This window comes from Amycolatopsis jejuensis, assembly GCF_000717335.1.
Taxonomy (GTDB): domain Bacteria; phylum Actinomycetota; class Actinomycetes; order Mycobacteriales; family Pseudonocardiaceae; genus Amycolatopsis; species Amycolatopsis jejuensis.
Genome location: NZ_JNYZ01000053.1, coordinates 1 through 42424, shown reverse-complemented (window position 1 = coordinate 42424; position 42424 = coordinate 1). Strand labels below are relative to the sequence as shown.

Annotated in this window: 40 protein-coding genes and 1 pseudogene; 27 read left to right on the top strand and 14 right to left on the bottom strand. The window is 68.2% G+C overall.

The window, feature by feature from the left end; all coding sequences use genetic code 11:
* Window positions 1–95: 95 nt before the first annotated feature.
* The 12 genes and pseudogenes from OO71_RS43780 to OO71_RS43725 all read left to right on the top strand — a co-directional run.
* Window positions 96–2612 (top strand): annotated as a pseudogene (locus tag OO71_RS43780) (penicillin acylase family protein); the annotation flags it as partial.
* Window positions 2613–2891: 279 nt separating this feature from the next.
* On the top strand, window positions 2892–3923 hold the full coding sequence (locus tag OO71_RS43775) for a trans-sulfuration enzyme family protein (RefSeq protein ID WP_033296004.1): 1032 nt from the start codon (window positions 2892–2894) through the stop codon (window positions 3921–3923).
* 236 nt (window positions 3924–4159) lie between these two features.
* The gene (locus OO71_RS43770) at window positions 4160–4861 is read left to right on the top strand and encodes a hypothetical protein (protein WP_063740195.1); all 702 of its coding nucleotides are present in this window, start codon (window positions 4160–4162) and stop codon (window positions 4859–4861) included.
* Window positions 4861–5454, top strand: a complete 594-nt coding sequence (locus tag OO71_RS43765; RefSeq protein ID WP_051793147.1) for a class F sortase — start codon at window positions 4861–4863, stop codon at window positions 5452–5454. Before OO71_RS43770 ends, OO71_RS43765 begins: the two co-directional genes overlap by 1 nt.
* A gap of 51 nt (window positions 5455–5505) precedes the next feature.
* A complete protein-coding gene (locus OO71_RS43760; RefSeq protein ID WP_211260837.1) occupies window positions 5506–6996 on the top strand; it encodes an ABC transporter substrate-binding protein in 1491 nt (496 codons plus the stop codon).
* Window positions 6993–7937, top strand: coding sequence for an ABC transporter permease (locus OO71_RS43755; protein ID WP_033296003.1), 945 nt, complete (start codon window positions 6993–6995; stop codon window positions 7935–7937). Before OO71_RS43760 ends, OO71_RS43755 begins: the two co-directional genes overlap by 4 nt.
* The gene (locus OO71_RS43750) at window positions 7937–8752 is read left to right on the top strand and encodes an ABC transporter permease (RefSeq protein ID WP_033296002.1); all 816 of its coding nucleotides are present in this window, start codon (window positions 7937–7939) and stop codon (window positions 8750–8752) included. The genes OO71_RS43755 and OO71_RS43750 overlap by 1 nt, the downstream gene beginning before the upstream one ends.
* Window positions 8749–9468: an ABC transporter ATP-binding protein gene (locus tag OO71_RS43745; RefSeq protein ID WP_033296001.1), complete on the top strand. Its 720-nt coding sequence runs from the start codon at window positions 8749–8751 to the stop codon at window positions 9466–9468. Before OO71_RS43750 ends, OO71_RS43745 begins: the two co-directional genes overlap by 4 nt.
* Window positions 9465–10232, top strand: coding sequence for an ABC transporter ATP-binding protein (locus tag OO71_RS43740; protein ID WP_033296000.1), 768 nt, complete (start codon window positions 9465–9467; stop codon window positions 10230–10232). The genes OO71_RS43745 and OO71_RS43740 overlap by 4 nt, the downstream gene beginning before the upstream one ends.
* Window positions 10225–11649, top strand: a complete 1425-nt coding sequence (locus OO71_RS43735) for an aldehyde dehydrogenase family protein (protein WP_033295999.1) — start codon at window positions 10225–10227, stop codon at window positions 11647–11649. Before OO71_RS43740 ends, OO71_RS43735 begins: the two co-directional genes overlap by 8 nt.
* A complete protein-coding gene (locus OO71_RS43730) occupies window positions 11646–12404 on the top strand; it encodes an SDR family NAD(P)-dependent oxidoreductase (RefSeq protein ID WP_033295998.1) in 759 nt (252 codons plus the stop codon). The genes OO71_RS43735 and OO71_RS43730 overlap by 4 nt, the downstream gene beginning before the upstream one ends.
* 13 nt (window positions 12405–12417) lie before the next feature.
* Window positions 12418–13797 (top strand): amidase, encoded by a 1380-nt coding sequence (locus OO71_RS43725; RefSeq protein WP_033295997.1) that lies wholly within the window; start codon window positions 12418–12420, stop codon window positions 13795–13797.
* On the opposite strand, the gene OO71_RS49730 is transcribed toward OO71_RS43725, so the two are convergent.
* Window positions 13790–15511, bottom strand: a complete 1722-nt coding sequence (locus OO71_RS49730) for a toll/interleukin-1 receptor domain-containing protein (protein ID WP_162186185.1) — start codon at window positions 15509–15511, stop codon at window positions 13790–13792. The two genes, OO71_RS43725 and OO71_RS49730, sit on opposite strands and share 8 nt — an antisense overlap.
* Window positions 15512–15586: 75 nt before the next feature.
* Here OO71_RS49730 and OO71_RS43705 point away from each other — a divergent pair, with 75 nt between their 5' ends.
* Together OO71_RS43705 and OO71_RS43700 are read left to right on the top strand one after the other, a co-directional pair.
* Window positions 15587–16018, top strand: a complete 432-nt coding sequence (locus OO71_RS43705) for a hypothetical protein (protein ID WP_051793145.1) — start codon at window positions 15587–15589, stop codon at window positions 16016–16018.
* Window positions 16018–16578: a hypothetical protein gene (locus tag OO71_RS43700; RefSeq protein WP_051793143.1), complete on the top strand. Its 561-nt coding sequence runs from the start codon at window positions 16018–16020 to the stop codon at window positions 16576–16578. The genes OO71_RS43705 and OO71_RS43700 overlap by 1 nt, the downstream gene beginning before the upstream one ends.
* Window positions 16579–16623: 45 nt before the next feature.
* Here the strand turns inward: OO71_RS43700 and OO71_RS50720 are convergent, their stop codons facing one another.
* The 3 genes from OO71_RS50720 to OO71_RS43690 form a co-directional block, all read right to left on the bottom strand.
* On the bottom strand, window positions 16624–17232 hold the full coding sequence (locus tag OO71_RS50720; protein ID WP_156096848.1) for a hypothetical protein: 609 nt from the start codon (window positions 17230–17232) through the stop codon (window positions 16624–16626).
* A gap of 93 nt (window positions 17233–17325) precedes the next feature.
* On the bottom strand, window positions 17326–18186 hold the full coding sequence (locus OO71_RS43695) for an HpcH/HpaI aldolase/citrate lyase family protein (protein WP_033295992.1): 861 nt from the start codon (window positions 18184–18186) through the stop codon (window positions 17326–17328).
* Window positions 18183–19253, bottom strand: coding sequence for an HpcH/HpaI aldolase/citrate lyase family protein (locus tag OO71_RS43690; protein WP_033295991.1), 1071 nt, complete (start codon window positions 19251–19253; stop codon window positions 18183–18185). Before OO71_RS43690 ends, OO71_RS43695 begins: the two co-directional genes overlap by 4 nt.
* Window positions 19254–19675: 422 nt before the next feature.
* On the opposite strand from OO71_RS43690, the gene OO71_RS43685 reads away from it, so the two are divergent.
* From OO71_RS43685 to OO71_RS43675, 3 genes are read left to right on the top strand one after another with little or no spacing between them, the layout of a single operon-like run.
* The gene (locus tag OO71_RS43685) at window positions 19676–20329 is read left to right on the top strand and encodes a hypothetical protein (RefSeq protein ID WP_033296012.1); all 654 of its coding nucleotides are present in this window, start codon (window positions 19676–19678) and stop codon (window positions 20327–20329) included.
* Window positions 20330–20346: 17 nt separating this feature from the next.
* Window positions 20347–20997, top strand: coding sequence for an SDR family oxidoreductase (locus tag OO71_RS43680; RefSeq protein ID WP_033295990.1), 651 nt, complete (start codon window positions 20347–20349; stop codon window positions 20995–20997).
* Window positions 20997–21935: a ribose-phosphate diphosphokinase gene (locus OO71_RS43675; RefSeq protein WP_033295989.1), complete on the top strand. Its 939-nt coding sequence runs from the start codon at window positions 20997–20999 to the stop codon at window positions 21933–21935. Before OO71_RS43680 ends, OO71_RS43675 begins: the two co-directional genes overlap by 1 nt.
* Here the strand turns inward: OO71_RS43675 and OO71_RS43670 are convergent, their stop codons facing one another.
* Entirely contained in the window at window positions 21936–23237 is a 1302-nt protein-coding gene (locus OO71_RS43670; protein WP_033295988.1) for a D-arabinono-1,4-lactone oxidase, read from the bottom strand.
* 97 nt (window positions 23238–23334) lie between these two features.
* On the opposite strand from OO71_RS43670, the gene OO71_RS43665 reads away from it, so the two are divergent.
* Window positions 23335–24522 carry an amino acid deaminase/aldolase gene (locus OO71_RS43665; RefSeq protein ID WP_033295987.1) on the top strand — a complete coding sequence of 396 codons (1188 nt, stop codon included), beginning with the start codon at window positions 23335–23337 and terminating at the stop codon, window positions 24520–24522.
* Window positions 24523–24621: 99 nt separating this feature from the next.
* On the opposite strand, the gene OO71_RS43660 is transcribed toward OO71_RS43665, so the two are convergent.
* Window positions 24622–25248: a TetR/AcrR family transcriptional regulator gene (locus OO71_RS43660; RefSeq protein WP_033295986.1), complete on the bottom strand. Its 627-nt coding sequence runs from the start codon at window positions 25246–25248 to the stop codon at window positions 24622–24624.
* A gap of 160 nt (window positions 25249–25408) precedes the next feature.
* Between OO71_RS43660 and OO71_RS43655 the strand changes: the two genes are divergently transcribed.
* On the top strand, window positions 25409–26731 hold the full coding sequence (locus tag OO71_RS43655; RefSeq protein WP_033296011.1) for a GH1 family beta-glucosidase: 1323 nt from the start codon (window positions 25409–25411) through the stop codon (window positions 26729–26731).
* On the top strand, window positions 26724–27983 hold the full coding sequence (locus OO71_RS43650) for an MFS transporter (protein ID WP_033295985.1): 1260 nt from the start codon (window positions 26724–26726) through the stop codon (window positions 27981–27983). The genes OO71_RS43655 and OO71_RS43650 overlap by 8 nt, the downstream gene beginning before the upstream one ends.
* Here OO71_RS43650 and OO71_RS43645 read toward each other — a convergent pair.
* The 3 genes from OO71_RS43645 to OO71_RS43635 form a co-directional block, all read right to left on the bottom strand.
* Window positions 27980–28579 (bottom strand): SMI1/KNR4 family protein, encoded by a 600-nt coding sequence (locus OO71_RS43645; protein ID WP_051793140.1) that lies wholly within the window; start codon window positions 28577–28579, stop codon window positions 27980–27982. The two genes, OO71_RS43650 and OO71_RS43645, sit on opposite strands and share 4 nt — an antisense overlap.
* Window positions 28580–29128: 549 nt before the next feature.
* Window positions 29129–29554: a hypothetical protein gene (locus OO71_RS43640; protein WP_033296009.1), complete on the bottom strand. Its 426-nt coding sequence runs from the start codon at window positions 29552–29554 to the stop codon at window positions 29129–29131.
* 14 nt (window positions 29555–29568) lie between these two features.
* Window positions 29569–29934, bottom strand: coding sequence for a hypothetical protein (locus OO71_RS43635; RefSeq protein ID WP_033295984.1), 366 nt, complete (start codon window positions 29932–29934; stop codon window positions 29569–29571).
* 322 nt (window positions 29935–30256) lie between these two features.
* Between OO71_RS43635 and OO71_RS43630 the strand changes: the two genes are divergently transcribed.
* Window positions 30257–31657 (top strand): helix-turn-helix transcriptional regulator, encoded by a 1401-nt coding sequence (locus OO71_RS43630; RefSeq protein ID WP_051793139.1) that lies wholly within the window; start codon window positions 30257–30259, stop codon window positions 31655–31657.
* Window positions 31658–31665: 8 nt separating this feature from the next.
* Window positions 31666–32556, top strand: a complete 891-nt coding sequence (locus OO71_RS43625) for a phosphotransferase family protein (RefSeq protein WP_033295983.1) — start codon at window positions 31666–31668, stop codon at window positions 32554–32556.
* Between the two features lie 181 nt (window positions 32557–32737).
* Here the strand turns inward: OO71_RS43625 and OO71_RS43620 are convergent, their stop codons facing one another.
* From OO71_RS43620 to OO71_RS43605, 4 genes are all read right to left on the bottom strand, one after another.
* Window positions 32738–33766: a copper resistance D family protein gene (locus OO71_RS43620; protein WP_033295982.1), complete on the bottom strand. Its 1029-nt coding sequence runs from the start codon at window positions 33764–33766 to the stop codon at window positions 32738–32740.
* Entirely contained in the window at window positions 33763–34323 is a 561-nt protein-coding gene (locus tag OO71_RS43615) for a copper resistance CopC family protein (RefSeq protein ID WP_033295981.1), read from the bottom strand. Before OO71_RS43615 ends, OO71_RS43620 begins: the two co-directional genes overlap by 4 nt.
* Window positions 34323–35072, bottom strand: coding sequence for a YcnI family copper-binding membrane protein (locus OO71_RS43610; protein ID WP_033295980.1), 750 nt, complete (start codon window positions 35070–35072; stop codon window positions 34323–34325). Before OO71_RS43610 ends, OO71_RS43615 begins: the two co-directional genes overlap by 1 nt.
* 173 nt (window positions 35073–35245) lie before the next feature.
* Window positions 35246–35776 (bottom strand): hypothetical protein, encoded by a 531-nt coding sequence (locus OO71_RS43605; RefSeq protein WP_156096847.1) that lies wholly within the window; start codon window positions 35774–35776, stop codon window positions 35246–35248.
* A 276-nt stretch (window positions 35777–36052) separates the two neighbouring features.
* Between OO71_RS43605 and OO71_RS43600 the strand changes: the two genes are divergently transcribed.
* From OO71_RS43600 to OO71_RS43585, 4 genes are read left to right on the top strand one after another with little or no spacing between them, the layout of a single operon-like run.
* A complete protein-coding gene (locus tag OO71_RS43600; protein WP_033295979.1) occupies window positions 36053–36700 on the top strand; it encodes an ABC transporter permease in 648 nt (215 codons plus the stop codon).
* Entirely contained in the window at window positions 36687–37886 is a 1200-nt protein-coding gene (locus OO71_RS43595) for an ABC transporter ATP-binding protein (protein ID WP_051793138.1), read from the top strand. The genes OO71_RS43600 and OO71_RS43595 overlap by 14 nt, the downstream gene beginning before the upstream one ends.
* Complete coding sequence (locus OO71_RS43590; RefSeq protein ID WP_033295978.1) at window positions 37883–38662, top strand: ABC transporter permease; 780 nt, start codon at window positions 37883–37885, stop codon at window positions 38660–38662. The genes OO71_RS43595 and OO71_RS43590 overlap by 4 nt, the downstream gene beginning before the upstream one ends.
* Entirely contained in the window at window positions 38662–39633 is a 972-nt protein-coding gene (locus OO71_RS43585) for a glycine betaine ABC transporter substrate-binding protein (RefSeq protein ID WP_033295977.1), read from the top strand. Before OO71_RS43590 ends, OO71_RS43585 begins: the two co-directional genes overlap by 1 nt.
* 57 nt (window positions 39634–39690) lie before the next feature.
* On the opposite strand, the gene OO71_RS43580 is transcribed toward OO71_RS43585, so the two are convergent.
* On the bottom strand, window positions 39691–40170 hold the full coding sequence (locus OO71_RS43580; RefSeq protein ID WP_033295976.1) for a DUF6474 family protein: 480 nt from the start codon (window positions 40168–40170) through the stop codon (window positions 39691–39693).
* A gap of 107 nt (window positions 40171–40277) precedes the next feature.
* Between OO71_RS43580 and OO71_RS43575 the strand changes: the two genes are divergently transcribed.
* A complete protein-coding gene (locus tag OO71_RS43575; RefSeq protein ID WP_033296005.1) occupies window positions 40278–41924 on the top strand; it encodes a TM0106 family RecB-like putative nuclease in 1647 nt (548 codons plus the stop codon).
* The last annotated feature ends 500 nt before the right edge of the window (window positions 41925–42424 follow it).

Below are 42424 nucleotides of genomic sequence, written 5' to 3'. Positions count from 1 at the left end.
CGATGGGAACGCCGCGATGACATCCACGAAGCGTTCCTCGGTCTGGCGACATGCGTGATCTGCTACCGCCACATCAAAACCTTCTGTTAGGAACTCTTAATGGCCGGTATTTCCCGGGCGAGTACGTGCTCACCGGGCACGTCGATGCGATCACGAACGCCGGCACCATCGACCCGTTCAAGCTCACTGACCTCGTGGTGCTCGCTTCGGTGGTCGGCGCGCAGTTCGGCGCCGGGGGTGGCGGCGAGGTGCAGAACGCCGTCGCGAAGCTGGCGCTGCAGGAGAAATACGGGGTCGCGCAGGGCGAGAAGGTGTGGCAGAGCTTGCGGGCCGCCGATGATCCCGAGGCCGTGAAAACCCTGCACGACGGCCAGAACTTCCCGTACGGCACCACTCCGGCGAACCCGCAGGGGCTCGCGATGCCGGACGCGGGTTCGGTGACCAACCAGCAGCTGGTGTTCGACCCGACCGGGTCCGCGTCCACCGCGTCGCCGGCGAAGGTCCAAGTCTCGGCGCCGAAGGAGCAGGAACCCGCGCGCGGGATGTTCGACAACGGCGTGCTACCCGGCAATCTGCTGAAGGAAAAGCACGGGATGTCCAACGCGCTCGTGGTGTCCGGGGCGAAAACCGCCAGTGGGCATCCGGTTGCCGTTTTCGGGCCGCAGACCGGGTATTTCGCACCGCAGTTGTTGTTGCTGCAGGAATTGCAGGGACCCGGAATCAGCGCGCGGGGGGCATCGTTTGCCGGGCTGAGCATGTACGTATTGCTCGGCCGCGGTCAGGACTATTCGTGGAGTGCCACGACGGCCGCGCAAGATATCATCGACACGTTTGCGCTGGCGTTGTGCGACCCGAGCGGTAAACCGGCGACCAAGGATTCGAACTACTATCTGTACCAAGGCAAGTGCGTTCCGATGGACCAGGTGGAACGCAAGAACGCCTGGTCGCCGACGGTGGCGGACGGTACCGCGGCCGGGTCGTACACCTTGCGCAGCTATCGCACGAAGTACGGTCCGGTGACGTCGAGGGCCGCTGTGGACGGAAAGCCGGTGGCGTACTCGTCGCTGCGTTCTTCGTACTTCCACGAGGTCGATTCGCTGATCGGGTTCCAGGAGTTTAACGACCCCGGTTTCGTCCATTCCGCCGCGGACTTCCAGCGGGCCGCGCACGACGTCAACTTCACTTTCAACTGGTTCTACGCCGATTCGAAGGACGTCGCGTACTTCAACTCCGGCGCCAACCCGGTCCGCAATTCCACTGTGGACCCGATGATGCCGACCTGGGGTGACCGCGGATTCGACTGGCAGGGCTGGAATCCGGCTGGCAACAAGGCTTCGTACACGTCGATGTCGCAGCATCCGCAGTCGGTGAACCAGGATTACTACATCAGCTGGAACAACGCGCAGGCCAACGGGTACGCGTCCGGTGGCGCGGACAAGTCCGCCGTGCACCGCGGCGACCTGCTCGACGCGCGGGTCAAGGCCCTGCTTGCCAGTGGTACCAAGGTGACGCGGGTGAACCTGACCCAGGCGATGGAGGACGCGGCACTCGCCGACCTGCGGGCGGAGAAGGTGCTGCCGCTGCTGTTGCAGGTGCTCGACAAGGCTCCGCTGAGTGGTGCTGCGGCGGATGCGTCGGCGAAGTTGAAGACGTGGCTGGAGCATGGGCATCAGCGGGTCGAATCGGCGCCGGGTAGCAAGGTGTACAACGACGCTGACGCGATCCGGATCATGGATGCGTGGTGGCCGTTGCTCGTTGCCGGGGAGTTCAAGCCGGGGATGGGTGATGCTGCGTTCACTGCGATGACGAATGTGCTGCAGATCAACGAAAGTCCGTCCGGGTTCCAGAATGAGGTGCCGGGGAAGCATGTCGGTCAGCCGCACCAGGGGTCGGCGTATCAGCATGGCTGGTGGGGGTATGTCAGCAAGGACCTCCGGACGGTGCTCGGGCAGCCGGTTGCGGGTCCGTTGGGTGCGCAGTTCTGTGGTGATCTGGCTGCCTGCCGTGCGGTGCTGGTCGACACGCTGACCGCGGCTGCTGGGCAACCGGCGAGTGCGGTGTATCCGGGTGATGGCGACTGCTCGGCTGGTGACCAGTGGTGTGCGGATACAGTGATTCAGCGTCCTCTGGGTGGGATTACGCATGGGAAGATCAGCACGCAGAATCGGCCGACGTTCCAGCAAGTTGTGGAGTATCCCGCGCATCGGGGTGACAACGTCGCGAATCTCGCTTTGGGTAAGCCGGTGAATGCGACTAGTGCGGAGACTGGGTTCTACAACTCTCCGGCGTCGAATGCGGTGGACGGTAATCCGGGTAGCCGATGGGCCAGTGACTGGAGTGATCAGCAGTCGATCACGGTGGATCTCGGGTCGGTGCAGCAGGTGGGGCGGGTGGTGCTTTCGTGGGAGAAGGCTTATGGGAAGGGGTATCGGGTTCAGTTGTCCACCGATGGTGCGGACTGGCGTGACGCGGTTTCGGTGACGGGTGGGGATGGTGGGGTGGACAATGTTTCGTTCGCTCCCGTTGATGCTCGGTTTGTCCGGATGCTGGGGGTGGAACGGGGGACGAAGTACGGGTATTCGCTGTATGAGTTCGAGGTTTATGCGCAGTGAGGTTCTGTGTTGGGGGGCTGTTGCGGTGGGGGCACCCCGAAGTTGGATTGTCACGACGGTCTGAATGGCTTGTCAAGGCGGGAAAGATGCCTTGACAAGCACCCTCCGCACGTGTGGGGGCTTCGGATCGGGGTGCAGGGCGGGGGCTGGGTGCCGGGTCCGGGTGGGTGCGTCGGCTGCGGTTGGGTGGTGGGGGGAAGTCCGTGAAGGTTCCCTTCACGGAATGGCGGTGACGTTTGTCGCGGTGCTGTTGTGCGTGGGCGAAGTTACCGTGTCTGCATGGATGACTGGACGTTGCGGACGCGTGCGATTGCGGCAGGGCGGCCGCATGGGCCTGGGGAGCCGCTGACGACGCCGATTGTTGCGACCAGCACCTTCGAGGCCGGTGGCGACGCGGTGTACGCGCGGTCCGACGGTACGGCTACCTGGGCTGCGCTGGAGGAGGTTGTCGGGTCGCTTGAAGGTGGTACGGCGACCGCCTTTGCGTCTGGGGTGGCTACGTTGTCCGCGGTACTCGATTCGTTGCCCGTCGGGGCGACGGTTGCGGTGCCGACGTTCAGTTACGCCGTCACGCGTGGAGAGCTGAAGCATGCACAGCAGCTCGGGCGGCTCACCGTCACCGAGTTGGAGCCGACCGACACCAAGGCATGGCTTGACTGCGACGCTGACCTACTGTGGCTCGAATCGCCCACCAATCCGACGCTTGACGTCATGGACATCGAGACCATTGCGCGCGGTACGCGGGGGCGCGTGGTCGTCGACAACACCTTCGCGACTTCGCTGTATCAGCAACCACTGTCACTCGGTGCGGACATTGTCGTGCACAGTGCGACGAAGCTGATTGGTGGGCACAGTGACCTTCTGTTGGGCGTTGCGGTTGCGCGCGACGAAGTGATTGTCGGCGAGCTTCGTGCGGCGCGGGCTCGCGTAGGTGCGACGCCGGGGGCGCTTGAAGCTTGGCTTGCGTTGCGTGGGTTGCGCACGCTTCCGGTACGCCTTGCTGAGCAAACGCGTACGGCGGCACTGTTGGCGTCCCGGTTGTCGGAACACCCGGCGGTAACAAAGGTTCGCTACCCGGGTTTCGGGATGATGGTGGCGTTCGAAGTGGCTGACGCAGATACCGCAGACACAGTGTGCGCGGCGGTCCGGCTGATCCGGCCGGCGACGAGCCTCGGTGGAGTGGAAAGCCTGATGGAGCGGCGTGCGTGGCTGCCGGGCGAGGAGCGCGTGCCGCCGGGGTTGATCCGGTTTTCCGTCGGGCTCGAGGATCCCGAAGACCTGTGGCGGGATTTGCTGACTGCGCTGGGTTGATTTCCGCCAGTTTCCCACGAGGGCTTCGCGGGTTGCCCGGCAAGTGTTACGGTATGGGCACGGCTCGCCGGTTTCCCCGCAGCAGACCGGAATCATCGGTCCACGGGAGTGGTTCGTTACCGTTTTTCCCAGTGCCGTTTATCACCCCCAAAAGGGTTATCCGGTGGTCTGATCCTCCGGCAGGATCAGCGAGCGCGGTGGGGGTCATCGCGCTTTTCCCAGAGGGGTAAACCATCTTGAAGAAGACCCTGGGCAGACTCGCGGGCGCAGTGCTCGCGGGCGCCCTGATCAGCCTTGCCGTCACGCCGACCGCGAACGCGGAAGGGGAAACCTCCTCGTCCACCTCGGCAGCGGCTACCACCACCGCTCCGCCCGCGTCGGAGACGGCGACGGCCACGCAGACCGCGCCCCCGACCTCTCAGTCCACTTCGGACACCAAGACTTCGGCGCCGGAGACCACGACGGCGCAGCCGGGTCAGACCTCGACTTCGGGCAAGCCGACCGAAACCGGCAAACCGACCACCACCACGCGCAGCTCCGAGACCTCCGCCCCTCAGGAGCCTCCGTACGAGGACGACACCGCGTATGGCGTCGACCTCGACGGAGGCCTGGGTGTCGTGATGATCGCGTGCGCCGCGGGTGAGCCGACCGGGCTGCGCTCGAAGGACTTCGACCTCGTCGAGGGTCCGCACCAGGACGAGACCGACGGCCGTTACTGGCTGTGGCTCGTGAAGCGGCACGAGGGCGTTTCCTTCGAGGCCGGCGGCGTTTACGCCGACTGGACCTGCGCCGGCAAGCCGTCGACGGGCGAGCACGTTCCGCCGGCCGGTGGTGCGGGCTCGGGTTCCGCGGGCACCACGGGTGGCCACGGCGACTCGCAGGTCAAGTACACGCCGAAGCGCGGCGTCGAGACCGGCTTCGGGGGCATGGCCGCCTGATGGGCAGGAAGCTCGGGCAGGGCGCCGCGGTCACCGGCGCCCTGCTCCTTTCCCTCACGCTGAGCGCCTGCGGTTCCGGCGACCCGGCACCGGCCGCGCAGCCGCAGGCCAGTGCGCCGGTTCCGGTCACCAAGCCGTTCACCGGGCTGCGGCCGACGTCGGTCGAAATCCCGAAGATCGGCGCGAAATCGTCGCTGATCACCGTGCTGCCGGGCAAGGACGGGCAGATTTCGGTGCCGTCGGTGAAGACGCCGATGCAGGCCGCGTGGTACCGGCTGTCCCCGGTGCCGGGCGACGTCGGGCCGGCGATCGTGCTCGGCCACGTCGACGGCAACCACCAGCCGGGCATCTTCTACAAGCTCAAGGACGTGAACCCGGGCGACGAGGTCGACATCGAACGCAGCGACGGCAAGAAGCTGAAGTTCGTGGTGGACCACAAGGACCAGGTCCCGAAGGACACGTTCCCGACGCAGGCGGTGTTCGGCAACACGGACAAACCGCAGCTGCGCCTCATCACCTGCGGTGGCGTGTTCGACCACGCCGAGCACAGCTACAAGGACAACATCGTGGTGTACGCCAACCTCGTCTCGTGAGGTAGCCTGCGCCGTTACACTGGCGATCAGTGTAACGGCGCAGGAGGGGGAATGACGGTCCGGAACACCGCGGTGGCGCTCGCGTTGCTGCTCGTGGTCTCCGGCTGCTCGGCAGGTTCCAGCGCGAGCGTTTCCCCAGGTCCGGACACGCTTTCCGTCGGGTTCACGGCCGAGCCCGCGAACTTCGACTTCACCCACGCCGACGGTGCGGCCATCCCGCAGGCGTTGCTGTACAACGTGTACGAGGGCCTGGTGAAGCTCGATCCGCAGGGCCGGATCGTGCCGCTGCTCGCGAAGTCCTGGACGATCAGCCCGGACCGGACGACGTACGACTTCCAGCTCCAGCAAGGCGTCAAGTTCGCCAACGGCGCCCCGTTCACCGCTTCGGACGTCCAGTTTTCGCTCATGCGGGTGAAAACCGACTGGACCGTCTCGATCAAATCGGCGATGGACGTCGTCGACCACGTCGAGGTCGTCGCGCCGGACCACGCCCGCGTGGTGCTGTCGAAACCCAGTAACGGCTGGCTGTTCAGTCTTAGCAGCCGGATCGGCGCGATGTTCAGCCCCACCGGCATTGCGGACCTGGCCAATCACCCGGTGGGCACCGGACCGTACGAGGTGGCCTCGCGGCGCCGGGGCGATTCCGTAATGCTGAAGGAGAATCCGCAGTACTGGGGCCGGAAACCGGCGTACCGCACGGTGGTGCTCAAGTACTTCGCCGACCCGACTGCGCTCAACAACGCCTTGCTGTCCAACGGAATCGACGTGATCTCCAATCTCACGTCGGCCGATTCGATCCCGCAGTTCCAGGGCGACGACCGGTTCACGGTGCAGCAGGGCACCACGAACAGCGAGGTCACGCTCGCCTTCAACAATCGCCGCGCGCCGCTGAACGACGTGCGCGTACGCCGCGCGCTCACCTACGCCATCGACCGGAAAGCCGTGCTGGACCTGGTGTTCAACGGCCGTGGCACGCTGATCGGCAGCATGGTCCCGCCCACCGATCCGTGGTACGAGGACCTGTCGAAGGCGTACCCGTACGACCCGGCGAAGGCGAAGCAGCTGCTCGCCGAAGCCGGGGTACCCAACCTGAAACTGCGGCTGCGCATTCCGAGCCTGCCGTACGCGGTGTCGGCGGCGCAGGTGGTGCAGTCGCAGCTGGCCGACGTCGGGGTCACCGCCACGATCGAACCGCTCGATTTCCCGGCGGTGTGGCTCAAGCAGGTCTTCACCGATCACGACTACGACCTGTCGATCATCCAGCACGTGGAGGCGCGTGACATAACGACGTTCGGAAAACCCAAGTACTACTGGGGTTACGACAGCGCGCGCGTGCAGCAGCTGCTCGCCGCAGCCGACCGCGGAACGTCCGACGAGCAGGTCGCGGACATGAAGGAGGTCGCGCGGCACCTGAACACCGACGCGGCTGCGGACTGGCTGTTCCTGTTCCCGAACGTGGTGGTCGCGAAGAAGAAGGTGACCGGTTTTGCGCAGAACCAGGTCAGCGAGTCGTTCGATCTCACCGGGTTGAGGCGCGCATGACCACGCGTGTGGTGCGGCGGCTGGCCGTGTTCGCGGTGAGCCTGTTCGTGGCGTCGATCGTGGTGTTCCTGTTCATGGCGGTGCTGCCGGGCGACCCGGCGCAGGTCGCGCTCGGGGTCAACGCGACGCCGGAGCTGCTCGCCAAGACCCGCGCCGAGTTCGGCATCGACCGGCCGCTGGTCGAGCAGTACCTGAGCTGGATCGGCGGAGTGCTGCACGGCGATTTCGGCCGGTCCTACGTCACGCGCGAGGCGATCAGCCCGCAGCTGCTGGACCGGCTCGGGGTCACGTTGTGGCTGGTCGGTGCGGGCATGGTGGTGGCGCTGGTGATCGCGGTTCCGGCGGGTACGTTCGCCGCGGTCGCGCACCGGAAAGCCAGCGGGGTCACGGTTTCCGGGCTGTCACAGATCGGGGTCGCGGTTCCGGCGTTCCTCGCCGGGATCATCCTGGTGCAGATTTTCGCCGTCCAGCTGCGGTGGCTGCCCAGCGGCGGGTGGACGCCGCCGGACCAGGACGCGGGTGAGTTCCTGCGCGGGCTTGTGCTACCCGCGTTGTCGCTCGGGCTGGTGCAGGGCGCGGTGCTCACGCGGTACGTCCGGTCGGCGGTCCTCGACACGCTCGGTCAGGACTACCTGCGCACGGCGCGGTCCAAAGGCCTGCTGCCCGGCCAGGCGTTGGCGCGGCACGGGTTGCGCAACGCGTCCGTCCCGGTGGTCACCGTGCTCGGCTTGCAGCTCACCACCTTGCTGATCGGCGCGGTTGTGGTGGAGCGCGTGTTCGTGCTGCCCGGGCTCGGCAGCATGCTGCTGGACGCGGTCGCGCGCCGCGATCTGCTCACCGTGCAGGGGATCGTGCTGGTGCTGGTGGCCGCCGTGCTGCTGGTGAACTTCGTGGTCGACGTGCTGTACGCGGTGCTCGACCCGCGGCTGCGGGGGTCCTGATGCGGCGCAACGGAAACCTCGTGCTCGGCGGAGTTCTCGTCGGGCTCGTGGTGCTGGCCGCGCTCGTGTCGTTCGTCTGGACGCCGTACGACCCGGTGCAGGTCAACGCGCCGGACCGGCTGCTCGGGTTCTCCGCCGACCACGTCTTCGGCACGGACAAATTCGGCCGTGACGTCTTCAGCCAGCTCCTCGTCGGCGCGCGGACCACGTTGTACGTCGGCGTGGTCGCGGTCGGGATCGCTGCGGTGCTCGGGACCCCGCTGGGGGTGCTGGCCGCGATGGCACCTCGCTGGCTGGGCGAGTTCGTGATGCGGGTGAACGACCTGGTGCTCGCGTTTCCCGCACTGCTGCTGGCCATCATGTTCGGCGCGGTTTTCGGCGCGGACACCCTCACCGCGATGATCGCCATCGGCATCGCCACCGTCCCGTCGTTCGCGCGGATCGCCCGGTCTGGCTCGCTGCAGGTGCTGAGCAGCGAATACGTGCTGGCCGCGCGTGCCGGTGGCCGGTCGCGGACCCGGATCGCCCGGACACACGTGCTGCCGAACATCGCGGGACTGCTGATCGTGCAGTCGTCGGTGTCGTTCGCGATTGCCGTGCTGGCCGAGGCGGCGTTGTCGTTCCTCGGCCTCGGCACGCGCCCGCCGACGCCGTCGTGGGGCCGGATGCTGCAGGAATCCCAGGAACTGCTCACCGCGCATCCGCGGCTCGCGCTCGTGCCCGGTGTCGCGATTGCGGTGGCGGTGCTCGGGTTCAACCTCCTCGGCGACGGTCTGCGCGACCGGCTCGACCCCCGATTGGCGGCGCGCGCATGACGCTGAAGGTGGAACACCTACAGGTCGCGGACCTGGTACGCGGGGTGTCGTTCGAGATCGGCGCGGGGGAGCGGGTCGGGCTGATCGGTGAGTCGGGGTCGGGGAAGTCGCTCACCGCGTTGTCCGTGCTGGGCTTGCTGCCGGAAGGGTTGACCGCCACCGGCTCGGTAAGGCTCGACGATCGGGAGCTGCTTGGCGCGTCCGAAAAGGTCCTGTCTCGCTTGCGGGGCAACGGGATGGCGATGGTGTTCCAGGAGCCGATGACTGCGCTGAACCCGGCAATGCGGGTCGGGAGGCAGGTCACCGAGCCGTTCCGGGTGCATGGCCTTCACTCACGGCCGGCCGAAGAACTGCTGGCCGCGGTGGGTCTTCCCGGGGTGGCGCGGGCGTATCCGCATCAGCTGTCCGGTGGGCAGCGGCAGCGGGTGGTGCTGGCGATGGCGCTGGCCAACGATCCGGCGCTGCTGATTTGCGACGAGCCGACCACCGCGCTGGACGTCACCGTGCAGGCGCAGATCCTGTCGCTGATCAGGGAACGGTTGTCCGCGGAGAGTTCGCTGCTGTTCATCACGCACGACCTCGCGGTGGTCGCGCAGATGTGCGACCGCGTGCTGGTGATGCTGGACGGGTCCATTGTGGAGCATGGGTCGACCCGTGATGTGCTGACCTCGCCGCAGCATTCGTACACGCAGCGGCTTCTGGAGGGGGCGCGGTGATCTCCGTACAGAATCTGGAGCGGCGGTATGCGCGGCGGCGGGTCGATGCGTTGCGGGGCGTGAGTTTCGAGGTCGAGGCAGGTCAGCGGTTCGGGATCGTCGGGGAATCCGGGTCCGGGAAGTCGACCCTCGTGCGGTTGCTGGCGGCTTTGGACCGGCCGACCGCGGGTACCGTTTCGTTCCGCGGGCAGCGGATCGACCACTTGCCCGAGCGGAAACTCCGCTTCCTGCGCAGGGAATTGCAGATCGTCTTCCAGGATCCGATGGGTTCGCTCGACCCGCGGATGCGCGTGCGGGACATCGTGTCCGAACCGCTCGGCCGCCGGTCGCCTGCGCGGGTGGCCGAGCTGCTGACCGCGGTCGGGTTGCCGGAGGACGCGGCAATGCGGTACCCGCATCAGTTCTCCGGCGGGCAGCGGCAGCGGATCTCGATTGCCCGCGCGCTCGCGCCGAACCCGAGCGTGCTCGTCGCGGACGAGCCGGTGAGCGCGCTGGACGTCACGGTGCGGGCGCAGATCCTCGACCTGCTCAACCGGCTGGTCGACGAGTTTTCGCTCACGCTGGTGTTCGTGTCTCACGACCTCGGCGTGGTACGGCGCGTGTGTGATCGCGTCGCGGTGATGCGGCGGGGGGAGATCGTGGAAATGGGCGACGTGGAGCAGGTTTACGGCGCGCCGCAGCACGAGTACACCCGGGAACTGCTGGCGGCGGCGCCGAATCTGCCGGCCGAGCTGGCCCGGTTGCAGGGAGGAACGGATGCCTGACTACCCGGACGGCCTGCCGATCGGTCCCACGTGGACTCCTGTCCCTCAGCGGGTGGACATCGTGTTCCCGTACGACGGCAGTGTGATCGGCACCGCGCCGGTGGGTACCGCTGCGCTGGCGACCCGGGCGGTGGACGAGGCCGTCGCAGTCGCCCGTCGCGTTGCAGCCTTGCCTTCGCGGACGCGGCGTTCCCTTCTGAACGACGTCGCCGCCGCGGTGCGGGAGCGACGCGCGGAGTTCGAACAGCTGCTGGTGCTGGAGACCGGGAAACCGCTGGTCGACTGCCGGGTGGAGGTCGCGCGCACGATCGTCACCTGGGAGGCCGCGGCCGAGGAGGTCTCGCGGCTGCACGGCGAGACCGTGCCGCTGGATCTGCTGCCGTCGGGCGACGGGCTGGTCGGGTTCTGGAAGCGCAAGCCGATCGGCGTCGTGGTCGGGATTGCCGGGTTCAACTACCCGCTGCTGCTGGCGTCGCACAAGATCGCGCCCGCGATCGCGGCGGGCTGCCCGGTGGTGGTGAAACCGGCGCCGCAGACGCCGCTCGCCACGCTCTGGCTGGTGCACCTGGTCCGCTCGCACACTGCTCTGCCCGCGATGGTTCAGCTGGTCACCGGTGATGCGGCGGTCGGCTCGGCGCTGGTCGCCGACCGGCGGATCGGCGCAGTGTCGTTCACCGGCTCGGCCGCCGTCGGGCACCGGATCGCCCGCGACGCCGCGCCGACGAAAACCTTGCTGGAGCTGGGTTCCAACGCGGCCCTGGTCGTCGCCGAAGACGCCGACCTCGACGCGGCGGCCGACGCCGTCTTGCGCGGTGGGTTCTACGCGTCCGGCCAGGCCTGCATTTCGGTACAGCGAGTGCTCGCCGTCGCGTCGGTGGCGGCGGAATTCACCGGCAAGGTGCTTGCGCGGCTCGGTGAGGTGACGGTCGGTGACCCGCGCTCGCCGGACACTCGGGTGTCGAAGCTGATCGACGAACGCTCGACCGCGCGGGTCGTCGAGTGGGTAGACAAGGCGGTCGCCGCTGGTGCTCGCGTGCTGGCCGGTGGCTCGCTGCGTGCCGGAGCGCTGGAGCCGACGGTGCTCGCGGACGTGCCCGATGGCGTCGAGTGCTGGGATGAGGAGGTCTTCGGACCGGTCGTCTGCGTGCGCACAGTGTCCGATGTGGACGAAGCATTCGCCGAGGTCAACGCGTCGCGCTACGGACTGCATGCGAGCGTGTACAGCCGTTCCTTGCAGACCGCGTTCCGCGCGCTGGACGAACTGGAGGTCGGCGGGGTAGTGGTGAACGAGGTGCCGGGGTTCCGTTCCGACACGATGCCGTACGGCGGGGTCAAGGACTCCGGCATTGGCCGCGAAGGGCCGCGGTTCGCCGTGGAGGAGCTGACCGTGACGAGGATGGCGGTGATCCGGCCGTGAACTACGCCGACCTGTTCCGGATGGACGGCCGCCGCGCCGTCGTGCTCGGCGCCGGCAGCGGGATCGGCCGCGAAGCCGCGCGGGCGTTGGCGGCGCACGGCGCTTCGGTGATCTGCGCCGATCGTGATCTGGCTGCCGCGCGCGAGACCGGCGTCGGCGAGGTGTACGAGGTCGATTTGCTTGCGCCCGGCGCGGTTTCGCAGGCCGCCGTCGACCTGGGTTCGCTGGACGCCGTCGTGCTCACCGCCGGGATGAACGTGCGGAAACGCCTGCTGGACTACACGCGCGAGGAGTTCGATCGGGTGGTCGAGCTGAACCTGGGCGTTGCGTTCGAGGTGCTGCGGGCGTTCGGTGCGCCGATGGTCACGCAGGGGCGGGGGAGCATTATCGGGTTCTCGTCGATCCGCGGTACCACCGTCGAGCCGGGTCAAGGTCCGTACGCAGCGACGAAGGGCGGTCTGGTGCAGCTGTTCCGCACTGCGGCCGCTGAGTTCGGGCCGTCCGGCGTACGCGTCAACGCGATCGCGCCCGGCGTTGTCGAGACACCGTTGACCGCGCAGATCAAGGCGCGTCCGGACTGGTACGAGGCATACGCGAAGAAAGGCGCGCTCGGCCGTTGGGCGCGCGCGGAGGAATTGGCCGGCGCCGTCGTGTACCTCGCTTCGGACGCTTCGACGTTCGTCACCGGCTCCGTGCTGGCCGTCGACGGCGGCTGGACCGCTGTCGACGGCCGGTTCGACCCACCCGCTTCGTGAATCGGAGGTTGCGATGTTGGCCGACCTGACCGCCGTTGAGCTGGTCGACGGATACCGCGCGCAGACGTTCTCGCCGGTCGAGGTCACCGAAGCCGTCCTCGCGCGCATCGACGCACGCGAACCGGAACTGCACGCGCTGTACGCGTACGATGCTGCTTCAGCGCGCGAAGACGCGAAGGCGTCCGAAGCACGCTGGCATGCCGGTGAACCTGCGGGACCTCTCGACGGCGTTCCGTTGACGCTGAAGGAGAACATCGCGTCACGCGGTGTCCCCGTACCCCTCGGTACCGCCGCGACCACCCTGACGCCCGCTGTGTCCGACGCCCCCGCCGCGGCGCGCGTACGCGAGTCAGGCGCGGTACTGCTCGCGAAGACGACCATGCCGGACTACGGCATGCTCACGTCCGGACTGTCGAGCTTCCACGCCGCTTCGCGCAACCCGTGGGACCTGACGCGTACGCCCGGCGGCTCAAGCGCAGGCGCCGCTTCAGCCGCCGCGGCCGGGTACGGACCGCTTCACGTCGGCACCGACATCGGCGGCTCCATCCGGCTACCCGCGGGCTGGTGCGGCCTAGTCGGACTGAAGCCAAGCTTCGGCCGCGTACCCGTGGACCCGCCGTTCCTGGGCCGCGTCGCCGGACCCCTCACGCGTACAGTCGCCGACACCGCGCTGCTGATGAGCGTCCTGTCCCTGCCGGACGCGCGCGACCACCTAAGCCTGCCTGCGTCGACCATCGATTGGCTTTCTCTGGATTCCTCCGTACGCGGGCTTCGCATCGGCCTACACCTCGACCCCGGCGTCGGCCTCCCGGTAAACCCGGCAATCGCCGACGCCGTCACCTCCGCCGCCCGCCTGCTGGAATCCGCCGGTGCCGTCGTGGAACCGGTTGCCCCATTCCTGACCCGTGAACACCTGGACGGCCTGGACACCTTCTGGCGCGTCCGCGCATGGTCCGACCTGGCCGCGCTGCCGGAAAACCGCCGAGCGCGCGTGCTGCCATACATCGCAGAATGGGCCGTGGCAGGCGCATCCGTGTCGGGAGTGGACACCTACCGCGGTTTCGCCGCCATCGACGCAATCAGCGCGGCGACCCTCCGCGCGACGGACTCGTACGACCTGGTCCTGTCCCCGACCTGCCCAGTCCCACCCCCCGCGGCAGAGGCCCCGTCCCCGACGAACGACCCAGCGCGCCCGTTCGAGCACATCGCCTTCACGGTGCCGTACAACATGTCGGGCCAGCCCGCGGTGTCCGTGAACTGCGGTTATACCCCGGAGAGTCTGCCGATCGGGCTCCAGATCGCGGGTCGTCGGTTCGCGGATCTGAGCGTTTTGCGTGCAGCTGCGGCTTTCGAGCAGTTGCGTGGGGAGCAACGCCCATGGCCGGTCAGCTGAGCGGATTTCCACTCAGCACAGCCAGTTCGTCGGCCACCTCGGTCATGGACAACTGCAGCTTGCCGAGCTCCTCGCGCAGCTGCGCCTGCATCGGCCAGGCAAGCTCGTGTTCGAAACTTCCGACCCCGGCGGGACGAAGTTCGTGGTGATCGTCGAGCCGGGGGTGCCAATAGGTGAGAAACGGCCGCAGGACGTCGTCCATCAGCCTACGGGTTAGCGTTCCCAGACCCGGCCGCACGGGCGTTGACGGTCGGAGTGCATCTGGGCCGACCTCGCCGCAGATTTGACGGAGACGGTCAAAGAGAGTGTGGAGCGAGGTCAGTGCACTTCGCAGAAGTCCGTCGTTGCCCGGAAGTCCGTGAAGTGCGATACGGCTGGTCAGCTCGTTGAGAATCCGATGTGCAGCGAGTCGTTCATCATCGTCGGACTTCGAACGACGCCGGGCGGCGACGATTGTTTGTCGGGGACGTACTCGGTTTGCGAAGTGCTCCAGAGCCGCTTCACGGATCTGCTCGGCTCTGGCGGGTTGGGGGTCTGCTTGACGTAGTGCTAGATGGAACGCCCGTGGCAATCGGAGTTCTCCAAGGCCGATGTCGACAAGTACTCCGCGGGCGAGCAGATCGGTGACACGTTTCGCGACGGTGTCGAGGCTTCCCACGCCAGTCGGTCCTCGCTCATTGCCGATAATGTCGGCGATCACGTCCAAGGGCAGCGCGACTGGAGTCGTTGCGCAGAGTGCCCTGACCACATCCCAAGCTGGTTCGCCGAGGCCGTTCACTATCGGTTCGAGCCGATCTGTGAGGGGGGCCAGCAGCGGCGTTCTGGATGTGTGCAGCTGGTTGAGCGTGGCATCAACGCTGCCGGAGGACTGCTCTGCGAGCCTCCTCGCCAGTCCGGTGCTGCCTTCGGCCGCGCTGCGCAACCGTGGATCCAGGTCCAGCTCGTCTTCGCGGAGGTCGCCTAGTTCGATGCTGGTGCCGAGCTCGGCGAGGCGCGGATCACGAGTCAGCAAGAGATGAGCAGCCGGTGTAGCGAGACTACCTGGTGGTTCAGTGATGTCTTCGATCACCACCAGGTCACCGGTTGTCGCCGAAGTCCAGTCGCCCAGGAGAACCTGGTTGTATGTGCGCCCGAACTCGTGCACGTAGGCACGTGCGAGAGTGCTCTTGCCGCTGTCGACCGGCCCATGGAGGACGGCAGTCCTGCCGTGGCTCAGAACTGAGTGAAGTTGCCACAGTTCGGTCCAGCGGCCGGTGAACTTCGCCGGCAAGGGCAGATCGCCAGGGCGTTCTGGTGTCGGCTTGGTGCCGATGGTCCCGGACAGTGTCTCGACGCGCTCGCATACTGCTTCCACCAAGGTGGCCAGAGCTGCCTTAAGGGCTGGATGCCCGGGTAACAGGACGTCGAGGATCTCGTGCGGTGCCAGGTGCTCGGTGTTGGGTTCGGGGTTTACGACCAGCACTCGCTCAGGGCTCGCCAGGTAAGCAGTCGTGAACTCTTCCTGACATGCGCGTCGTGAACCGTAGCTGCGGCTGTAGTACGCGAGGAGGACTCGGGACTCGCCGAGAGCCCGCCGAAGTCGATCTGAAATGGACTCGAACTGGCGGATCTGCTCTACATCGACGAATACCCGTAGCCCCGCAGCCTCCAGCGCCGACACAATGCGTTGCACCGGAGCCGCGTCCGAGCGGTCATAGCTGACGAAGACGTCCACGCTCTCGATCCTCCTTCCGTCCTCGTTGCATATCTGATCGCACCCATCCTCCCCTCCAGAATGCAGGAGGTGAGTGTGTCCGAGCGATCCCTTGCCTGGGAACTGCACGTCGAGCTGGCCAGCCGGATCTCCGCCGTCCGGCTCGGCCCGGACGAAGGCCTGCTGTCCGAAGCCCTCGACAGCCTGTACCGCGTGTTCACCGAGGCCCGCCGCGCGCTGGCGCAGCATCCGCCGGAGCAGCTGCTCACGTCGGATTCACTGCATCAGGTGGTGTTCGGGCTCCTCAACGACGGGTTACGGCCGTTTCTCGCGCGCTGGCATCCGCGGCTCGAGGCGCACCTCGAACGCCGTCCGCCGGAGGTTTCGCAGTTCGACCACGAACAGGCGTGGGACCAGGCCGGAGTGTTCCGCGCCGAACTGGCCGACCTGCAGGTCCTGCTGCGCGACGCCACCGAACGGCTGGCCGAACTGGCCGGCGCCGGGTCTCTTCTCGTGGCGGTGCGGTGATGGGAAAGCGCGGTCGTCGCCTCCGCCCGCGCGAGGTCGGTGTGAAGCTGAAGCTGCCGTTCGTGGGCGAGATCAGCGGGTCGTGGGCACCGCAACAGGCCGAGGCGAAAGCGGCGTGGGAGCTGTACGTCGAGCTGGCGACGCGAATCTCGGTAGTCCGGCTCCGCCGCGACGAAGGCCTCGCCCGCGAAGCGCTGAGCAGCCTGTACACCCTGTTCGACACAACGCGGGGCATCCTGCGCAAGTACGGCCCGGAGGCCTCCCCGCGCGACGGCGCCGACTCGATCACGTTCGGCAAGCTGGCCCTGACCGTGCTGAACGCCGCGGTACGCCCACTTCTCGCACGCTGGCACCCCCGTCTGGGTTCATGGGAAGCCACCCGCGCAGACGGCGTGGCCGCGATCGACCACGAGAACGAGTGGGAACACATCGAGGAACTGCGCGGCGAAATCGAAGCAATGCGCGTGGGATTGCTGCAGGTCGCCGAACTGCTGGCGAACGTCGCGGGTGCCGCTCCGCTCACGCCGGACCGGCGACTGCTCGGTGACCTGGGAAAATAGCGTATCCGAGCGGTTGCGTGACACCGACGTGTTGAATTTCGAGCCTTATTGAGCCGAGCCGGGCGTTCCATGGCCCGGCCCCTTGTCTACGGACGGATAATTGCGAGTCTCGGCGTTTCGAACTGACCGTCGGATTGCGGCTGAAAGCCTGAAGTAACTTTGCAGTTGCTCTTCTTCGTCTAGTCCGAACGACGTCGGATCGTCAAGCATCCGCCGTCGAAGGTCCAGATACTCAGATTCGCCGTTTCGGAATGACTTGTGGTTCTCCTCTACTCGGAAGGTTCGGGCAAGTGCCAGCAGGATGAAGCCATGTGCGCCAATGATCGTCACGGTCCACTTTGAGGTGGGGTCGCTGGTCACGGCCTGACTGAGGAAGGGCACTAACGCGGTGGACAGAGTTACCCAAACGAGGCAGTAGTGCTGAAATGACTGCGCCTTTTCGGCCCTGGATTTCCAGTAAGTAAGCGCTCCACGGATCCGCTCCTCATGCTGCATCAAGCGAGTCTTGGCCAAATCGGAAAAATGTATGGACGCTTCGAATGATGGCTTGCCTGATAGTAGCTTTCCTTTTCGGCAAATGGTGACTGCGGTAGGCGTAAAAGAAACGAAGGCAATGGCCACGTAGCAGACAAGAACCAGGGTCCAACTGGACATTCGTACCTCCTCGTGCTTGATTCTGGGCACGAGAAAAGTATCTGATTGCTGCTGTCAATAATTTGGGGCTGGACTACTTGTCTTTTTCGATCGCTACTTCGCCCCGATGGCCTCCGCCAGTGCGAGCACCCGCTGTGCATTCTCCACATGCAGGTTCTCGATCATCCGCCCATCAACCGTCACCACGCCTCGACCCGCCGCGCGGGCTTCCTCGAACGCCGCGATGATCCGGCGCGACCGGTCGATCTCTTCCGCCGACGGGGCGAAGATCCGGTTGCACGGCTCCACTTGGGACGGATGGATCAGCGTCTTCCCGTCGAACCCGTACTGCCGCCCCTGCAAGCATTCTGCCTCGAAACCGGCCGCGTCCTTCACGTCGTTGTACACGCCGTCCAGGATCACCTTTCCGGTCGCGCGAGCTGCCAGCAGGCACAATGACAGGCCGCCCAGCAGTGGTCCACGATCCGGGACGAACTCCGCGTGCAGTTCCTTCGCCAGGTCGTTCGTACCCATCACCAGCACGGTCAACCGCTCCGACGCGCCCGCGATCTCCTCCGCGTGCAGCATCGCGACCGGCGTCTCCACCATCGCCCAGATCTTCGTGTGGTCCGGTGCTCCGCCGAGTTCCAGCGCGCGCTCGATGTTGTGTACCTCGGCCGCCGAGTTCACCTTCGGGACCACCACCGCGGCCGGACCCGCCGCTGCTGCCGCGCGCAGGTCTGCGTCGTGCCATTCGGTGTCCAGGCCGTTGACCCGGATCGTCACCTCGCGCGAGCCGTACCCGGAAATTGCCGCACAAACCCGTTCCCGTGCCGATTCCTTCGCATCGGGAGCGACGGCGTCCTCCAGATCCAGGATCAACGCGTCCGCCGGCAGGGTTTTCGCCTTCTCCAGCGCGCGTTCGTTCGCTCCGGGCATGTACAGCACCGAGCGCCGCGGCCGCAGCTCCGTCATGACTGGATCTCCTTACTGGCAGCGTCGTACGCGGCAGCGAGCTCGGGGTCGGTCGCGGCCAGTTCGTCGGCCAGTTCCACCACCACCCGGCACTGCTTCACCGACGCGTCGTCCTGCATTTTCCCGTCGATCATCACCGCGCCCGTGCCGTCGCCCATCTCCGCGATGACTCGGCGGGCCCACGCCACGTCGGACGGCGACGGCGAGAACACCTTCTTCGCGATGTCGATCTGCACCGGGTGCAGGCTCCACGCGCCGACACAGCCGAGCAGGAACGCATTGCGGAACTGGTCCTCGCACGCCACCACGTCGCGGATGTCCCCGAACGGCCCGTAATACGGCAGGATCCCGTTCATCGCACAGGCGTCGACCATCCGCGCCACCGTGTAGTGCCACAGGTCCTGCTGGTACGTCGTGCGGCCGAGCGAAAGGTCCTCGCCGACCGGGTCGGTGCGCACCAGGTACCCGGGATGCCCGCCGCCGACGCGGGTCGTCTTCATCCGGCGGCTTGCCGCCAGGTCGGCCGGGCCCAGCGAAATCCCCTGCATCCGCGGGGACGCTCCGGCGATCTCCTCGACGTTCGCCACGCCGCTCGCCGTTTCCAGGATCGCGTGTACCAGCAGCGGCTCGGTCAGCCCGGCGCGCGCTTCGAGCTGTGCCAGCAACCGGTCGACGTAATGGATGTCCTGCGCGCCTTCGACCTTCGGGATCATGATCACGTCGAGCTTGTCGCCGATCTCGGTGACCAGCGTGATCAGGTCGTCGAGCACCCACGGCGAGTCGAGGCTGTTCACCCGCGTCCACAGCTGGGTCCGGCCGAAGTCGGTCGCCTTCGCGATCGACACCAGCCCGGCGCGCGCGGCTTCCTTGCGGTCGGCCCGCACCGCGTCCTCGAGGTTCCCGAGCAGGACGTCGCTCTTCTTCGCGAGGTCCGGCACCTTCGCGGCCATCTTCTCGTTACCCGGGTCGAAGAAGTGGATCATCCGCGACGGGCGCACCGGGATCTGCCGCGGCGGCTGTGGTGCTCCCACGGCGAGCGGGGCGAAGAAGTCCTTCGGCGAGCGCATCGTTGGTCCTCCCGGCAGGCACTTTGACCGACGGGTAACCCTAAACCGGAGCCCGGCTCCGCCGCTGCGGCGAAGCTCACCCGCCGTCCGGGTGACGCCCGCTACCTGCGGAAGTCCACTGTGGAACGCGGGGGATTAGGCCGATCGGACTAGCGCGCTGCCCCGGCTGCCCATGCCGGGACCGGCCGGGACAGGGCGGGGTCGAAGCGCTCCGTACCCGCCATTCACCCCCTGCTCACTCGGTTGGCCGCACGGTCGGGCTGAAGTCGAACGACCGCCCACCGACCGGTCACCGACCGCTGAGCGCCGCCGATCGCACACGGCCGGTCAACCCGGAGACCACGCGCCTTCGCACTGGTACTCAGTTCATGTGCCGGTTTTTCCACGGTGCACGGGTACAGGTGATTGAAGGAGGCGGACTCGTGGCGGCTACCCCACAGAACACCGAGCGCTCGACGGTCGCCGGCGGTGCGAAGCGCAGCCGGACGACGGCGAGCCGGGTGCTGCCGCCGATCGAGCTCCCCGCGAGCGTCGACGAGCTGGCGCGCAAGGCCGCGGCCCTCCTGGGCTGGAACGGCGTTGTGCTGCCCGCGACGACCCTGCTCGGCCGCAAGGTCAGCATCGTCGCGCGGCTCCGCACCGACGTGCACGCGGAGCGCATCGCGATGGGTGTCGGTCCCGTCGCCGATCGCGCCCTCGTCGACACCTGGACCTGGCCAGAGCTGGCCGCGACCGCACCCGCGCCGGCCGCCGAGATCATCGGTGTCCTCGCGGTCGCCCGGCACTGGCGGACCGCGATGGCCTCCGCGGTTCCGTTTTCCCGTTACGGCGAGGCCGCGATGGTGCTCCCATCGCCTGCCGTACTGACCGAGGACTACGTCGCGAACTGCCTCCCGCGGGCCCGCGCGTACGGCCTCGCCGTCGTCACCGCCGACCCGCACGCCACCACCGACCTCGACCTCGACACCCACCACGACCGGGTGCTGCTCGGCGAGGACCCGGTGTCGCGCTGGGTCAACGAGATGGCGTACGACCTCCTCCTTCGCTCGGACGTCGTGCCCGCCGAGGCGGACTGACACTAGACTCGGGCCACATGCGAGTCGTCATTGCCGGCGGACACGGCCAGATCGCCCTGCACCTCGAAAAGCTGCTTGCGCAGCGGCACGACGAACCGGTCGGCATCGTCCGGAATCCCGCCCACGAGCCTGATCTCACCGCCGTCGGCGCCGAGACCGTGGTACTCGACCTCGAAACGTCCGATGTGGACGCGGTCGCCCGCGTGCTGTCCGGCGCGGACGTCGCGGTTTTCGCCGCGGGCGCCGGTCCGGGCAGCGGCGAAGCCCGCAAAGACACGGTCGACCGCGGCGCCGCCGTGTTGTTCGCCGATGCCGCGCAGCAGGCCGGGGTCCGCCGCTTCATCCAGGTCGGCTCGATGGGCGCGGACAACCCGGACGCCCCCGGCCTCGACCCGGTTTTCGCCGCGTACCTGCGGGCCAAGCGCGCCGCCGAGGACGACCTCAGTGCCCGCGACCTCGACTGGACGATCCTGCGCCCCGGCGCCCTCACCACCGATTCCGGTACCGGACGGGTGAAAATCGCCGAGAAGACCGGCCGGGCGAGTGTGCCGCGCGAGGACGTCGCCGCGGTGTTGCTGGCGCTGCTGGAAGCCCCGGGTACGGTCCGGCGCACGCTGGAGCTGATCTCCGGCGACGACTCGGTCGAAGACGCAGTGTCCGCGCTCTGATGCGCGACATCGCGGTGTTCAGCGGCACCGCCCACCCCGAGCTCGCCGAGGAAATCTGCGCTCACCTCGGGGTACCGCTGCTGCCGGTACAGGTCGACCGGTTCGCCAACGACTGTCTCCAGGTCCAGCTCCAGGCCAACTGCCGCGAGCGCGACGTCTTCCTGATCCAGCCGCTCGTCACGCCGGTGCAGGAGCACCTGGTCGAGCTGCTGCTGATGCTCGACGCCGCGCGCGGCGCGTCGGCCGCACGGACCACCGCGGTGATGCCGCACTACTCGTACGCGCGGTCGGACAAGAAGGACGCGCCGCGGATCTCCATCGGCGGACGGCTGGTCGCCGACCTGATGGTCACCGCGGGCGCCGACCGCGTGCTCACCATGACCCTGCATTCGCCGCAGGTACACGGGTTCTTCAGCGTGCCCGTCGACCACCTGCATGCGCTGCACGAGCTCGCCCGGCACTTCCGGCAGTACGACCTCTCGCGGACCACCGTCGTGTCGCCGGATCTGGGTAACGCCAAGGAAGCCGCGCATTTCGCCCGGCTGCTCGGCGCGCGGGTCGCGGCCGGCGCCAAACAGCGCTACGCCGACGACCGCGTGCAGATCACGTCGGTGATCGGCGACATCACCGGCCGCGACGTGATCGTGCTCGACGACGAGATCGCGCGTGGCAGCACGGTGCTGGAATTGCTGACCCGGCTACGGGAAATGGACCCACGGTCGATCCGGGTGGCGTGCACGCACGGGCTCTTCGCCGACGGGGCGCTCGACCGGATCGGCAGCCAGGAGGACGTGCTGGAAATCGTGTGCACGAATACCGTGCCGGTGCCCGAGCGCACGGAGAAACTGCGCATTCTCTCCATTGCCCCGGCGCTGGCCGAGGCCATGCGCCGGATCCACAATGGAGAGTCGGTCAGCTCGCTGTTCGAACCGGCCTGATCAGGCGGGCCCGAGTACCCGGTCGAGATGGGTGTTGGCGAAGGTCCCGGCCGGGTCGCACTCCTTGCGCACCCGCAGGAAATCGTCGAAATGCGGGTAACGGGTGCGCAAAACCGAGGCGTCGAGGTCGTGCATTTTGCCCCAGTGCGGACGGCCGCCGACCTGGCCCGCAATGGCGGCGAACGCGTCGAAGTACTCGCGATAAGGCATTCCCACGAACTGGTGAATGGCGATGTACGCGGAATCGCGGCCGTTCGCGGTGGACAGCCAGATGTCGTCGGCCGCGGCCACGCGTACCTCGACCGGGAACGTCACCGGGTTCTGCAGGCGCGGCACGAAGGCACGCAGCTCGGCCAGTACGTCGTGCAGGGATTCGCGCGGCACGGCGTATTCCGACTCCACGAACCGGACCCCGCGGTGGGTCACGAAAACGCGGTGCGACAGATCGCTGTACTCGCGGGCGGACAACAGATTCGCGACGACCCGACCCAGCGGCCGGACCACCTTCGGCATCGCCCGGCCGAGACGGCAATACGCGCTGAGACCCACATTCTCGGTGAGCTCGTAGTCCACGAACTGACGTAAGCGGGACAACGGTTTCCGCTCCGCGTCGAGCGGCAGCCGGTTGTTGCGCTTGACCAATGCCTTGCTGCCGTAGGGAAACCAGTAGAACTCGAAGTGGTCGTTGTCCGCCGCGAACTCGTCGAAGCCGTCCAGTACCTGTTCCAGCGGCTCCGGCCGCTCCTGCGCGGAGAGCACAAAGGACGGTTCACATTGGACGGTCACGGTGCTGATCACGCCGAGCGCACCGAGGCCGACCCGGGCGGCGTGGAAGAGGTCCGGCCGCTCGTCCGCGGAGCAGGTGACCACGGATCCGTCGGCGAGGACGAGCTCCAGCGCGGCAATCTGCGTGGCGATCCCGCCGAAGCGGGCGCCGGTGCCGTGGGTGCCGGTGGAAATCGCGCCGGAGATGGTCTGTGCGTCGATGTCGCCGAGGTTGGTCATGGCAAGCCCGAGCTGGTCGAGCGCGGCATTGAGGTCCCGCAGCGTGGTGCCGGAGCGGACGGTGACCCGGTTCGTCTCGAGGTCGGCGCGCTCGATGCCGGTCCACCCGGTGAGGTCGAGCGCGTCGGAGTCGGCCGCGGCGATCGCGGTGAAGGAGTGGCCGCTGCCCTGCGCGCGGACGCGGTGCCCTGCTTCGGTGATTCCGTGCACGACCTCGGCGATCTCGGCCGTGCTGCGCGGCCGGTGCACCCGCAGCGGGGTGGCGTTGGCCGTTCCGGCCCAGTTGCTCCACGTCATGGCGGCACCCGTTCGTCGCTGAGAGTGTCACGATAGTTGCCCGAACCGTAAGTGAATGGGATTCGCGTTTCAAGCGTTGTTGTCGTACCGTAAGTAGGTGACCACCTCAGCGCACGGGTACGACCTCGCGACGAAGGACCTGGATCCGCCGCTCGCGATCGTCGACCTGGACGCGTTCGACGCGAACGCGGCCGACCTGGTGCGGCGGGCCGCGGGCAAGCCGATCCGGGTGGTCAGCAAGTCCGTGCGCTGTCGTGCGCTGCTGGAGCGGGTCCTCGCTCGCGACGGGTTTGCCGGGTTGATGTGCTACTCGCTCGCCGAAGCGGTGTGGCACGCGGAGCTGGGTACGTCCGACGACATCGTGGTCGCGTACCCGACCGCCGACCACGAGGCCTTGCGCCGCCTGGCCGCGAACGACCGGACCCGGGCGGCGGTCACGATCATGGTCGATTCGAGTGCGCACCTCGACCTCGTCGACGCCGCGCTCGGCCACGGCCATCCGGACATCCGCGTGTGCCTGGAGCTCGACGCGTCGTGGCGGCCGGTGCCGGGAGTGCACGTCGGGACGCGGCGGTCGCCGGTGTTCACGCCGGGGCAGGCGGTCGCGCTCGCCCGGGAAATCGTGGCGCGCCAAGGGTTCCGGCTCACCGGGATCATGGGGTACGAGGGGCAGATCGCCGGGCTGGGCGACGCCGCCGGACGGGGTCCGCGCAACCGCGTGATCGGCTGGATGCACCGCCGGTCGGCCGCCGAACTGGCCCGCCGCCGCAGCGCGGCAGTGCGCGCGGTCCGCCAGGTGACCGACCTGGAGTTCGTGAACGGCGGCGGTACCGGAAGCATCGAAACGACCGCCGCGGAAGAAGTGGTCACCGAGATCGCCGCCGGATCGGGCCTGCTGGCGCCAACGCTGTTCGACGGCTACACGAACTTCCACCCGCGCCCGGCCGCGCTGTTCGCGCTTCCGGTGGTCCGCCGCCCGTCCCGCACGGTCGCGACGCTGTTCTCCGGCGGGTACATCGCGTCCGGGCCAACCGGCCCGTCGCGCGTCCCGTCGCCGTACCTGCCGGAAGGCTTGCGGCTACTGGGTTTCGAAGGCGCCGGCGAGGTACAGACGCCGGTCACCGGAGCCGCCGCCCGCACCCTCCGCCTCGGCGACCGGGTCTGGCTCCGGCACGCGAAGGCAGGCGAACTGGCCGAACGCTTCCTGGCTTACCACCTGGTCCGGGGCAGCGAGGTGGAACGGACAGTGCCGACTTACCGCGGCGAAGGCCACAACTTCGGCTGAGCGTGCTGCAGAAGATCGCCCCAATGTGGCATTGGGTGCGTCAGATGCATCGAATGCCACATTGGGTGCATCGCATGCAACCAATGCCACATTGGGGTGCTACTCGCCGAACCTGCTGGCCAGGTACACCTTCACCACGTGCTTCGCCTCCGCGACGATGCGTTCGTCTCCGTTCGGGTCGCGGCGGAAGGCCAGTTTCAGGATCGCGTCCGCGGTTTCGTTGGCGATCGTGATCGCGAAGCGGAGCTCGTCCACCGGGCGGTCGACGTGCGTGCGCAGGATTTCGACCAGTGAATCGGCGATCACCGAGTTGTTCTCGCGGTCGTCGGCGAGCAGGCGCAGGTCGATCACGTCGCCGAAGTGGACCTTCGAAAAGCCCGGGACCTCGCGGTGCATCTGCAGGTAGATGTCGAGCACCGAGTCGACGATGTTCCACCAGTGCTCCGGGCTCAGGTCGGTGAGCCGCTCGTTCACCGCGCCGACGAACCGTTCCAGGTTCCGCTGCGTCAGCGCCTGCACGACCGCGCGTTTGTCCGGGAAGAACTGGTACAGCGAGCCGACCGCGACGCCGGCCCGCTTGGCGATCAGCGTGGTCGTGAGCGCGTCGTAGCCGAGCTCGTCGATCAGCACGGCGCTGGCGTCCAGCATCTGCTCCACCCTGCGGGCGCTGCGCTGCTGCACCGGCTTGCGCCGGAGCGGGGTGGGCTCAGCCTGGGTCTCGGCCACAGTAGTTCCTCGGTTCCTCGGACTCTTCTCGCGAATCAGTCAGCTGATCTGGGACTTTAGCGTCCCGCGGGGCTTCCCCCGAGACGAGTGAAGGCCTAACATATGAGAACTTTTCATGTTCACCCGCTCGGGTGGCCCGACGCGAAAGGTGCTCGACGTGCTGGACCATCCGACCTTCCCGCCCGGTTTCCTCTGGGGTGTCTCGACCTCGGCGTTCCAGATCGAGGGCGCCACGGCCGAAGGCGGCCGCGGACCGTCCATTTGGGACACCTTCACCGCGGCCGACGGCAAGATCGCCCGTGGCGAGGACGCCAAGGTAGCGGCCGATCACTACCACCGCTACTCCGAGGACATCGCGCTGATGGCGGACCTCGGCGTCGGCGCGTACCGGATGTCGATCGCCTGGCCGCGGATCCAGCCCGAGGGCACCGGGAAGCCCAATGCCGAAGGGCTCGCCTTCTACGACAAGCTGATCGACGAGGTGTGCGCGGCCGGGATCGCCCCGGCGATCACGCTGTACCACTGGGACACGCCGCAGCCGATCGAGGACGCGGGCGGCTGGCTCTCCCGCGACACCGCAGGTCGCTTTGCCGACTACGCCGCGATCGTCGGCGAGCGGTTCGCCGACCGGGCGAAGCTGTGGATCCCGCTCAACGAGCCGATGGTCATGTCGATTTACGGATACGGCATCGGCGAGTACGCACCCGGGCAGTTCCTGCTGCTCGACGCACTCCCGACGGCGCACCACCAGAACCTCGCGCACGGACTGGCCGTCCAAGCTCTCCGGGCCGCGGGCGCGACCGGCATCGGCACCGCCAACCACCACGCACCGATCTGGCCCGACCACGACACCCCCGCCGACCACGAGGCCGCCGCCTGGCTCGACGCGCTGCTCAACCGCACTTTCGCCGACCCGCTGCTGCTCGGCAGCTACCCCGAGCAGGTCCACCCGCATCTGCCGGAGAACTTCGCCGCCGACCTCGCGACGATCAACCAGCCACTCGACTTCTACGGCGTCAACTACTACGAACCCCAAGGCGTCACCGCGCCCGGCGAGGGCAACCCGCTGCCGTTCGAACTCCGCCCGGTCGAGGGTTTTCCCATGACCAGCAACGATTCGCCGATCGTCCCGCAGGCGCTGCGCGAGCTGCTGGTGTCGTTCCACGAGCGCTACCGCGAGCGCCTGCCGCCGATCCAGATCACCGAAAACGGCTGCAGCTTCGCCGACGAACCCACCGCCGACAGCCGCGTGCCCGACCCCGAGCGGATCGACTTCCTCGCCGGTCACCTGCAGGCGGTGCGGGAAGCCCTGGATGCCGGGGTGGACGTGCGGGGATACTTCGTCTGGTCGCTGCTGGACAATTTCGAATGGTCGAAGGGGTACGCGCCGCGGTTCGGGCTCGTGCACGTCGACTACGAGACCCAGCGTCGTACGCCGAAGGATTCCTTCGCCTGGTACCGGAAGCTGGTCCGCGATGAGTGACCTGACCGCCGCCCTGCCGGAGGCGCTTGCCGAGCCCGTGCGCCGCGTGCGTGCCGGGTGGATGACACTGTTGTTCCTCGCGAACATCGCGCTGTGGCTGGGAATCTACGCGCCGATCCAGGTACTCCTGCCGCAGCAAGCCGAGCTGCTCGATGCCGCGCACAAGGAAACCGTGTTCGGGATCGTGACCGGCATCGGCGCGGCCGTCGCACTCGTCGCGAACCCGGCGATCGGGCTGCTGTCGGACCGCACGTGCTCGCGGTTCGGCAGGCGGCATCCGTGGACGGTCGCCGGTGCCGTGGTCGGCGCGATCGGGCTGCTGGTGCTTGCCGAGGCGCCCGACATCGTCGTGATGACCATCGGCTGGTGCCTCGTGCAGGCCGGGCTCAACGGCATGCTGGCGACCCTGATGTCCGCCATCGCCGACCGGGTTCCGGTGGCCCAGCGCGCACAGGTCGGCGGGCTGGTCGGGATTGCGCAGATGCTCGGCACCGTGCTGGGCGCGCTGGTGGTCGTGGTGATGCTCGACCTGGCAGGGCTACCGCTGGGCTACGCAGTGTGCGCCGCGATCGTGCTCGCGGGCTCGGCGGTGTTCGTCCTGCGCACACCGGACGCGCGGCTGCCGGTGGAATTCCGCCCGAGCGGCCGGATCCGCGAGATTCTGGCGAACCTGTGGGTCTCCCCGCGGCGGCACCCGGACTTCGCGTGGGCGTGGGGCTGCCACTTCATGATCAACCTCGGCAACGCCTTCGGGACCCTGTACCTGCTGTTCTTCCTCAAGGACGCGGTGCACTACCCGGATCCGGACACGGGTTTGCTGATCATGATGGGCCTGTACGGCGTCGCGCTGGTGTTCGGCGCGGTGCTGGCGGGGCATTTCTCGGACGCGTCCGGCAGGCGCAAACCGTACGTCCTCGGCTCGGCGGCAATCATGGCGCTGGCCGCGCTGCTGCTGGTCGTCTGGCAGACGTGGCCGGTCGCGCTCGTCGCGTCGCCGTTGCTGGGCATCGGTTTCGGCACGTACATGGCGGTGGCGCTGGCGATGCTGACGCAGGTGCTGCCGACCGCGCAGGACCGCGCGAAGGACCTCGGCGTGGTGAACATCGCCAACTCGCTACCCCAGGTGGTGGCCCCGCTGCTGACGACGCTGATCCTGCACTGGCTCGGCGGTTACCCGGGCCTGTTCGCGGCCTCCGCCGTGGCGACGCTGCTGGCTGCGGCCTTGGTGACCCGGGTCCGCTCGGTCCGTTAACCGTTGAGCCGGATCGGGGTCAGCTCCGGGTCGTCGATCTCGTGTTCCCAGAAGAGCGTGCCCTCGGTGGTCAGATGCGGTATCAGCCCTTCGGTGGTGCGGCCGTCGGCGAAAGCGGCCGCCATTTCGCCGAGGTAAGCCGTGAACGACGACCAGCCCGAGCCGGGCTCGAAATCTGCAACATCGTCTTTCGACCGGAAGCCGACGCGCCCGTATCCGGCGCCGGGGCGGCAGTCGAGCACCAGGACGTCAGCGTCGAGGTCGCCGATCGGCAGCCATTGTTCGTGCCACCACCAGTCGTCGGCGTCGTCGCGGCCGAGCTCGTCTTCGGCGGTCTCGACGAGGTCCTCCCGGGTGGCGACGATCTCCTCGAGCGAAAGCAGCCGGGTGCCGGGGAAATCGGTGCAGTCGTCGGCCTGTCCGTCGTGGTGGCTCAGCGATTCGGCGAAATCGGGCGGGAACCGGAGCCCCAGTGCTTGTTCCGCCGCCGCGAGGTCCGCCGCCGATGCGGGTCCGGGAAGTGCGCGTGCGCTGGCGGGTGCGTGGTGTGCGAGCCAGGCGTCGATGGCCGTCCAGGCCGAAGAAATGTGCCCCATATGGGTGAACCTACTCACCGCGACCGGCTCTGCGGACCACCTCGGGTGCGCGGGGGCACCAGTGCTGCCTGCGGGCTCCGGGGAGAAGTGGAACCGCGGGCCGGTGCCGGTCGGGGGAGGGGAGTGCAACGGCACCGGCCCGCGGAATTCGGGGGTCGCGCGCGGGTTCCGGCGCGACGATCTTCAGTTGGCTGCCGCATCCACCGATGCGACTGTCTTCACTTCCGGGCGGCACGACCGCAGGGGCCGCCGCAACAGCCTTTCCGTTCCGACCCATCGAACCGGGCCTGTGCGGGACCGGATCAATGATCTTCAACCTAGCGCCCGATTACGGCGTCCGCTAGGCCTTCCACCGGACAATTTTCGATTAATCGCGTTTATCACGACCCGGGATGGCCAAGGGCCGGTCCATCTCGCTCGGGGGTACGGACGAACCGGCCCTCGGCCGGGCGAGGATGCCGGCGACCGGACCCGATGGGGCTTCCGGGCGGTCGCGCGCTCGCCAGCCGGGCCCTCGTGCGGGCTGGTACCGGCCCGCACGAGGGTGGATCAGGCAGGCATCGGGCGGGGAGTCACCAGCGCATGCCGTCCGGTGGACTCCGCCGCGGACTCCGCGGCAGCCCGGCGGTTCTGCCCCGGCACGGGGACCACCGCCCGGCGGCGCGACGTGCGATGCGCCGCCGCGGACAGGGCCTGCGGGGCCAGCCCGCCCGCGACCAGGTGCTCGTGCGCGACCTGCCACACCGAGCACGGTGCCTTGCAGCGGTGCCAGCGGGTGGAGCAGGTGGGGCAGTCACCACGCTCGTCGGGCTCGTGCGCCTGCAGCATCGCCCGCCAGCCTTCGGCGAGCCGGGGCAGCTCGGTGCGGGCCACCGAGACGAGCGACGGGGCATCGGCGCGTTCCGCCAGTTCGGACAGCATGTCGAGGCGTTCCCATACCGCATTGCGGAGGACCTGCCCGAGTACCTGATCCATGGAGAAGCTCACCGTTACCTTTCCGCCAGCGTGGCGGCCTCGTTGAGCGCGGCCCGGAGCTGGCCGAGCTGACCGGACGTGAGCCGTGCGGTCTCCCCGGGCGGGGACACCACCACGACCTGGTCGTCCTCGACGAACACCGTGACGGCGCGCTCGCGGCTGATGAGGTCACCGCACTGCACGCGCCACACGACCTGTCCGCCTTCGTAGTGCCGGACGCCCGCCGTACGCGGGTCGGCAGGCACCGAAGACGCCACCGCAGCCGCGGCGGAACGGGAGGGCGGCACCGGACGTGCCGTGGCGATTCCCGGTGCGGCCGGCCGGATCGACCGCACCGCGGTCGCGGCTTGTCCTCCACCGAGCGAATCCACGAACTCCACTGGCCCTCCACGCTCTTCTCGTCCCGGCCGGTGCACCTTGCGGGATGCATCTGCGCCGGCAGATCTGTGTCGTCGGGTTTCATCGCTCTCCGTGATCGCGGCGGGTGTCCGGGCGGTGACGGAGATCTGACAACTACAGTGAAGTGAAACCGGGTGCGAGAGAAGGTGGAAACCGCGTCATAGCGGTGACCGGGCAGCGTTCCACGGTAAGCGGTCAGCGGAGTTCGGCCCGGCCGATCAGCCCCGCCGTCCGTGCGTTTCACAAGGTTCTCGCGTGTGCTTAGGGTGCCTGCAGACGCCCAGGAGACGGTGAGGGGGCGCAATGGACGCCAGTACTGGCAAGGGTTCGGGGTCCGCCGAGGTGGCGGCCCGATCAGGCAGTCCGGTTCCGGCCGACGCCTGGGAACAGCCCGACATGCGCGAGGTGCTCGCCGCCCGCGAGGTCAGCGCCGTGTACCGGCTGTTGCGCAAGCACGGAGTGTCGCAGCGCCAGATCGCCGCGATGACCGGCCAGTCGCAGTCCGAGGTGTCGGAGATCCTCAAGGGTCGCCAGGTCATGGCCTACGACGTGCTCACGAGAATCGCCGACGGCCTGGGTGTCCCCCGTGGATACATGGGTCTCGCCTATGACGAGACCACGGCGATACGGGTCGTCGGCGCGTCCGACGGCCGGCAGGCTGAGGAGGACGAGTCCGTGAAGCGACGGAGGTTCCTCGCGCACGCCGCCCAGGTCACGATGGGTGCGGCGGTGTTCGGTCCGGAATCAGGGAACTGGTCGGAGGCTCCCGCGCGCACCCCCGCCCCCGGGCGCATCGGCACGACCGATGTGCGCCAGGTCGAGGCGGCGACCAGAGCGCTGCGCGCGCTCGACTACCAGTACGGCGGCGGTTTCTGCCGCGACGCCGTCGTCGCCCAGCTGTCCTGGGGCCAGCAGATGCTCGACTCCAGCGCGACCGAGCTGGTCAAGCAGCGTCTTTTCACCGCGATCGCCGACCTGCACAGCCTCGCCGGGTGGACCTCCTTCGACACCGGGCTCATGGATTCCGCGCGCGGGCACTTCGCGCAGGCCCTCGACCTGGCCAAACAGGGCCAGGACCACCATCTGGTGGCGAACGTGCTCTACCGGATGGGCCGCGTCTACCTGCACCAGGACGCGGCGAACGACGCGCTGAAACTGTTCCAGCTCGGCCAGATCGCCGCGCAGGAGTCCGGTTCGGAGCTCGCGGTGGCCGTGCTGTGTGCCAACGAGGCGTGGGCGTACGCGATGCTGGGCAACGAGGAGCAGTCGGTGAAACTGCTCGGCCGCAGCAAGGACGAGTTCGCGCGCGCCGACCTCGCGTCGGCCGAATCGTGGGTGAAGTTCTTCAACGAGACCGACGTATACGCGATGACCGGCACCGTGCACACCGTGCTGGCGATGAAGAACCCCGAGCACACGAAGTACGCGATCCCGGCGCTGACCAAGGCGGTCGAGACGTACACCGACGACATGGCGCGCAGCAAGGCGTTCATGCTGAGCGCGCTCGCCACGAACCACCTGCTCGACGGCGACATCGACCACGGCGTGAAGATCGGCGGGAAGGCCATCGACTGCGCGGAGAGCATCAAGTCCTCGCGGGTCAAGGACCGGCTGCGGCCGCTGCAGGTCGAGGCGGAGCGGCGGCGCAACAACCCCGACGCCCGCGACCTCGCCGACCGGCTCAAGATCTTCTACGCGGCCTGAGCAGGCCGTTGCCCGAAGGCCGGTTCACTCCCGCGAAACTGCGGCGGGTACTGGTCGGCACGTGTGCCCGCCTTGGCCTCGACCCGGCCGGCGCGCGGTTGCTGCGGTTCACCAACAACGCGGTCTACGCGCTGGCCGCCGCCCCGGTGGTGGTGCGGATTGTCGGGTCGACCAAGCTGCGGCACCGCGTCGGCACGGTGGTGCGCGTTGCCGAGCATTTCGCCCGCCACGACGTCCCCGCCGTCCGGCTGCTCTCCGGGGTCGAGCAACCGCTTGACGTGCAAGGACATCTCGTCACCGTGTGGGATCGGGTGCCGTTCACCGGACCGCCCGTGACCCCGGCCGACCTCGCCGGGCTGCTCCGCCGCGTGCACGCCCTGCCGCCGCCGGACGGTCTCGCCGAATGGGACCCGCTCCACTCGGTGCAGGCCAGGGTGGCCGACGCCGAGGAGCTCGCCGACGACGACCGGCAGTTCCTGCTCGAGCGTTGCGCCGAGGTCCAAGACCGGCTCGACACCCTGGACTTCCCGCTGACCAGGGGTTTCGTCCACGGAGACGCGTACCCGGGGAACGTGCTGCCCGGTCCGGACGGCCCGGTGCTGTGCGATTTCGACTCCTCCTGCGTCGGCCCGCCGGAGTGGGACCTGACGCCGCTCGCCGTCGGCCGCGAGCGGTTCGGGGACCCGCCTGCCGGATACGCCGAATTCGCCCGCGCGTACGGGTTCGATGTCACCGCGTGGTCCGGGTTTTCGGTGCTTCGCGCGGTACGGGAGCTGAAACTGACCACGAGCGTGTTGCCGATTCTGCGCAGTCACCCGCCGGTGCGGGCCGAATGGCGCCGTCGCCTTGCCGACCTCCGTGCGGGCCGCACAAGCTCGGCGTGGACGCGATATCGGTGAGCGCTCTCCTGCACGTGCATTCGCCGACTGCAGATGACCGTTCGCCGCTTTCCCGTGGATGGCTTACCGGGTTTCGCTCCGCAGCGAGAATTCAGCCGGACAGGTCGCCCCGGACGGCCTAGTGCTACTCCCATTGTGCAAATTGCGGCTACCCGCCGTCACTTCGCCCGTCCGGACCCCGTCAGGAGACTGCAACGGGGGCGCGGGTGAGCACCACGGCGAAGCCAAAAGCCAGCCCCATCACCGTCAGCTCCAGCGTCGCCCATGACGCGAGCGCCGTGCGCTGGTGCCGCATGATCCGCGGCATCAGCCGCCACCGCAGGTTGGCCGCCAGTAAGGCGATGGCGCCGGTGCAGAGCACCTTCAGCAGCATCAGCTGGCCGTACGGCGTGGTGAAGACGCCGGCCCAGAAGCCGATCGTCGGGTTGGCGAGGATTTCCACGATGCCGTTGAACAGACCGGTCACCGCGGACAGGATCAGGCACAGCGTGGCCAGTTTCGAGAACCGCGGCAGCGCGTGCGCGAGAAGGGTGCGGTTGCCCGCGAGCAGCACGATCATCGCGCCGAGGCCGCCGCACCAGGCGACCGCGCTCATCACGTGCAGTTCCATCGAGATCATCGTGTAGTCGTGGTACGCCCAGTTCGACGCGTGGCCGGTGACCGGCAGCGGCAGCAACGCGAACATCCCCAGGCCGACCCGGACCTCGGCGGGTACCTTCTCGCCCTTGCGCAGCGCGACGAACCCGAGCCCGGCGTGCAGCAACGCCAGCACCGCCACGATCACCAGCGCTTTGCCCGCGCCGACGTCGGCGATGTATGCGCCGATGTCACCCGCGGTCAGCATCGGTGAGCCCGGTTTGTACTCCGCCGTCTGCAGAATCAGCGTCACCACCGCGGTGGCCGCCCAGATCAGCGCGGCGGCCACCGCGGCCGGACGCGCGCGGCGCATCACGGGTTCGGTGAGCTTCGGCCGGTCGTACCCGGCCAGCACGGACAGCAGCGCCAGCCCGATCGTCGCGACTGCGGACAGGTCCAGCAGCACACGCACGATCGGGATGGCCGCCGAGACCACCTCACTGGGTTCCACCAGGCCCGGAATGGGTGCGGACGCGGTCAGCGCGATCCCGATCAGCGCGCCGAGCAGGCCCGCGGTCACCACGCACACCAGCGTGGCCCAGCGGACCCCGGAGGTGGTCTCGGCCTGCGTCACTGGTCCGCCTGGCCCGATCCGGGCTCGCGGCCGCTGCGCAGCGCGACGGTGAGCCCGATCGCCAGCAGCACCACCGCACCGGCAATCCACACCCAGATCGGCACCCCGCTCGACGAGTTCTCCTGCGGTGCCGTCTGTGCGGGAGCACCGGCCGCCTTGGCCGCGTCGACCTTCGCCGGGGTTCCGGTGCCCGCGGTGGTGAGGGTGAAGGGGATCTCGCCGGACACCGGATGCCCGTCGGCGGACAGGACCCGGTAGCCGACCGTGTACTTGCCCGCCGGGCCGAGTGGCCGCAGCGGCGCGCTGAGCACGTTGTTCTCCACCGAAACCGGACCCTCGGCCCATTGCCCGCCGTCCGGCCCGGTCACCGCGATCTGGTTGACGTCTGCGTTCTGCACGTACTGGTCGAACGTGAGCGTGATCTTCGCCGGGCCCTTGGCGACCGACGCGCCACTGGCCGGGTCGGAACTGACCAGCACGTTGTGCGCCAGCGCCGGGGTGGCCGTGGCGAACAGGGCCACCCCGGAAATCGCCAGCGCGGTAAGGACTTTCCGCATCACTTGCTTCCTTCGGTCTTTCCTGCCGCGGGACGACGGGAGCGCAGCACAGCACCCGCGCCGACGCCGAGCCCCAGCGCGCCGACCACGAGACCGGCCCCGCCGAGCCAGCGCGCCGTGTTGTCCGACGCTGCCGCCGCCTCGGTGCTCTCGCTCGCGGACGTGGCCTGGGCGTGCGCCCCGTGCCCACCGGACTCGGCCGCGGCGAGCTTCACCGTGGGCGCCGGGTGCTCGGGCTCTTCACCGCTGGGCGGCGTGGGCTGGTTCCACTCCACCACTTTGCCACCCTCGTACGTCTGGATCGCCGGGAACTCCAGCTGGTCGACGTTCGCGGGCAGCGGGCCGCCGCTCACCTGGAACTCCTGGAACTCGGTCGCGCCGATCTTCGTACCGGCCTGCGCGGTCCAGACCACCTTGGTGACGGCCTCGGTGATCTTGGTGCCGGACGCCGTGGTGACCGGCTGCGGCAGCGTCGACTTGCTGACCTCGGCGGTCCAGCCGGGCACCGGCTTGGTGCGGATGTTGCCGATGCCGTACTCGGGTTTGACGTCGATCTCGACCTTGATGGTGCCGAGTTTCGCGTCCTCGTTGGGAACGCGGAAGAAAATCGTGCCGTAGCCGCCCTTGGCGGGCTGCTCGCCGTAGACGTTGGCGGTCACGTGCGCGGACGCGACGCCCGCGCCGAGCAGACCGGTGGCGACGGTGACCGCGGCGAGCACCCCGGCCCGGCGGAAGACATGGTGGGACACAACAACTCCTGAACAGGAAGGATCCGGCGGAGGGGAAAACCCGCGCCGGTAAAGGAAAAGGACAAGGGGGACCCACGCTCCCCGCACCGGCAATTCCGTGAAGGGAACCATCACAGAATCTGATTCCGTGAAGGTTCCCTTCACGGACTTCGGATGCGGACTCCAGCGCGGGGTCAGGAGGGTGCCGGGGGTCCGCGACGACGGTGGATGCGGCGGAGTTCGACGTCCAGCAGCGGCCCGGGTCCGGACGGCCGCGGCCGCGCGACACCGGGTACCCCGGCGGGAACCGGCAACGGCTTCACCAGCGCCGGGAGAATCACCCGCAGCAAATGCAGGACCGCGAGCAGCGTCGCGTCCGCCCGGGCGAGGACGAGCGCGGTGACCAGGGTCGCGACGGCGTGCGCCGCGGTCATTTCCCAGCCGCTCGCATGCTCCCCGTGGCTGGCGAGAGTGGTGAGCACGAGGTGCATCACGAGCTGGCCGCCGCCGAGGACGGCGATCGTGCCGAGCCGTCCGCGGGCGCGGCCGGCGAGTGCGGTGGCGGTCCAGCCGATCAGGCCGGTGAGCAAGAGGGTGAGCGCGGGGTCCGGCAATCCGCCGTCGGCGGCCGCGTGTGCGGTGACGGCGAGTGACGCGGAGCTGAGCGCGAGCAGTCCGCCGCGGACGGCCGCGAGTGCGCCGCGGTGCCGGGCCGGAGTGCTCATTCGGGCAGCTTAACGGCACTCCGGTGGGTGACCGAAGGCTCTCGAATGGTGAACACTTCACCGGAATTCCCAGGTGAACCGGTCTCGATCCGGTAAAGACCGCCCGGTCAAGCCCGCCGCGTCGGTTGCCGACCCGGGGGTGATGCGACACGGTGGGTAATCACAACCGAGAAGTGGGGGTTTCGACCGCAGTCGTTCCGGGTAGTCACCCTGCCGATTGGGCTACTCCGAACGGGTGACGTCCGGAGCTCACCAGGGGCGGGAGAACGAATACGGATGAACCTCTTCGAGTACATCTCGGACCGGTGGGGAAGGCTGCTGCTGCAGGCATATCTGCACACCAGCATGGTGGTGCAGTGCACGATCCTCGCCGCGATCCTCGGCGTGCTGATCGGCATCGCCGTCTACCGCAGTCCCATCGGCTCGGCGCTGGCCACCGCGCTGGCCAGCACGATCCTCACCGTCCCGTCGTTCGCCCTCCTCGGCCTGCTGATCCCGCTGTCCGGCCTCGGCTCGACCACCGCCGTGATCGCGCTCGTGCTGTATGGCCTCCTGCCGATCGTCCGCAACACCATCGTCGGGCTCGATGCGGTCGACCCGGCGATCACCGACGCCGCCCGCGGCATCGGGATGAGCCGGTTCTCCGTGCTCACCCGCGTCGAGCTGCGGCTGGCCTGGCCCGCGATCCTCACCGGCATGCGTGTCGCGACGCAGATGCTGATGGGCATCGCGGTGATCGCCGCCTACGCCAAGGGGCCCGGTCTCGGCGCGGAGGTCTTCTCCGGCCTCACCAACGCGGGGAGCACGAACTCCCTCAACCAGGCCCTCGCCGGCACCCTCGGCGTCGTGATCCTCGCGCTGGTGCTCGACGGCGTCTATGTCCTGATCAAGCGATTCACCGTTTCGAGGGGTGTCCGTGGCTGAGCACACTGCGACCGAAGACAACGTTTCCGGCGTCGAGATCGAGCTCGACCACGTCACCAAGCGCTACTCCGGTACCCGCGCCGCGGCCGTCGACGATTTCTCGATGGTCGTGCCCGCCGGGAAGATCGTGGTGTTCGTCGGGCCGTCGGGCTGCGGCAAGACCACCACGATGCGGATGATCAACCGGCTGATCGAGCCGACGTCCGGCCGGATCACCATCGGCGGCCAGGACGCGCTGAAGCTGGACGTCGACACGTTGCGCAGGCAGATCGGGTACGCGATCCAGCAGGCCGGGCTGTTCCCGCACTTCACCGTGGCGCAGAACATCGGGGTCGTGCCAGGGCTGCTCGGCTGGGACAAGAAGAAGGTCAGCGCGCGCGTCGAGGAGATGATGGACCTGGTCGGCCTCGACCCGGCCGATTTCCGCGACCGCTACCCGCGGCAGCTGTCCGGTGGTCAGCAGCAGCGCGTCGGCGTGGCCCGCGCGCTCGCCGCCGACCCGCCGGTGCTGCTGATGGACGAGCCGTTCGGCGCCGTCGACCCGATCACCCGCGGCAACCTGCAGGACGAGCTGCTGCGGCTGCAGACCGACCTCAAGAAGACGATCGTCTTCGTCACGCACGACTTCGACGAGGCGGTCAAGCTCGGCGACCGGATTGCGGTGCTCGGCAACCAGTCGCGGATCCTGCAGTACGACACGCCGGAGTCGATCCTGGCGAACCCGGCCGACGACACGGTCGCCGGTTTCGTGGGTGCCGGTGCCTCGCTCAAGCAGCTGACCCTGCTGCGCGTGCGGGATGTCGAGCTGCAGCAGAACGCGCTCACCACCACGGTCACCGACTCTCCCGCGGAAGTCCGCGAAAAGCTCGCCAGCCAGCGGATGTCGTTCGCGCTCGTGCTCGACCAGCGGCGGCGGCCGATCCGCTGGGTGCACGTCCGTGAGCTGGCGAACGCGTCGTCGATGGAGACGGTCGGCAAGCCGTTGCGCGACATCGTCAGCCTCCAGTCGACGCTGCAGGACGCGCTCGAGGCGATGCTCGCCGAGGGCGGGTCGGTGCCGGTCACCGGCGCGCGTGGCGAGTACGCGGGCACGATCAAGCTGGACACGGTCATCGCAACCATCCAGCAGCTGCGCGACGACCACGCGGACGACCACGAAGCCGCCGGCGAGGGGGCTTCGGCATGACCGCAGCCGTCGATACCGGATTCAGTACGGAGTCGGGCTCCCGCCGCGCCGAACGCGTCCGTCTGCTCGCCCAGCCCGCCGTGGTGGTGATCATCGTCGCGATCACGCTCGTCTGGGTGTTCGCGACCGGCCTCACCGCCACCGAAAAGGAGACGCTGAACGCGACGTCGCTGCTCACCGCGCTGCGCGACCACGTGCTGATGACCATCGTGGTCACCGCGATCGTGGTGCTGGTGGCGGTGCCGCTCGGCGTCATGGTGACCCGGCCGTGGGCGAAGTGGCTCGCACCGGTTCTCCTGGCCATCGCGAACATCGGACAGGCCGCGCCCGCGCTGGGTGTGCTGGTGCTGTGGTTCATCTTCACCGGGGCGGTCGGCGGCCTGTGGGTCGCTGCGCTGCCGCTGGCGTTCTATTCGCTGCTTCCGGTGCTGCGCAACACGATGGTCGGCCTCCAGCAGGTGGACCCGGCGCTCATCGACGCGGGCCGCGGGATCGGGATGTCCGCGTCGAAGGTGCTGTGGCGCGTGGAGTTCCCGCTCGCCATCCCGCTGATCCTGGCCGGTCTGCGCACGTCGCTGGTGCTGGCCGTGGGTACCGCGACGTTCGGCATGTTCGTGAACGCAGGCGGGTTCGGGCTCCTGATCGACACCGGCTACAAGCTCAACCTCACCAAGGTGCTGATCACCGGGTCGGTGCTGGCCGTCGCGCTGGCACTGCTGGTGGACTGGCTTGGCGCGGTCGCCGAACAGTATTTCGGACCGAAGGGACTGCGCTGATGAAGGTCCTGAAGAAGGCGGGCGCACTGGTCAGCGCGGCGCTGCTCGCGGGGACGCTGTCGGCGTGTGGGCTCGACCTCAACACCGCCATCCCGTTCAAGATCCAGCCAGGGTCGATCGAGCCGGTACCCGCGCTGAACGGCGTGCGCGTGGTGGTCGGGTCGAAGGACTTCACCGAGAACATCATCCTGGGCTACATGGCCGAGATGGCGTTGAGCGCGGCGGGGGCGGACGTCATCGACCTCACCGACATCAAGGGGTCGAACTCGTCGCGGCAGGCTCTGCTGAACGGCCAGACCGACGTGACCTGGGAGTACACCGGCACCGGCTGGATCAACTACCAGGGCAACGAGCTGCCGGTACCGGGCGGGGAGAAGGCGCAGTACGAGGCCACGAAGAAGGCCGACGAGGAGAAGTACGGCGTCACCTGGCTCAACTACTCACCGCTCAACGACCAGTACGCGTTCGCCACCACCGAGGAGTACGCGGCGAAGAACAACCTCAAGTCGACCACGGACCTGGCGAAGTTCCTGACCTCGCATCCGGACCAGAACCGGTTCTGCCTGGAGACGGAGTTCACCAGCCGCCAGGACGGTTTCCCGGCAGCGGTGAAGGCGTACGGGTTCAAGAACCCGAAGATCGAGAACTTCGGCATCGGCACGATCTATTCGGCGGTGGCCAACGGGACCTGCCCCGTCGGCGAGGTGTTCACCACCGACGGCCGGATCTCGGGGCTGAACCTGCGCGTGCTCGAGGACGACAAGAAGGCGTTCCCGCAGTACAACGCGGCGGCGACGCTGCGGACGTCGTTCCTGAAGGAGCATCCGGAGGTACGCGGCCCGCTGGAGAAGGTGGCTGCGGCGCTGGACAACAAGCAGATGGTCGAGCTGTGCAAGCAGGTCGACGTCGACGGCAAGGACGCCGGTTCGGTCGCCCACCAGTGGATGCTGGAGAAGGGCTTCATCAAGTAAGGGCCGTGAAGGGAACCATCAGGGAATCAGATTCCGTGATGGTTCCCTTCACGGACGTCAGATGCCCAAGCGGTGCAGCAGCTGGTCTTCCAGGCGTTCCAGCTCGCCGGTGACCGCCCGGTGCGCGGCCTTGCGCCGGGCGGCGGGCATGCGTTCGGCGGCGCGTGCGGTGGCCGACAGCTGCTCCAGGGTCGACTGGGTCTCGTCGGCGAACTTTTTGTCCGCCTCGGTCGCCTTCGCCGATTTCCGCAGCTCGCCGAGCCCCTGTACGAGACCCGCGATCCGGGCGTGCAGTGCCGCGCCGCGGCCGGTGTACTCGCCGAGCTGATCGACCGCGACACCCAGCTTCCGCGCCTGGTAGCGGTCGTACGCCTCCCTCGCCGCGCCCGCCGCACGCACTGCGTACGGCGCGATCACCGGCAGTACCGCCGGGCCGAGGATCTTGGCCACCGCGACCGCGTTCTTCACCTTCTTCGGGGTGATCCTGGCTTCACCCTCGTCCTGCTTGGCCTTGTCCTGCTTGGCCTTGCGCGCCATGGCCGTTACCTCCCACGCCTTCTCGGGCATGAACTTACTGGTCCCCGACCTCACGGGCATGTCGGCTCGCGGCGGGAATGTCGTACCCAGGATCTATTGTGATCGTCATGGGAGACGAGGTGCTGCTCGACGCGGGCGCGGTGAGCCGTTGCCGTCGCCGCGTGCACCTCGAGCACGACCCGGCGATGCGCGACGTTCCGCTGCCCCCGCCCGATCCCACCGCGCAGCAGCGCATTGCCGACGCGACGGCGCATCGGGAGGACATCCTGGCGCGGCTCGTCGCGGCGTCCGGGCCTGGCGCCACCTGGGCGCAGGTCCCGCGAACCCTGCCCGCGGCCGAGCGGGTGCAGCTCACCGAGCAGGCCTTCGCGGACGGCGCGCAGTACATCTGGGGTGCGCTGCTGCCCGCCGACCCTTCAGGCCACCGCCGCGGTGGGGTCGACCTGCTGGTGCGCGCGGGGAGCGGGTACGTGCCGGTGCTTGTCGTCCGGCACCGGATCACCGACCGCGGCCAGGGCGCCCCCACCACCGCGATGACGGACCTCGACCCGGCGCACCGCACGCCCGACGAGGAGCGAAAGGTCCGCTCGCAGCCGCGCGACCAGCTCCGGCTCGCGCACCTGCGGCGGATGCTGCAGACGTACGGCCGCGCGGCGCCAGGTCGCGCAATCGGCGGCGTGATCGGCCTCGATGCCGACGTGGTGGTGTGGCACGACCTCACCGCAGGCACCTGGCCAGGCGGCCGGAGCGCGCTGGACGAGTACGACGCGCGCTTCGCGGATCGGGTGGCCGTGGCCACGGCGGCAGCCACCGGGGCCGAGGCGCTGGCCGCGCCGTCGCGAGTGCTGGAGTGCCGGCGCTGCCCGTTCTGGCCCACCTGCGAGGTGGTGCTCACCGAGACGCGGGACGTGAGCCTGGTCGTCCGCGGCGAGGACGCCGGTGAGCTGCGCCGGGTCGGAGTGTCCACTGTAGACAAGCTGGCCGCGCTGGACCCGGCCGCCGAACCCCCGCCGATGAACTGGACCGGCGGCACGTTCTCCGACGCGATCATGCTGGCCAGGGCATGGCTGGCGGATCTCACCGTGGTCCGCCGGACGCCAGTGGTGGAGGTGCCGCGAGCAGACGTCGAGGTAGACGTCGACATGGAAAGCTTCGGCGACGCAGGTGCGTATTTGTGGGGGACTTTGCTTTCCGGCGCCGATATCGGGGTGCCGCAGGGATATCGGGCCTTCGCGACCTGGGAGCCGCTGCCGACGGACGATGAGGCCAGGTCGTTCGCGGAGTTCTGGACGTGGTTCATGGACGTCCGGTCGCGGACGCTCGCGGCTGGTCTCACGTTTCGGGCCTATTGCTACAACGCTCTTGCGGAGAACCGGTGGTTGTTCGGTTCGGTCGAGCGGTTCGGGGATTACCCTGGGGTACCGGGGAAGGCGGCCGTTCAGTCCTTTGTGGACTCCGAGGAGTGGGTGGACCTTTTCCGGAGTGTGACGGATCAGTTCCTGTGCTCGCGGGGCAAAGGGTTGAAGGTGATCGCCCCGGTGGCGGGGTTCGCGTGGCGTGATCCGGAGGCCGGTGGGGAGGCGTCGATGCGGTGGTATCGGGATGCCGTGGGTCTTGACGGCGGGGTCCCGGATGCGGGTCAGCGGGAACGGCTGTTGCGGTACAACGAGGATGACGTGCTTGCCACGCGGGTGCTGCGGGAGTGGATGAGCGAGCGGGCTGGGGTTGAGGTTCCTTATATGGTGGATCTCTGAGTCCTCGTTTGGGTCCGGTCGTTCCCGTCGGCACCCCGAAGCTGGATTGTGACTACGGGCGGCGGTGGGTTGTCAAGGCGGGAAAGATGCCTTGACAACCCACCGCCGCCCGTGTTTTCGGCTTCGTATCGGGGTGCGGGGAGGGGACTGGCTGCCTGGCGGGTTCTTTTTTGTGTCGCGTTTCGGTTTGTCTTGTTGTCTTTTCTGTTTCGTTGGTTCTGCCGGGGCGTCACTGGGTCTGACTCGCCCGGCTGACGGGTGTGGCTTGTTCGTCTGCTTGCCCCCGGCGCTATCGCCTAACCCGGGCTGTCTGCGCAGCCCGTTCGCCCAGCTCGCCCAGGTCGGCCTGCTCACCCAGGTCGGCCTGTTTGGCCCACTCACCCGGCTCGCCCGGTAGGCCCGCTTGCTCGGTCCGGACCTCTCGCCTAACCTCTCCCTGCCCTGCCCTGCCCTGCCCTGCCCTGCCCTGCCCCTGTCTCTTATACACATCTCCGAGCCCA

Bases quoted from the DNA above. Each gene is read 5' to 3' on its own strand.
- OO71_RS43775 (WP_033296004.1), top strand. From the start codon at position 2,892: ATGGATGACTGGACGTTGCGGACGCGTGCGATTGCGGCAGGGCGGCCG.
- OO71_RS43765 (WP_051793147.1), top strand. From the start codon at position 4,861: ATGGGCAGGAAGCTCGGGCAGGGCGCCGCGGTCACCGGCGCCCTGCTC.
- OO71_RS43760 (WP_211260837.1), top strand. From the start codon at position 5,506: ATGACGGTCCGGAACACCGCGGTGGCGCTCGCGTTGCTGCTCGTGGTC.
- OO71_RS43755 (WP_033296003.1), top strand. From the start codon at position 6,993: ATGACCACGCGTGTGGTGCGGCGGCTGGCCGTGTTCGCGGTGAGCCTG.
- OO71_RS43750 (WP_033296002.1), top strand. From the start codon at position 7,937: ATGCGGCGCAACGGAAACCTCGTGCTCGGCGGAGTTCTCGTCGGGCTC.
- OO71_RS43745 (WP_033296001.1), top strand. From the start codon at position 8,749: ATGACGCTGAAGGTGGAACACCTACAGGTCGCGGACCTGGTACGCGGG.
- OO71_RS43735 (WP_033295999.1), top strand. From the start codon at position 10,225: ATGCCTGACTACCCGGACGGCCTGCCGATCGGTCCCACGTGGACTCCT.
- OO71_RS43725 (WP_033295997.1), top strand. From the start codon at position 12,418: ATGTTGGCCGACCTGACCGCCGTTGAGCTGGTCGACGGATACCGCGCG.
- OO71_RS43700 (WP_051793143.1), top strand. From the start codon at position 16,018: ATGGGAAAGCGCGGTCGTCGCCTCCGCCCGCGCGAGGTCGGTGTGAAG.
- OO71_RS50720 (WP_156096848.1), bottom strand. From the start codon at position 17,232: ATGTCCAGTTGGACCCTGGTTCTTGTCTGCTACGTGGCCATTGCCTTC.
- OO71_RS43695 (WP_033295992.1), bottom strand. From the start codon at position 18,186: ATGACGGAGCTGCGGCCGCGGCGCTCGGTGCTGTACATGCCCGGAGCG.
- OO71_RS43690 (WP_033295991.1), bottom strand. From the start codon at position 19,253: ATGCGCTCGCCGAAGGACTTCTTCGCCCCGCTCGCCGTGGGAGCACCA.
- OO71_RS43680 (WP_033295990.1), top strand. From the start codon at position 20,347: ATGCGAGTCGTCATTGCCGGCGGACACGGCCAGATCGCCCTGCACCTC.
- OO71_RS43675 (WP_033295989.1), top strand. From the start codon at position 20,997: ATGCGCGACATCGCGGTGTTCAGCGGCACCGCCCACCCCGAGCTCGCC.
- OO71_RS43670 (WP_033295988.1), bottom strand. From the start codon at position 23,237: ATGACGTGGAGCAACTGGGCCGGAACGGCCAACGCCACCCCGCTGCGG.
- OO71_RS43650 (WP_033295985.1), top strand. From the start codon at position 26,724: ATGAGTGACCTGACCGCCGCCCTGCCGGAGGCGCTTGCCGAGCCCGTG.
- OO71_RS43645 (WP_051793140.1), bottom strand. From the start codon at position 28,579: ATGGGGCACATTTCTTCGGCCTGGACGGCCATCGACGCCTGGCTCGCA.
- OO71_RS43640 (WP_033296009.1), bottom strand. From the start codon at position 29,554: ATGGATCAGGTACTCGGGCAGGTCCTCCGCAATGCGGTATGGGAACGC.
- OO71_RS43630 (WP_051793139.1), top strand. From the start codon at position 30,257: ATGGACGCCAGTACTGGCAAGGGTTCGGGGTCCGCCGAGGTGGCGGCC.
- OO71_RS43615 (WP_033295981.1), bottom strand. From the start codon at position 34,323: ATGCGGAAAGTCCTTACCGCGCTGGCGATTTCCGGGGTGGCCCTGTTC.
- OO71_RS43605 (WP_156096847.1), bottom strand. From the start codon at position 35,776: ATGAGCACTCCGGCCCGGCACCGCGGCGCACTCGCGGCCGTCCGCGGC.
- OO71_RS43600 (WP_033295979.1), top strand. From the start codon at position 36,053: ATGAACCTCTTCGAGTACATCTCGGACCGGTGGGGAAGGCTGCTGCTG.
- OO71_RS43590 (WP_033295978.1), top strand. From the start codon at position 37,883: ATGACCGCAGCCGTCGATACCGGATTCAGTACGGAGTCGGGCTCCCGC.
- OO71_RS43585 (WP_033295977.1), top strand. From the start codon at position 38,662: ATGAAGGTCCTGAAGAAGGCGGGCGCACTGGTCAGCGCGGCGCTGCTC.
- OO71_RS43580 (WP_033295976.1), bottom strand. From the start codon at position 40,170: ATGGCGCGCAAGGCCAAGCAGGACAAGGCCAAGCAGGACGAGGGTGAA.
- OO71_RS43575 (WP_033296005.1), top strand. From the start codon at position 40,278: ATGGGAGACGAGGTGCTGCTCGACGCGGGCGCGGTGAGCCGTTGCCGT.